We start from the raw sequence: 55,218 nt of genomic DNA, 5'->3' as shown, positions 1-55,218 counted from the left end.
ACCGTCCGGGTGAGAAGCGTCTGGTGGCTTATCTGACCGGTGTTGCGGATCCGGTGCAGGTGCGGGCTGTGTTGGCGCAGCGGTTGCCGAGTTATATGGTGCCTGCGGCGGTCGTGGCGCTGGAGCAGTTGCCGTTGACGGTCAACGGCAAGTTGGACAAGCGGGCCCTGCCGGCACCGGAGTATGCGGACGCAGATCATTACCGGGCGCCGGGTACTCCCACCGAGGAGATCCTGGCCGGCATCTTCGCTCAGGTGCTGGGGTTGGATCGGGTGGGGGTGGATGACTCGTTCTTCGACCTCGGCGGCGATTCCCTGTCGGCGATGCGCCTCGTCGCGGCGGTCAACACCAGTCTGGATGCCGGGCTTGCCGTGCGCACCTTGTTCGATGCACCGACGGTGGCCCAGTTGGCACCTCGCGTCGGTGAGAGTGCCGACCGGCGCGCACCATTGGTCGCCGGTGAACGCCCCGAAGTCATTCCACTGTCCTACGCACAGAAGCGTATGTGGTTCCTCGATCAGTTGCAGGGGCCGTCGCCCATCTACAACATGGCCGTGGGTCTGCGGTTGACGGGGAGTCTGGATGCGGATGCGTTGGGCGCGTCTCTGGCTGATGTCATCGCCCGGCAGGAGAGCCTGCGGACGCTGATCGTCGCGGCCGATGGTGTGCCGCGGCAGGTGGTGGTACCGGCAGAGCAGGCCGATTTCGGTTGGCGGGTCGTCGCCGCCGGTGATTGGCCGGCAGACCGGCTGGAGGAAGCCGTCAGCGCGGTGGTATGCCATAGCTTCGATCTGTCCACCGAGATTCCGTTGCGGGCAACGCTGTTCCGTGTTTCCGAGGATGAACATGTGCTGGTGACGGTGGTGCACCATATCGCTGCCGACGGCTGGTCGGTGACACCGTTTGTGGCGGACCTGGGCATGGCCTATACCAGTCGCGTCGCCGGGCAGGCCCCCGATTGGATGCCGTTGCCGGTGCAATACGCCGACTACACGTTGTGGCAACAGGATTGGCTTGGTGTGGAGTCCGATCCCGACAGTGTGATCGCCGGTCAGCTCGCGTATTGGGAGCAGGAGTTGGCCGGGCTTCCCGAGCGCTTGGAGTTGCCGACGGATCGGCCGTACCCGCCGACCGCGGACTACCGCGGTTCCAGCGTGGCGGTGGACTGGCCGGCGCAGTTGCAGCAGCAGGTCGCCCGGGTGGCTCGCGAACACAACGTCACCAGCTTCATGGTAGTGCAGGCCGCGTTGGCGGTGCTGTTGTCGAAGCACAGCTCCAGTTCTGATGTGGCCGTGGGATTCCCGATTGCCGGCCGTGGTGAGTCGGCGCTCGACGAGTTGGTCGGATTCTTCGTCAACACGCTGGTCCTGCGGGTGGACATCGCCGGAGATCCCACCGTGGCCGACCTGCTGGCGCAGGTGCGCCAGCAGGCCCTGGGTGCCTACGAGCATCAGGACGTGCCCTTCGAGGCGCTGGTGGACCGGCTCAACCCGACCCGCAGCCTGACGCACCACCCCTTGATCCAGGTCATGCTGGCTTGGCAGAACTTTGGTGGGGATCCGGCGGCTGACCTGACGTTGGGTGACCTGCGAATCACGCCGCTGTCGTCTGAAACAAACACTGCCCGTATGGACCTGGCGTTCTCGCTGGCTGAGCAGTGGACCCCCGAGGGCGAGCCGGCCGGCATCTCCGGGGTGGTGGAGTTCCGCACCGATGTCTTCGACGCCACCAGCGTCGAAACCCTGGTCGAACGCCTGCAACGGGTGCTGGTGGCGTTCACCGCTGATCCGTCGCGGGTGGTGTCGTCGGTCGACGTGCTCGATCAAGATGAACATTCCCAACTGGATCAGGTCGGCAATCAGGCCGTACTGAACCAGACGGATGCGGCAATGTCGATCCCGGCGTTGTTCGCCGCTCAGGTGGTTCGGGCCCCCGATGCGGTCGCAGTGAGTTTCGAAGGCTGCGCGCTGACCTACCGGGAGCTCGACGTCGAATCAAATCGATTGGCGCACGCGCTGATTGCTGCCGGGGTGACGTCCGGTGACGCGGTGGCGTTGCTACTCGATCGTTCAGCACGAGCGGTCGTGGCGATGCTGGCGGCGCTCAAGGCCGGAGCGGCGTATCTGGCGATCGACCCGGTGGTGCCCGACGAGCGGATGCAGTTCATGCTGGCCGATGCGGCTCCGGTCCTCGTGCTCACCACGGGCGGGTTGGCGCAGCGGCTGGACGGGTCTGATGTGGCGACCCTCGATATCGATGATCCCCGGCTGTCAGCCGGCCCGGACACGGCGAGGTCGTCGCCGGGGTTGCCCACTCCTGACGACCTCGCCTACCTCATCTACACCTCGGGGACCACCGGCACCCCGAAGGGTGTGGCGGTCACGCACCGCAACCTGGCTCACGTCGCCGACTCGATGCCCGCCTCCCTACCGGTGGAACAGGTGTGGACGCAGTGCCACTCGTACGCGTTCGACTTCTCGGTGTGGGAGATCTGGGCCGCGTTGCTGACCGGTGGCCGGTTGGTGGTGGTGCCCGAAGCGGTGACCGCATCGCCGAACGATTTCCATGCCCTCCTGGTGTCCGAACGGGTCAATGTGCTGACTCAGACCCCGTCGGCGGTGGCCGCGCTCTCGCCCGAGGGCTTGGATTCGGTGGCGTTGCTGCTGGGTGGTGAGGACTGCCCCGCCGATGTGGTGGACCAGTGGGCACCGGGGCGCGTCGTGATCAACGCCTACGGCCCCACCGAGGCGACGATCTATGCGTCGATGAGTGCGCCTTTGGAGAAGATCCGGGGAGATGGGCCCAACGTCGTCCCGATCGGTGCGCCGGTATCGACGGCGGCGTTGTTCGTGCTGGATCAGCGGCTGTGCCCGGTGCCTCCCGGGGTGATCGGCGAGCTGTATGTGGCCGGCCGGGGTGTGGGTGTGGGCTACCTGCGCCGCCCGGGGTTGACCGGGTCCCGATTCCTCGCGTGTCCGTTCGGCGGGGCCGGAACCCGCATGTATCGCACCGGCGATCTGGTCTCCTGGGGCCCCGATGGGCAGTTGCGGTACCTCGGCCGCGCCGATGAACAGGTGAAGATCCGCGGATACCGCATCGAACTCGGTGAAGTGCGCGCTGCCCTGTCTGAAGTGGCCGGGGTGCAGCAGGCGGTGGTCCTCGCTCGTGAGGACCGTCCCGGTGACAAGCGGCTCGTCGCCTACATCACGGGTACGGCGGATCCGGTCCAGGCACGGGCCGCGTTGACGCAGCGGTTGCCGAGCTACATGGTGCCGGCCGCAGTGGTGTTGCTCGACGCACTGCCGTTGACCGTCAGCGGCAAGTTGGATGCGCGGGCCCTGCCGATACCCGAGTACCAGGGCGCCGCCCTGTACCGTGGCCCGTCCGGCCCTACCGAAGAGATCCTGGTCGGCATCTATGCCCAGGTGCTGGGGTTGGAGCGGGTCGGGGTGGACGACTCGTTCTTCGATCTCGGCGGTGACTCACTGCTGGCGATGCGGGTGATCGCGGCGATCAACACCAGTCTGGATTCCGGGCTGGCGGTGCGGACGTTGTTCGATGCGCCCACGGTGGCGGAGTTGGCCCCCCGGATCGGTGAGGGCTCCAACACGCGAAAGGCTTTGGTGGCCGGCGAACGTCCCGCGGTCGTCCCGTTGTCGTTTGCGCAGAGCCGGTTGTGGTTCCTCAACCGGTTCGAGGACGGGGCCGCGACCTACAACATGCCGACGGCGTTCCGGATCAACGGTGCGCTCGACGTCGAGGCGCTGGGTGCAGCCCTGGACGATGTGATCGCCCGACATGAGTCGCTGCGTACCGTCTTCCCCGACATCGACGGGGTCGCTTTCCAGAAGGTGTTGCCCGCCGAGGCGGGGTTGTGGCGCCGTGGTGGTCCTGCGGTGGTGTCGGTGTCGGAGACCGATGCCGCCTCCGAGCTGGTGGCGTTGGCGGGGTACCGCTTCGACCTGTCGGCCGAGATCCCGATCCGGGCCCAGATCTATCAGATGGGTCACGAGCAGTACCTGCTGGCGATCGTCTTGCATCACATCGTATTTGACGGCTGGTCGATGGCCCCGATGGTGCGGGATGTCGGAGTGGCTTACGCGAGCCGGTGTGCCGGACAGGCTCCCGAGTGGGCGCCGTTGCCGGTGCAGTACGCGGATTACACACTGTGGCAGCAGGAGTGGCTGGGTTCGGAGTCCGATCCCGACAGCGTGATCGCCGCGCAGTTGGGGTACTGGCGCCGGGAGTTGGCCGACCTGCCCGAGGTGGTGTCGTTGCCGGCCGACCGGCCGCGTCCGCCGGTACCCAGCTACCACGGCGACCGGGTACCGATACACATCGACCAGGAACTGTGGGCCGGGGTCAAGGCGGTTGCCGCGGCGCACAACGCGACGGTGTCGATGGTGTTGCAGGCCGCGATGGCGGTGGTGTTGCAGCGGGCCGGCGTCGGCGAGGACGTGGCGCTGGGCACCCCGATCGCCGGGCGGACCGACGCCGCGCTCGATGAGTTGGTCGGGTTCTTCGTCAACACCTGGGTGCTGCGCGTGAGGGTCGGTTCGGGGCTGCGCTTCAGCGATGTGGTGGAGCAGGTGCGCCAGAAGGCTCTGGACGCCTACAGCAACCAGGACGTGCCCTTCGAGCGGCTCGTGGAGCGGCTCAACCCGACGCGCTCCACCTCGCACCACCCGCTCTTCCAGGTCGCGATGGTGTTCCAGAACAACGTGCGCCCGGACGTTGCCCTGGCCGGTGCCGAGGTCGAGGCACTGGTGGCCGAAACCCACACCGCCAAATGGGATCTGGACATCGATCTGCGGGATGTGCCCGGCGAAGGTGCTGCCGGGATGGTCACCTATGCCACGGATTTGTATGACCGGTCCAGTATCGAGCGGTTGGTGGGTTGGTTCGGTCGGGTGCTTGAGGTTGTGGTGGCGGACTCGTCAGTCGTGGTGGGTGAGGTGGGTCTGCTGGATCCTGCCGAGCGGGATCTGGTGTTGCAGAACTGGTCTGGTTCGGGTGTGGGTGCTCCGGTCGGGTTGGGTTCGGAGTTGTTGGCGGCGGCGGTGGCGGCGGATCCGGATGGTGTGGCGGTTGTCGATGGGCAGCGGGTGTTGTCGTATCGAGAGCTGGATGAGGTGTCGAACCGGTTGGCTCGGGTGTTGATCGGTGCAGGGGTTGGTCCGGAGCGTGCGGTGGGCGTGGCGATGGGCCGCTGTGCTGAGTTGGTAGTGGCGTGGTGGGCGGTGCTCAAGGCGGGTGGGGTGTATGTGCCGGTGGATCGGTCGCATCCGGCTGAGCGGATCGCCGCGGTGTTCGACACCGTCGACGCCGTGTGTGTGCTGACTCGCGACACCGACACGCTGTCCGGCGCCGGGACTCGACCCGTGCTGCGGACCGATGATATCGATCTGTCGGGCTGGTCGTCCGAGCCGATCACCGACGTGGATCGGTTGGCGCCGTTGGATATCGACGATGCCGCCTACGTGATCTTCACGTCCGGTTCCACCGGGACGCCCAAGGGCGTGGCGATCAGCCACGCGGGTCTGCAGGGTGAAGCCGCGGCACATCGCGAATTGTGGGGGGTGGCCCCGGGCGCGCGGGTGCTGATGGTGGCCGCACCGACGTTCGATGCCTCGGTGTTCGAGTGGCTGTGGGCGGTGTCCTCCGGCGCCGCGCTGGTGGTGGCAGCGCCGGATTCCTATGCCGGAGAAGCATTGACCGCCGTGATCGAGGATCAGCGCGTTGATGCCGCGTTGATCACCCCGACGGTGGTGGCAACGCTGGACCGGACCCGACTGGACGGGTTGACCACCCTGGTCACGGGTGGCGAGGCGTGCCCTGCGGAGCTGGTGGCGGCGTGGGCACCCGGACGGGCGATGTTCAACGCCTACGGACCGACCGAGGTCACCATCTGGTCGATCTGGAGTGCGCTCAGATCCGGAGAACCCGTGCGGATCGGCGCCCCGATCGCGGGTGTGTGCGCACAGGTGCTGGATGCGCGGATGCACCCCGCACCGGTAGGGGTGGTCGGTGAGCTGTATCTGGCCGGCCCGGGGGTGGCTCGCGGTTATGTCGGCCGGCCCGACCTGACGGCGGACCGGTTCGTGGCCAACCCCTTTGGAGCTCGCGGAACCCGCATGTATCGCACCGGAGACCTGGTGCGCTGGACCCCGGCGGGAAGCCTCGAGTACCTGGGCCGGGCCGACGCGCAGATCAAACTGCGCGGCCAGCGGCTGGAACTAGGGGAGATCGAGAACACCCTGCTGGCCTGCCCCCAGGTTGCCCGGGCCGCCGCCACCGTCTTCCACAGCGAGGCCGCTGATCATCTCGTTGCCTACGTCAGCCTGGATCACACGAGCACCGCCGATCACGAGGCGGAAGTCGTCGATCAGTGGCAGCAGATCTATGACGAGCTGTATGACGCTGATCTCGAGGTGGTCGAGTTCGGCAGTGACTTCCGAGGTTGGAACAGCAGCTACACCGGGCAGCCGATCCCCTTGCCGGAGATGGCCGAATGGCGTGCGACGGCCGTGGATCGCATCCTCGGCCTGAAACCGCGGCGGGTGCTGGAGATCGGTGTCGGCTCGGGCCTCATGCTGGCGAAGGTGGCCCCCCAATCCGTGGAGTATTGGGGCACAGACTTTTCCGCACCGACCATCGCGAAGCTGCAGGTGGCCGTCGCCGGCCAGCCGTGGGGCGATCGGGTGCGGTTGCAGGCGCAGCCGGCCGACGTGATCGATGGATTGCCGCTGGGCCACTTCGACACGATCATCATCAACTCGGTCGTCCAGTACTTCCCCAACGCCGGATATCTGACCGAGGTGATGGACAAGGCCGTGGAACTGTTGGCGCCCGGGGGTGCCCTGTTCATCGGCGACGTGCGCAACCACAGCCTGCAGGGCGCATTCCAGACTGGAATCGCGCTCGCCCGCAGCGATGCGGATGCCGACACCGACGAGATCCGCCAGAAGGTGCAGCGCGCGGTGCTCGGTGAGCCCGAGTTGCTCTTGGCTCCTGAGTTCTTCACCAACTGGGCGGCCGGGAACGGCGCAACGGCCGGGGTGGGCATCGAAGTCAAGCGCGGTATGGCCGACAACGAGTTGAGCCGGTACCGCTACGACGTCGTCGTCCACAAGACGCCGACGGCGATGTGCTCGCTCGCCGGTGCGCCGGTGTGGATGTGGGAGCACTGTGCGGGCCTGAGCGGGTTGCACACCGAATTGACGACGCAACGTCCGGCGGCCGTGCGGGTCGCCGCGATTCCGCGCGGCGGGGTGATCGCCGATGTCGCCATCGAACAGGCCCTGGCCGCAGGCAGGTCGGCGGGTGAAGCCCTCCCCACCCCCGATGACGCGGTGACCCCGGAACAGTTGTACCGGCTCGGCGAGGACGACGGCTATCAGGTCGCGGTGACGTGGGGTGCGGAACCCGGCACCGTCGACGCGGTCTTCATCGACACCACCCGACGGGGGCACCGTCGAGTGCTGACCGACCTGTACCTGCCTGCGGCCGAGTCCCGGCAGCGCAGCACCTACGCCAACGATCCCGACACCAACAGCAAAGTCAGCGCGGTACGGCAGTGGTTGGGTGCACGGTTGCCCGAGTACATGGTGCCGAGCCAGATCGTGGTGCTCGAGGAGTTCCCGCTGACCACGTCCGGCAAGATCGACCGTAAAGGCTTGCCGGAGCCGGTGTTTGCCGCCACGGTATTCCGGGCCCCACAGACTCCGACCGAGAAGACCGTCGCCGAGGTCTTCACCGAGGTGCTCGGCCTGGACCGGGTGGGCCTCGATGACGACTTCTTCGCCCTCGGCGGTGACTCGTTGATCGCCACCCGGGTGTGCGCACGGTTGCAGTCGGCACTGGGCAGGGACGTTCCGGTGCGGTACCTCTTCGACGCTCCCGCCGTCGGCCGCCTGGCCGACTACCTCGACCGTAACCAGGGGCGGGCGGCCCGGCCACCGATTCAGGTGCTGACCCGCCCGCAACGCATCCCGTTGTCCTACGCCCAACAGCGCCTGTGGTTCCTCGAACAGCTGCAGGGGCCGTCGCCGATCTACAACATGGCCGTGGGGCTTCGACTGAACGGCCACCTGGATGCCGATGCCCTCGGAGCGGCGCTGGCCGATGTGGTGGGTCGACAGGAGAGCCTGCGCACGATGTTCCAGTCGGTCGACGGGGTTTCCCGGCAGGTCGTGGTACCCGCCGAGCAGGCCGATTTCGGATGGCAGATCGTCGATGCCGGTGGATGGTCGGCGGACCAGCTCGATGACGCCATCGGCGCGGCTGCCCGTCGCAGTTTCGACCTGGGGCACGAAATTCCGTTGCGGGCCACGCTGTTCCGCACCTGTGCCGACGAGCATGTGCTGGTGGCGGTGGTGCACCACATCGCCGCCGACGGCTGGTCGGTGGCACCGTTGGTGGCGAATCTCGGGGCCGCCTACGCCAGCCGAACCTCGGGACGGGCTCCCGATTGGGAGCCGCTGCCCGTGCAGTACGTGGACTACACGCTGTGGCAGCGTGCACAGCTCGGTGATCTGGAGGACACCGACAGCCGGATCACCGAGCAGTTGGCCTACTGGGAGCAGGAACTCGCCGGGCTCCCCGAGCGTCTGGAGTTGCCGACGGACCGGCCGTACCCGCCGGTGGCGGACTACCGTGGGGCCAGCGTGCTGGTGGAATGGCCGGCACAGCTGCAGCAGCAGGTCGCCCGGGTCGCCCGTGAACACAACGTGACCAGCTTCATGGTGGTGCAGACCGCGTTGGCCGTCCTGCTGTCCCAACTGAGCGCCAGCTCGGATGTGGCCGTCGGAATTACCATCGCCGGTCGCGGTGAGCCCGAACTCGATGAACTGGTCGGCTTCTTCGTCAACACGCTGGTACTACGGGTCGACCTGGCCGGGGATCCCACCGTGGCCGACCTGTTGACGCAGGTGCGTCGGCGCGCCCTGGGCGCCTATGAGCATCAGGATGTGCCCTTCGAAGTATTGGTCGATCGGGTCAATCCGACCCGCAGCCTGACCCACCACCCGCTGGTACAGGTCATGCTGGCCTGGCAGAACCTGCCGTGGCAGCACAGCGATCCGGCCGCGGGACTGACGTTGGGAGATGTGCAGGTCAGCCCGATTGCGGCGGAAACTCACACGGCCCGAATGGATTTGGCGCTGTCTCTGTCCGAACGTTGGACATCCGACGGTGCGCATGCGGGGATCTCCGGGATGGTGGAGTTCCGCACCGATGTGTTCGACACCGCAAGCATCCACATCCTGATCGATCGGTTGCGGCGGGTGCTGGCCGCGGTGACCGCCGACCCGGCCCGCACGGTGTCCTCGGTGGACCTGCTCGACGAAGGCGAACGCTCGCGACTCGGGGAGCTGGGTAACCGCGCGGTGTTGGCCCGGTCGGTGTCGGGTTCTGCGTCGATTCCGGCGTTGTTCGCGGTACAGGTGGAGCGGGTTCCGGATGCGGTGGCGGTGTCGTTTGCGGGTCGTTCGGTGTCGTATCGGGAGTTGGATGAGGCGTCGAATCGGTTGGCGCACTTGTTGGTTGCTCAGGGTGCGGGTCCGGGTCGGTGTGTGGCGTTGTTGGTGAACCGGTCGGTTGAGGCGATCGTGTCGATTCTGGCGGTGCTCAAGTCTGGTGCGGCGTATCTGCCGATCGATCCGATGCATCCCGATGCACGGGTCGAATTCATGCTCACTGACGCCGCCCCGATCATGGCGATCACCTCGCCGGGCTTGGCCGACCGACTGCACGGGCGCGATGTGCCGGTCATCGATGTCGACGACCCCCGCATCGAGACCTACCCGGCCACACAGCTGCCGGAGCCGGCCTCCGATGACATCGCGTACCTGATCTACACCTCGGGCACCACCGGTGTGCCCAAGGGTGTGGCGATCACGCATCACAACGTGACCGAACTGCTGGAGTCGCTGGATGCCGATGTCGAGCGTGCCGGTGTGTGGTCGCAATGCCACTCCTATGCCTTCGATTACTCGGTGTGGGAGCTCTGGGGCCCGCTGCTGGCCGGCGGCCGGCTGGTGGTGGTTCCCGAGGACGTCACCCGCTCGCCGCAGGAACTGCACGCGCTGTTGGCGACCGAGCAGGTCACCGTGCTCAGTCAGACCCCGTCCGCGTTCTACGCCCTTCAGGTCGCTGACACTCAGCAGCCCGACCTGGGCCGGCAGCTCAAGCTCGAGACCGTGGTGTTCGGTGGTGAGGCACTCGAACCTCAGCGGCTCGAGCCGTGGCTGTCCAGCCATCCCGCCGGGACACCACGGATGATCAACATGTACGGGATCACCGAGACGACCGTGCACGCCTCGTTCCGGGAGATCTTCGACGGTGACATCGGCAGGGCGGTGAGTCCGATCGGTGTTCCGCTCGCGCATCTAGGGTTCTTCGTGCTGGACAAGTGGTTGCGTCCGGTACCCCCGGGCGTGGTGGGTGAATTGTATGTGGCCGGAACAGGTCTGGGCGTCGGATATGTGCGCCGCGGTGGTTTGACCGCCGCGCGGTTCGTGGCCTGCCCGTTCGCCGGCAACGGGTCGTCAGGACAACGGATGTACCGCACCGGCGATCTGGTGTCCTGGGACACCGCCGGTGAGTTGCGTTATGCCGGGCGCGCCGATGAGCAGGTCAAGATCCGTGGCTACCGGATCGAGTTGGGTGAGATACAGACCGCTCTGGCGGATCTGGACGGCGTGGAGCAGGCGGTGGTGATCGCCCGTGAGGACCGTCCGGGTGACAAGCGTCTGGTCGGTTACCTCACCGGTGCCGCGGATCCGGTGCAGGTGCGCGCTGCGCTCGCGCAGCGGCTGCCCGGCTATATGGTGCCCGCGGCGGTCGTCGCACTCGAGCAGCTACCGCTGACCGTCAACGGCAAACTCGACAAGCGCGCCCTGCCGGCTCCGGACTACGCCGATGGTGACGGATACCGCGCCCCGACCAACGCGGTCGAGGAGATCCTCGCCGGAATCTATGCGCAGGTGCTGGGGTTGGAGCGGGTCGGGGTCGATGATTCGTTCTTCGACCTCGGCGGTGACTCGCTGTCGGCGATGCGGCTGATCTCCGCGGTCAACACGAGTCTCGATGCCGGCCTCGCGGTGCGCGCGGTGTTCGACGCCCCATCGGTATCCGAGCTGGCGCCGCGGATCGGCGAGAGTTCGGGCCGCCGTACCCCGTTGACGGCGCAACAACGGCCCGAGGTGGTGCCGTTGTCCTATGCGCAGCAACGGTTGTGGTTCTTCAACCAATTGCAGGGGCCGTCACCGGTCTACAACATGCCCACCGCGTTGCGGATCACCGGGGCGTTGGACGTGGAGGCCCTGGGCGCGGCGCTGGCCGATGTGGTGGGCCGCCAGGAGGGCCTGCGCACGTTGTTCCCGGCTGTCGAGGGGATCCCCCGGCAGGTGGTCGTGCCGGCCGAGCAGGCCGACTTCGGTTGGCAGATCGTCGATGCGGCCGGATGGACTGCCGAGCAGCTGTCGGCGGCCGTGCACGCCGCGGTGTGCCACACCTTCGATCTGGCCACTGAGATCCCGCTGCGGGCAACGCTTTTCCGTTTGGGGCCCGACGATCACGTATTGGTGGCGGTCGCGCACCATATTGCCGCTGACGGCTGGTCGGTGACCCCGCTGGTGGCCGACCTCGGGGTGGCGTACGCCGGCCGATGCGCCGGTCAGGCCCCGGACTGGGCACCGCTGCCGGTGCAGTACATCGACTACACGCTCTGGCAACAGGATTGGCTGGGATCCGAGGAGGATCCCGACAGCGTGATCTCCGGACAGTTGGCGTACTGGCAGGAGGCGCTCGCCGGGATGCCCGAGCGCCTGGAGTTGCCGACGGATCGGCCTTATCCGCCGGTGGCGGACTACCGCGGGGCAAGTGTGACGGTCGACTGGCCGGCCCAGCTGCAGCAGCAGGTGGCCCGGACGGCTCGGGAGCACAACGCGACCAGCTTCATGGTGGTGCAGGCCGCCCTGGCGGTGTTGCTGTCGCAGCTGAGCGCCAGTTCCGATGTGGCGGTTGGGATCGCGATAGCAGGTCGCGGCGAGCCCCAGCTCGATGAGTTGGTCGGTTTCTTCGTCAACACGTTGGTGCTACGGGTGGACCTGTCGGGAGACCCCACCATCGACGAACTGTTGAGTCAGGTACGCCAGCGCAGTCTGTCGGCGTTCGACCACCAGGATGTGCCGTTCGACGTGCTGGTGGAGCGACTCAACCCGGCCCGGTCGCTGGCGCGTCATCCGCTGGTGCAGGTGCTCCTGGCGTGGCAGAACTTCGCCGGGGACCCAGCGGTCGATGTCGCGCTGGGCGATGTGCAGATCGCGCCGCTGTCTGCCGAAACCCATGCGGCCCGGATGGATTTGGTGTTCTCCCTGTCCGAACGGTGGACCCCCGACGGTGAGCCGGCCGGTATCGGTGGCGGAGTGGAATTCAGAACCGATGTCTTCGACGCCGCCAGCATCGACAAGCTGGTCGAGCGGTTAAGGAGAGTACTCATGGTGCTGACCGCAGAACCCGGGGGGCAGGCATGACCGCGGATCTCACCCGGCGCTTGTCGTCGATGGACCTGCTCGACGAGGGCGAGCACTCCCAGCTCGATGATTGGAGCAACCGTGCAGCCCTGAACCGGCCGGCGACCCGCTCGGTGTCGGGTTCTGCGTCGATTCCGGTGTTGTTCGCGGTACAGGTGGAGCGGGTTCCGGATGCGGTGGCGGTGTCGTTTGCGGGTCGTTCGGTGTCGTATCGGGAGTTGGATGAGGCGTCGAATCGGTTGGCGCACTTGTTGGTTGCTCAGGGTGCGGGTCCGGGTCGGTGTGTGGCGTTGTTGGTGAACCGGTCGGTTGAGGCGATCGTGTCGATTCTGGCGGTGCTCAAGTCTGGTGCGGCGTATCTGCCGATCGATCCGATGCATCCCGATGCACGGGTCGAGTTCATGCTCACTGACGCCGCACCTGCCGTGGCACTCGTGACAGGTGGGTTGGCCGCGCGGTTGGCCGGGTGCACAGACCTGGTGGTCATCGACGTCGAAGATTCCCGCATCGATGACCAGCCCAGCGCACCGCTGGATGCGGCGCCTGCCGCCGATGACATGGCGTACCTGATCTACACCTCGGGCACCACCGGTGTGCCCAAGGGCGTGGCGATCACGCATCACAACGTGACCGAGCTGCTGGAGTCGCTGGATGCCGATGTCGAGCGTGCCGGTGTGTGGTCGCAGTGGCATTCCTATGCGTTCGACGTTTCCGTGTTCGAGATCTGGGGCGCACTCCTGGCCGGTGGCCGGTTGGTGGTGGTCTCCGAGGAGGTGACCCGCTCGGCAGCGGACCTACTCGCGCTGTTGGTGACCGAAGAGGTCACCGTGCTCAGCCAGACCCCCTCGGCGTTCTATGCGCTCCAGGCAGCGGAGGCCCAGCAGCCCGACCTGGGCCGGCAGCTCCAGCTCAAGACCGTGGTCTTCGCCGGCGAGGCGCTCGAACCTCAGCGCCTGGAGCCATGGCTGGCAAACCATCCCGCGGGGTCGCCGCGCCTGCTCAACCTGTACGGAACCACCGAGACGACGGTGCACGCCTCGTTCCGGGAGATCGTCGAGGCTGACACCGCCAGCGTGGTCAGTCCCGTCGGGGTGCCGCTGACCCATCTCAGTTTCTTCGTGCTGGACAAGTGGCTGCGCCCGCCGCCGGTCGGGGTGGTGGGGGAGTTGTATGTGGCAGGCACCGGCCAGGGCATCGGGTACTGGCGTCGGCCCGGACTGAGCGCATCGCGGTTCGTGGCCTGCCCGTTCGCCGGCAACGGGTCATCAGGACAACGGATGTACCGCACCGGGGACCTGGCGTCCTGGGGGCCCGACGGGCAACTGCGGTATGCCGGGCGTGCTGACGAGCAGGTCAAGATCCGCGGGTACCGCATCGAACTCGGTGAAGTGCGGGTGGCGCTGTCCGAGGTGGCCGGGGTCGAGCAGGCGGTGGTGATCGCCCGTGAAGACCGGCCGGGTGACAAGCGTCTGGTCGGCTATGTCACCGAATTGGTCGCCGGGGCAGTCGATCCGGCCGCGGCGCGCGCCGCGCTGGCCGAACGGCTGCCGAGCTACATGATCCCCACGGCTGTGGTGGTACTCGAGGCCTTGCCGTTGACGGTTAACGGCAAGCTCGACAAGCGAGCTCTGCCGGCACCGGAATATACCGATGGTGACCGGTACCGGGCCCCGTCCAGTCCCACCGAGGAGATCCTGGCCGGGATTTACGCCCAGGTATTGGGTTTGGAACGGGTCGGGGTCGATGATTCGTTCTTCGATCTCGGGGGTGACTCGCTGTTGGCGATGCGGGTGATCGCCGCGGCCAACACGAGCCTGGATTCGGGGCTTGCGGTCCGTGCGATCTTCGATTCGCCGACGGTGGCCCAGCTGGCACCACACATCGGCGAGGGGTCGGGCCGCCGTACCCCGCTGGCAGCCAGAGAGCGGCCCGAGGCGGTGCCGCTTTCCTATGCGCAGCAACGGTTGTGGTTCCTCAACCGGTTCGAGGGCGGAGCTGCCACCTACAACATGCCGACCGCGCTGCGGATCAACGGACCGTTGGATGTCGATGCGCTGGATGCCGCGATCGATGATGTGATCGCCCGGCACGAGGCGCTGCGGACCGTCTTCCCGGACACCGACGGGGTGGCCGTCCAGAAGGTGTTGCCCGCCGAGGCGGGGATGTGGCGGCGTGGTGGCCCGGCCGTCATACCGCTGCCGGAGTCCGATGTGATGGGCGCGCTCACCGCGCTGGCCGCGTACCGGTTCGATCTGGCCACCGAGATTCCGATCCGGGCCCAGATCTACGAGGTGGGCCCGCAGCGGTATGTGCTGGCGCTCGTGCTGCATCACATCGCTTTCGACGGTTGGTCGATGGCCCCGATGGTGCGCGACGTGGGGGTGGCCTATGCCGGCCGCAGTACCGGCCGGGCTCCCGAGTGGGCGCCGTTGCCGGTGCAGTACGCGGATTACACTCTGTGGCAACAGGAGTGGCTGGGTTCGGAGTCCGATCCCGACAGTGTGATCGCCGGTCAGCTGGACTACTGGCGTCACGAGTTGGCGGACCTGCCCGAGGTGGTGTCGTTGCCGGCGGATCGGCCCCGTCCGCCGGCACCCACCTACCGTGGCGAGGCGGTTGACCTGAGCATCGACCCGCAGCTGTGGGCCGGGGTCAAGGAGGTTGCCGCAGCGCACAATACGACAGTCTCGATGGTGTTGCAGGCTGTCACGGCGGTGGTGTTGCACCGCGCCGGCGCCGGTGACGACGTGGCTCTGGGAACCCCGATCGCCGGACGGATGGACCAGGCGCTCGACGAGTTGGTCGGATTCTTCGTCAACACCTGGGTGTTGCGGGTCGGGGTGAAGTCCGGGCTGCGCTTCGGCGAGGTACTTGAGCAGGTGCGGCAGAAGGCGCTGGATGCCTACGGCAATCAGGACGTGCCGTTCGAGCGGTTGGTCGAGCAACTCAACCCGGTGCGTTCCACGTCGCATCACCCACTGTTCCAGGCCGCCTTGGTGTTCCAGAACAACAAGCGTCCCGAAGTTCTGGACATCGACGGAGTCACCGTCGAGGGGCTGGCGGCCGATATCCGGACCGCGAAGTTCGACTTGGACATCGACCTGCGGGAGGTGCCCGGCGAGGACCCGGACGTGCCGATGGCCGCCGGCATGGTGACCTATGCGATGGATCTGTACGACCGTTCCAGCATCGAGCGGTTCGTGGTTTGGTTCGGGCGGGTGGTCGAGGCTGTCGTGGCCGACTCGTCGGTGGTGGTGGGCGACGTGAGCCTGCTGGACCCCGATGAGCGGGACCAGATGCTGTACAGGTGGTCTGGCGCTGAGGTCAATGCGGCCGTGGGTCTGGGTGACCAGTTGTTGGCTGCCGCGGTCACAGCCGCTCCGGATGCCCCGGCGATCGTCGACGGTACCCGCCAGCTGTCGTATCGCGAGCTGGACGAGGCGTCGAGCCGGTTGGCGCGGGAGCTGATCGCGATCGGAGTGGGCCCGGAACGCACGGTGGGTGTGGCTGTCGCCCGGTGCGCCGAATTGCTTGTGGCGTGGTGGGCGGTGCTCAAGGCCGGTGGGGCTTATGTACCCGTGGATCCGGGGCACCCGGCTGAGCGGATCGCCACGGTCCTCAACACCGCTGAGGCCTCCTGCGTGCTGATCTGTGGAGCGGACACCCTGGAGGGCACCGGGAGCCGCCCGGTGTTGCGCCTCGACACCCTGGACGTGTCGGGACACAGTGCCGCCCCGATCACCGATGCGGACCGATTGGCGCCGTTGACTGTCGATGCCGTCGCCTATGTCATCTTCACCTCGGGGTCCACGGGCACTCCCAAGGGCGTGGCGGTCAGCCACGCAGGTCTGTGGGGAGTGGCGGCGGCCCACCGAAAGTGCTTCGCGATACGTGCGGATTCGCGGGTGTTGACGGTGGCCGCACCGACGTTCGATGCCTCGGTGTACGAGTGGCTGTTGGCCGTGGACATGGCTGCCGCGCTGGTGGTGGCACCGCCTGATTCCTACGCCGGCGAAGCACTGACTTCCGTGATCGCGGATCAGCGCGTCGATGTGGCGGTGTTCACGCCGACGGTGCTGGAGACGCTGGACCGGGCCCGGCTGGACGGGTTGAAGACGGTGATCACGGTCGGGGAGGCCTTGCCGGCGGAGTTGGTCGCCGCCTGGGCACCGGGCCGGCTGATGTACAACGGATACGGGCCTACCGAGATCACCATCTGGGCCAGCTGCACACCGGCGCTGACGGCGGGACAACCGGTGGACATCGGCACCCCGATCACCGGGGTTCGCACGCTGGTACTCGATGCGCGGCTGAACGCGGCCCCCGTCGGAGTGGTGGGCGAGCTGTATCTGGCTGGTCCGGCGGTGGCGCGCGGTTACGTGGGCCGGGCGGACCTGACCGCAGATCGATTCGTGGCCAACCCCTTTGGCGGGCCAGGGTCGCGGATGTACCGCAGCGGCGACCTGGTGCGCTGGACGGCCTGGGGGGCACTCGAGTATCTGGGGCGCGCCGACGCCCAGGTCAAGCTGCGCGGGCAGCGCATCGAGTTGGGGGAGATCGAGAACACCCTGTTGGCCTGCCCGCAGGTCGGCCGGGCCGCGGCGGCGGTGCACCACACCGACACGGCCGATCACCTGGTCGCCTACGTCAGCCTGGAGCGCTCGAGCACCGCCGACCATGAGGCCGAGGTTGTCGATCAGTGGCAGCAACTGTATGACGAGCTCTATGATGCCGGGGGCGAGGCGGAGGAGTTCGGCAGCGACTTCCGTGGTTGGAACAGCAGTTACACCGGGCAGCCGATTCCACTCGATCAGATGCGGGAGTGGCGGGCGGGGGCCGTCAGTCGGATCCTGGCTCTGCGCCCGCGTCGGGTGCTGGAGATCGGTGTCGGTTCAGGCCTGATACTCGCGCAGGTGGCCCCCGAGTCCGAAGAATATTGGGGCACAGACTTTTCCGCGCCGACCATCCAGACGTTGCAGAGGGCCGTGGCCGGGCAGCAGTGGGGGGACCGGGTGCGGCTGCAGGTGCAGCCGGCCGATGTCGTCGACGGCTTGCCGGCGGGGCATTTCGACACGATCATCATCAACTCGGTGGTCCAGTACTTCCCCAACGCCGGATATCTGACCGACGTGATGGACAAGGCCATGGAACTGCTGGCACCCGGTGGGGCGTTGTTCCTCGGCGACGTGCGCAACCACAGCCTGCAGGGCGCCTTCCAGACTGCCATCGCCTTGGCGCACGTTGACTCTGCCGATACCGACGAGGTTCGGCAGCGGGTTCAGCGGGCTGTGCTCGGTGAGCCTGAGTTGCTTTTGGCTCCAGAGTTTTTCACGGCCTGGGTGGACGGTCATGCGGCAGTGAGTGGCCTGGGTATCGAAGTCAAACGTGGTGAAGCCGACAACGAGTTGACGCGGTATCGCTACGACGTCGTCATCCACAAGACTCCGGCCGCGGTGTGCTCGCCGGCGGATGCACCCGTGTGGGCGTGGGCGGATTGTGCGGGTGTGAGCGGGATGCACAGCCGGCTCATATCGGAACGTCCACCGATCGTGCGCATCAGTGCCATACCCCGCGCCGGCGTGATCGCCGATGTGGGCATCGAGCAGGCCCTGGCTGCCGGAGGGCAGGTGGTGGATGCCCCACCCGACGCCGATGCCGTTACGCCCGAACAGTTGTATCGGTTGGGTGAGCAGGCGGGGTACCGCGTCGCGGTCACCTGGGGTGCCGAGCCCGGCACGGTCGAGGCGACGTTCATATCGGCTGACCACCCCGGCTACACAACAGCACTCACCGATCTGTATCGGCCGGCGTCCGGGGTGCAGCAGCGCAGCAGCCTGGCCAACGATCCCGATGCCAACAGCAAGGTCAGCGCGGTGCGGCAGTGGTTGAGTGCGCGGATGCCCGACTACATGGTGCCGACCCAGATCGTGGTGCTGGACGAGCTCCCGGTGACGTCCTCGGGCAAGATCGACCGCAAGGCTCTGCCCGCACCGGTGTTCACCGTTACCGCGTTCCGCGCGCCGCGGACCCCGACCGAGAAGACTGTTGCCGAGACCTTCGCCGAGGTGCTGGGCCTCGGTCGGGTCGGCCTCGATGACGACTTCTTCGCTCTCGGCGGCGATTCGTTGATCGCCACCCGGGTGTGTGCCCGACTGCAGTCGGCTCTCGGTCGCGATGTGCCGGTACGGTCCCTCTTCGATGCGCCCACCGTGGGTAGCCTGGCCGGTTACCTCGACCGGAACCAGGGCCGGGCCAGCCGGCCTCCACTGCAGGCAATGCCACGGCCACAACGTATTCCGCTGTCCTATGCGCAACAGCGGATGTGGTTCCTCAACCGGTTCGAGGGTGGGGCCGCGACCTACAACATGCCGAACGTGTTGCGGATCAACGGGCCGTTGGATGTGGACGCGCTGGGCGAGGCGCTCGACGATGTGATCGTCCGGCACGAGTCGCTGCGTACGGTCTTCCCCGACACCGACGGGGTGGCCTTCCAGGAAGTGCTGCCTGCCGAGGCCGGGATGTGGCGAGGTGGGGGCCCGGCAGTGGTGCCGCTGTCGGAGTCGGATGTGGCGCGCGAGTTGATGGCCCTGGTGGAACATCGGTTCGATCTGGCCACCGAGATCCCGATTCGGGCGCAGATCTACGCGCTGGGTCCCGAGCTGCACGTACTGGCGATTGTGGTGCATCACATTGCTTTCGACGGCTGGTCGATGGCCCCGATGGTGCGCGACGTGGGGTTGGCCTACGCCAGCCGGTGCGGGGGAGGGGCCCCCGAATGGGAACCGTTACCGGTGCAGTACGCCGATTACGCGTTGTGGCAACAGGAGTGGCTGGGTTCGGAGTCCGATCCCGACAGCGTGCTCGCCACGCAGCTCGGCTACTGGCGCCACGAGTTGGCGGAGCTGCCCGAGGTGGTGTCGCTGCCGACGGACCGGCGCCGTCCACCGGTGCCCAGCTATCGGGGCGACGAGGTGCCGCTGCACATCGATCCGCAGACCTGGGCAGGGGTCAAGGCGTTGGCCGACGCGCGTCATGCGACGGTATCGATGGTGCTGCAGGCCGCGATGGCGGTGGTGCTGCACCGGGCCGGGGTCGGGGAGGATGTCGCACTCGGCACCCCGATCGCGGGACGAACCGACAAGGCGCTCGATGAGTTGGTCGGGTTCTTCGTCAACACCCTGGTGATGCGGGTCGGGGTGAACCCTGCCCTGCGGTTCGCCGATGTGGTGGAACAGGTGCGCCAGAAGGCGCTGAATGCGTACAGCAATCAGGATGTGCCGTTCGAATTGCTGGTGGAGCAGCTCAACCCGGTGCGCTCCACCTCGCACCACCCGCTGTTCCAGGTACTCATGGTGTTCCAGAACAACATGCGGCCCGACGCCTTGGAGATCAACGAGGTCAGTGTCGAGGCGTTGCAGGCAGATACGAGCACAGCCAAGTTCGACCTGGACATCCATCTGAGCGAGGTGCGCAACGAAGCTTCGGGTGCACCGATGGCTGCCGGCATGGTGATGTACGCGACCGATCTGTACGACCGCGCCACGATCGAGCGGTTCGTGGGTTGGTTCGGTCGGGTGCTCGAGGCGGTGGTAGCCGATTCGTCGGTGGCGGTGGGCGACGTGGATCTGCTCGATCCCGACGAGCGGGAACTGGTGCTGCACGAGTTGTCCGGCGCTGACTTGACGGCCCCGGTGGGGTTGGGGGATCAGCTGTTGGCCGCGGCCGTCGCCACGGATCCGGATGCTCCTGCGATCATCGACGGGCAGCGGATCCTGACGTACCGCGAGCTGGATGAGCTCTCCAGTCGGTTGGCCAGGGTGTTGATCGATGCCGGGGTGGGGCCGGACCGCGCGGTGGGTGTGGCGATGGGCCGCTCAGCCGAATTGGTGGTGGCATGGTGGGCGGTGCTCAAGGCCGGCGGCGTGTACGTCCCGGTGGATCGGGCTCATCCGGAGGCGCGGATCGCGACCCTGCTCGACACCGTCGACGCCGTTTGTGTCCTGACCCGCGATGTCGATGCTGTCGGTGGCGCCGGGCAGCGTCCGGTGCTGCGCTTCGACGCCCTCGATCTGTCCCGATGGCCCGCGGATCCGATCACTGATGCGGATCGGTTGGCGGCGTTGGACATTCATGATGCCGCGTACGTGATCTTCACGTCGGGATCCACCGGAACCCCGAAGGGGGTGGAGGTCAGCCATGCCGGTCTGCTCGGTTGGGCGGCGGCGCAACGGGAGATGTTCGGACTGGGTCCCCGGTCACGGGTCTTGATGGTCTCCGCACCCACCTTCGATGCGTCGGTCGGTGAGTGGTTGCTCGCGGTGGCCTCGGGCTCCGCCCTGGTGGTGGCGCCTCCGGATTCGTATGCCGGTGAAGCACTGACCGAGATACTCGCCGGTCAGCGCGTCGACGCGGCGGTGTTGACCCCGACGGTGCTGGCGACGCTGGACCGTGCCCGGCTGGACGGGTTGGGCACGGTGATCGCGGTGGGTGAGGCCGTGCCTGCTGAGTTGGTGGCTGCCTGGGCGCCGGGCCGGCGGATGTTCAACGGCTACGGCCCCACCGAAACCACGGTGTGGGTCACCTGTGCGCCGCTGTCAGCGGGACAACCGGTGAGTATCGGAGCCCCGATCCGCGGCGTGTGCGCGCTGGTGCTCGATGCGCGGTTGAACCCGGTTCCGGTAGGCCTGGTGGGGGAGTTGTACGTGGCCGGGCCTGCGGTGGCGCGCGGCTATGTGGGCCGGCCGGAACTGACTGCGGAACGGTTCGTGGCCGATCCTTCCGGCCTGACCGGTGTGCCGGGGGCCCGGATGTACCGCACCGGCGACCTGGTGCGCTGGAACGCCGTGGGACTGCTGGACTACCTGGGCCGGGCCGATGCCCAGGTGAAGCTGCGCGGTCAACGCCTGGAGTTGGGTGAGATCGAGAACGCCCTGCTGGCCTGCTCGCAGGTGAGTCGTGCCGCTGCGGCGGTGCACCGTGGCGATACTGCCGACCACCTGGTTGCCTACGTGACGCTGGAGGCGGCGAGCTTCGTCGGCGACGGAGCCGACATCGTCGACCCGAGGCGCGGCAGCCGTGACGAGTTGTATGACGCCGAACTGGAGATGTCGGAGTTCGGCGGCGACTTCCGGGGTTGGCGCAGCAGTTACACCGGGGAACCGATTCCCTTGCCGGAGATGGCCGAATGGCGTTCGGCGGTGGTGGACCGCGTCCTCGGGCTGCGGCCGCGGCGGGTGCTCGAGATCGGTGTGGGCTCCGGACAGATCCTGTCCCAGATCGCCCCGGAGTGCGAGGAATACTGGGCGACAGACTTTGTCGCGCCGCGCATCCAGACGTTGCAGGCGGCGGTGGCGAGGCAACCGTGGCGGGACCGGGTGCACCTCCTGACGCAATCCGAGCACGTCACCGGCGCACTTCCGCAGGGGCACTTCGACACCGTCATCCTCAACTCGGTGGTCGGGAAGTTTCCGAGTGCGGGCTACCTGGCCGAGGTCATGGACAAGGCAGTGGAACTGCTGGCTCCCGGCGGCGCGGTGTTTGTCGGCGACGTGCGTAACCTCGGGTTGCAGGACGCATTCCAGACCGGCATCGCGTTGGCGTGCGCCACTACCGAGGACGGCGACGAGATTCGTAAACGGGCACATCGTGCCGTCGTGGACGAGCACGAATTGGTCCTGGCGCCAGAGTTTTTCACCACCTGGGCGGCCGGCCGGCCCTCGGTGGCGGGGGTGGACATCCAGGTCAAGCGCGGTGTGGCCGACAACGAGCTCACGCGGTACCGCTATGACGTCGTCATCCACAAGACGCCCGCGGCCGTGCGCTGCCTGGCGGAGGTGCCGACGTGGGCGTGGACCGACTGTGCGGGTGTGAGCGGGATGCACAGCCGGCTCATGTCGGAACGTCCACCGATCGTGCGCATCAGTGCCATACCCCGCGCCGGGGTGTTCGCCGATGTGCGCATCGAACAGGCCCTGGCCGCCGGTCGGTCCGTTGGGGAAGCCGCCGCCGCGGCTTCCACCTCGACGCCCGACGGCACCGTCACACCCGAGCAGTTGCACCGCCTCGGAGAGGCGACCCGATATCGGGTGGCGGTCACCTGGGGTGCCGAGCCCGGCACCGTCGATGCGATCTTCATTGCGTTGCCCGAGATCGAGCACGGCGGGGCGCTCACCGATATCTATCTGCCCCACAACGGTGCCGGGGACCGCGGCAGCCTGGCCAATGATCCGGCCACCAACACCAAGATCAGCGTGGTTCGCCAGCAATTGAGCACGCGGTTGCCCGAGTACATGGTGCCGACCCAGATCGTGGTGCTCGACGAGTTCCCGTTGACCTCATCGGGCAAGGTGGACCGAAAGGCGCTGCCGGAGCCGGTATTCGCCGCCGCGACGTTCCGAGAGCCGCAGACCTCGATCGAAAAGACCGTCGCCAAGGCATTTGTCGATGTGCTGGGTGTGGAGCGGGCGGGGCTCGATGATGACTTCTTCGCCCTGGGCGGGGACTCGCTGACGGCGATGCGTCTGATCGCGGCGATCAAGACCGCACTGAACATCGATCTGTCCGTGCCCACGGTGTTCGAAGCGCCCACCGTGATGAGCCTCAGTGAGCGGCTGCAATCGGACACCATCGGTGTGCAGGAAGTGATTCCGGTTCAACCGCTGAAGCAGGGCACCGGCGTGCCGTTGTTCTGCATTCACCCGGGGTCCGGTATGAGTTGGGCCTACTCCACGTTGGGCAACTATCTGGACTGTCCGATCCTCGGAGTGCAACAGACCCTGGACAGCGGCGAAAGCTGGCCCGAGTCGATTCGCGACATGGCGAAGAACTATGCGGACAGGATTCAGAAAGTCCATCCCGCCGGTCCGTATGACCTCCTCGGACTGTGCTTCGGCGGCGTCGTCGCCCATGAGATCGCCATCGAACTGCAACGACGCGGATGCGTCGTCCGACGGCTGATTCTTCTCGACGCCCAGCCGGAGGACGACGCCAACATCCCGAACCGCCTCGTCAAGGAGGAGGACGTCCTCGAGGAGATCCTGCGATTCGCGGGCATCGGTGCGCAGGACTCGGACGAGCCTCTCACCTATGAGCGGGTCGAGGAACTCGTGCGGGAACTGACCGGCGTCGAGTTCTCCCGCTATAAACCGCTTTTGGACATGACCGTCCTAAATGTAAACACCAATGTGGCGTTGTATCAGACTCACGAGCCGGGCCTGTTCGACGGTGACATGGTCATCTTCTCGGCCTTGCGCAGGAAAACGGCTCCCACGTCGTCCGCCGAACAGAACTGGCGCCCCTATGTGGTCGGCGATATCGCGGAGTACTTCGTCGACTGCACGCATGAGGACATGCTGACGGCTCCGGCGGTCAGCACGTACGGCGAACAGCTCAGGCAGGTCTGCGTCGACAGTTGATCAGGCGTGTTCAGAGGTACGTGCCGGTCAGTGAAAAATCGCTCAGCGCACTCGAAAGATCTTGCTGTAGAGCCATATTCGAGTTAGCCCGGCCGGGCCGGTAAGAAACCGCGGAGACGAAGACCTTTCCGTGGGATGTTCCGGAGAGGAACGACTGCACCCCGCCGAACCGTTGCAGCATCGTCGTGGTCACGCCGGTGTGGAGGATCTTCAATGCGAAGACATCGGCGTCGGTGCCATCTGCCCGGCCGGCGGCTGGGCAGATGACGCCGACATTGGACGCGCCGACCAGGTTGGGTGCGGCGACACTGTTCGCCAGGCCGGCCGCCCTCAGAATCCGCTTGGGTAACAGGGGAACCAGGGCGTTCACCGCGTATTCGTCGTCGGACGCCTCGTGGTGGCGGATCAAGGCCTGCTTGATTGCGGTGCGGATGTCGCCCAGATTCGTCGTTGCCTGTGCCGGGTCCACCGTGACGCCCACATTCCCGATCGCATTGGCGCGCGTATCGTCCGGAGTCCGCTCGCTCACCGGCATCATCACGATGACGGAGCCGTCTGCACCGATCCGCCCCACGTGCTGCGCGAGTCGCGCCGCCAATCCCACCAGCAACGCGTTTGTGGTCCCGCCGAGTGACTGTGCGCGAGCCTCCCACTCATCGGCGTCGACGAAGACCGTCGCCATCGGGAGCGCGATCGACGGCTCGGTTCCAGGAGGCAGTATCCGGGACTTGGGCGTCAGCGGGGTCCCGATTCCGTCGCCTTTGCGGGCACGCCGGCCCAACCGGGCGGCGGCGACCATGGCGCGGCCCACGGCCGGGATGTCGCGTGCGCACTGGCGGACATCCGCGCGCAGGGCCTGCCACCGCCGGCGGGATGCGGCGGCCGGCCATCGGACCGGGTCTTCGCGGCCCTCCGTCGCGTCCGCCAGCGCGTGCCACAGTCCGACGCCGTCGATGAGGCAGTGCGGGACCACCAGGCTCACCCCGGTGCCGCCGTCGGTGAACGGCAGCACCGCAAGGCGCCATCCGGGCCCGTGCTCGCAATCCAGTGGGGCGCCGGCCTGCTCGTCGAGCCAGTCGTCGAATTCCTCGCGTGGCCGTGCCGACGCGACTTCGATGTCGGAGAAGTTCCGGGGTGCGACCCAGCGGTGGCGACCGAACGGCAACGGAGACTTCTCGATACACCGAGATAATCGTCCACGTTGAAGATTGGTGTGGAACCGTCGTAGACCGTCGACGTCGATCGGGTGGTCGTATACCCAGACGCCCTGCATGAGACTGTTTGCCCCGGTGGCCCGTCCGACGTCGAACGTGGTCTGGTCGAGCAAATCGAGTACGTTGCTCATTCTCCGAACGGTACGTGCCGAATCGTCAATTCGGTCGAAAATGCCAGCGTTGCTGCCGAAGCGGGCCGCGACGGCGGGCGTCAGACCGTGCGAGCCAGCCGGTCGGCGAGCAGGCCGGCGAACCTGGCCGGGTCCTCGGGAATCTCGCCCTCAGCGAGAAGTGCTGTGCCATAGAGCAGTTCGGCAGTTTGAGCCAGCTGGTTCAGATCGGTACCGGCGCCTGGCCGGTAGGCCTGACGTAGGCCGGTGACGAGCGGATGCACCGGGTTGAGCTCGAGAATCCTCTTTCCGACCGGAACCACCTGTCCGGACGCCTGGTACATGCGGGCCAGCGCCGGGGTGATGCCGAATGCGGGTGTGATCAAGCAGGCCGGAGACTCCGTCAGCCGGCTGGACAACCGCACCTCCGATACGTGATCACTCAGCGTTTCCTTCAGCCAGGCCAGCAGGTCGGCGAACTCTTTCTCCTGCTCGGTGCGCTCAGCGTCGTGTGCCGACTTCTCCTCGTCGGAGTCGAGGTCCACCTCGCCCTTGGCGACCGACTGCAGCGGCTTGCCGTCGAACTCCGGTACCGACCCCACCCAGATTTCGTCGACGGGGTCCGTCAGCAACAGCACCTCGTACCCTCTGGCCTTGAACGCCTCCAGGTGCGGTGATTTCAGGAGTTGCTCGGTCGAGGGTCCGGTGGCGTAGAAGATCTGGTCCTGACCGTCCTTCATGCGCTCGACGTACCCGGCCAGCGTGGTGAGCCCGTCCTCTCCTGCTGTGAGGGAGACGGTGGACGCGAAGGATGAAACCCGCAGCAGCGTGTCCCGGTTGTCCAGGTCCGACATCAGGCCCTCCTTGAGCACGGCGCCGAACTGAGTCCACAACGTGCGGTAGTCCTGCGGCCGCCCCGACTGCAGATCGGCGATCGTCGACAGGACCTTCTTGGTCAGCCGCCGGCGGATCGCGGTGACCTGTCGGTCCTGCTGGAGGATCTCGCGGGAGACGTTGAGCGACATCCCTTGTGCATCAACCACTCCCTTCACGAAGCGCAGGTAGGCAGGGATGAGCTCGTCGCAATCTCCCATGACGAAAACGCGCTTGATGTACAGCTGCACCCCGACTCTGGCGTCCCTGGTGAACAGGTCGAACGGGGCGTGGGAGGGGATGAACAGCAGGGCCTGGTACTCGAAGGTGCCCTCGCCCCTCATCGGGATGACCGCGAGCGGGTCGTCCCACGCATGGGCGATGTGCTTGTAGAACTCGCTGTACTCCTGCTCGGTTACCTCGTCCTTGGGCTTCGCCCACAGCGCCTTCATCGAATTGAGCGTCTCGTCGTGCATCCGGATCGGCCAGGCGATGAAGTCGGAGTACTTCTTGACGAGCTCTCTGATCTTCGGCTCCGCGGCGTAGTCGTGCAGCTGATCCTCGGCGTCCTCGGGCTTGAGATGCAGCGTGACCGAGGTGCCCTGGGGAGCGTCATCGACGGATTCGATGGTGTACGTGCCGTCACCGCTGGACACCCATCGGGTGGCGCCGCTCTCGCCGGCCTTGCGGGTCAGCAACTCGACCTGGTCGGCCACCATGAACGTCGAGTAGAAGCCGACACCGAACTGGCCGATCAATTCTTCTGAGGCGGCCGCATTCTTGGCCTCGCTCAATTGCTGACGCAGCTCGGCGGTACCCGATTTCGCGAGAGTGCCGATCAGGTCGACCACTTCCTCATGGGTCATGCCGATCCCGTTGTCGCGCACGATCAGCGTCCGCGGCTCCTGGGATACCTCGATCTCGATGTGGAGGTCGGAGGTGTCGGTGTTGAGGTCCTTGTTCCGCAGCGACTCGAGCCGCAGCTTGTCCAGGGCGTCGGAGGCGTTCGAGACCAGCTCCCGCAGGAAGGAGTCCTTGTTGGAGTACACCGAGTGGATCAGTAGTTCCAGCAGTTGGCGCGCCTGGGCCTGAAATTCCAAGTGCTCGACCTGTGGTGGCATGTGAAGAGCTTAGAGACCGCCCATGCCGCGGGCCACCAGCGAGACGCCGACGACTGCGAGGATGGCGGCCGCGAACTTCCGGTGATGGGTACGCGCCCAGTCGTGTAGTCGCTGCAAGGCTGCTTGCGTCCTCGCCGGAGCGGCCACGTTGCTGATCAGAATGATCTCCTCCACGGCCAGCACGCCGATGACGAACGCGATCGCGGCGCCGACCTGGACGCCGAGTACGGCGCCCGAAGCCACGATGATCGCAAGGGCGAACACCACGCCGTCGAGAGGCGGCAGCACGATGATGCCGATGACGAACGAGATCCACGGCGCCCCGTCCCGCCAGGCAGCGCGGATCCGGCCGAACAGCCGACGGGTCGGTGATTCGCCTTCTTCCGCTGCAGCCGCCGCAGCCGAGTGCAGTAGACGCGAGATCGCCGGTGGTGCCGATGAATCGAGCAAAAGTGTCGATACGCTTCCGGTGCCGTCGGGGTCCGCCACCGCCTGCTGACCGTGCGGGGCCGGGCTTCGCATCAATGAACGTGCCAGCATCACCACGGCGATCACCAGCAGAACCACACCGATGGTGATCGCAGTCCGTTGGGCAGCGGGGTTCGCGGTCGGGTTGGCGAAATCTCTGGCAAAGGAGGCCGAGCTCGGCGCGGCGTGAAGCGCAATCAGCGGAACGATCAGGGTGGTCAGCCCGATGATCGCCGCGCCCGACCAGTAGGCGACCAGGTTCCGCAGGGGCCGGAGCCGGGACAGCACCACGAGGATGATGCCGAGACGCACGGGGTTGATCGACGTCAGAAGTGCCAGTACCAGCAGTGACCCCCACATGGTTGTCTCCCCCGTCCGATTGTGATGTCAATCTGTCGATCGTGTGCCTCACGAAGCTTTCGCGGGAATGAGGTTCGCGCACAACAGTTTCGTCAAGTCATGAATGGTCGTGATACCGGTGGCGGGAATCCGCACGCCGGTCTCGGTTTCGATTCGGGTGCGTAGTTCGAGCGCCCCCAGTGAGTCCATGCCGTATTCGGACAGCGGACGGTCGGGGTCGACGCTGCGGCGCAGGATCAGGCCGATCTGGGTCGAGACCGCCTGCTGCACCCGGACGGGCCACTCCTCGGCCGGAATCTTATCGAGCTCGGCGAGCAGTTTGCTCGTGCCCGAGTGGTTTTGGCCGTTGGACCGGAACGCCTCGGCGAAAGGTATCCGCTCGGCGAAGGTGCTCAACCACGATGTGCCGGTGATCGGCGCGTACCCGGTGTAGGCGCGGTTGTGACGCAGCAGTGCTTCGAACGCGTACGCACCCTCGTCGGGCGTGATGGCGATGCCGGCCCCCTCGGCCAGATCGGTGCCGCGGCCGATCTGCCCCCAGGCTCCCCACGCGATCGCGATGGCGGGCAAGCCCTGAGCCCGGCGCCACAAGCTGAATGCGTCCAGCCAGCTGTTGGCCGCTGCATAGGCGCCCTGACCGGGTGAGCCGACCAGTGCGGCGGCCGACGAGAACGAGCAGAACCAGTCCAAGGGCTGGTCGGCGGTGGCGGTGTGCAGATTCCAGGCGCCGTAAACCTTGGGGGCCCAGTCCCGCTCGATGAGCTCGTCGGTGATGTTGGTCAACGCCGCGTCCTCGATCACCCCGGCCGCGTGCAACACACCGCACACGGGAAGCCCACCGGCAGTCGCAGCGGCCACCAACCGCTGCGCGGTGCCGGGCTCGGCGATGTCACCGCACTCGACCACGATGTCGGCGCCGGTCGCGCGGATGCGGTCGATGGTCGTCAGCGCCTGGGCACTCGGCCGTGACCGGGAGGACAGCACGATGCGCCCGCAGCCGTTCGCGGCCATCTTCTCGGCCACGAACAGACCGAGCCCGCCGAGACCACCGGTGACGATGTACGCGCCGTCGGGGCGGAACACCCGCACCTGTGACGGTGGAACCACCAGCCGGCTGGAGCCGGTGTGCGGGATATCGAGCACGAGCTTGCCGGTGTGCCGGGCGCCGCCGATCGTCCGAATAGCGTTGGCGGCGTCGGCAAGTGGATACCGGGTGATCTCCGGCATCGGCAGGTCGCCCTCCGCGGTCAGCAGGTACACCGTGGCCAGCAACTCCCGCAGCCGGTCGGGGTGACTGACGGACATCAGCGCCAGGTCGACGGCATGGAACGAGAGGTTGCGCCGGAAGGGAAAGAGACCCAGTCGGGTGTCGCCGTAGATGTCCCGCTTACCGATCTCCACGAATCGCCCACCGAATGCCAGCAATTCGAGGCCGGCCCGCTGGGCGGCGCCGGTCACCGAATTCAGCACGATGTCTACGCCGTACCCCTGGGTGTCCTGGCGGATCTGATCGGCGAACTCCAGAGTCCGCGAGTCGTAGACGTGCTCAACACCCATGTCGCGCAACAACTGCCGTCGTTGCTCACTGCCGGCCGTGGCGAAGATTTCCGCGCCTGCGGCACGGGCGATGGCCATCGCCGCCTGGCCGACCCCGCCGGTCGCCGAGTGGATCAGCACCTTGTCGCCCGCTCTGATGCGGGCCATGTCGTTGAGCCCGTAGTACGCGGTGGCGCTCGCGACTGTCAGCGCCGCGGCCTCGACGTCGGACAATCCGGCCGGCAGGGTGGTGGCCAGGCGGGCGTCGCACGTGACGAACGTGCCCCAACAACCGTCGGCGCACAGACCGCCGACATGATCGCCGACCCGGTGGTCGGTCACGTCGGGCCCGACCGCGGTCACCACCCCGGCGAAGTCGATGCCGAGCTGCGGAAGCCGGCCGTCGAAGGCGGGATATCGGCCGAAAGCGACCAGCACGTCGGCGAAGTTGATGCTGGACGCGGTGACGGCGACCTCGATCTGTCCCGGACCCGGCGGAAGGTGTTCGCAGGCGACGAGTTCCATCGACTCGAGGTCGCCGGGTGTGCGGATCTGCAGCCGCATCCGGTCACGCTCATGGTCGGCGAGGGTGGTCTGTCGCTCCTCGGGGCGCAGCGGGGCAAGACACAACCGGGCGGTGTACCACTGGCCGTCACGCCAGGCGGTTTCGTCCTCCTCGGACCCGCTGAGCAGTTGCAGCGCCAATTGCTCAGCGCCGGTGGCCTCGTCCACATCGATCTGGGTGGCCACCAGGTGCGGATGCTCGGCGCCGATCACCCTGATCAAACCCCGCAACTCAGCCTGCTCGAGATTGGCCACGTCGCCGGCCACCACGGTCTGGGCACCGCGGGTCACCACGTAGAGGCGGGGCAGTTCGCCCGGTATCTCGGGCAGTTCGCGGGTGATGTGCACCAGGTGGCGAACGTAATCGCGGCCCCGCAGCGGGAACTGGTCACCGGCATCGCCGCTCTTCGGTTCCGCCAGGATCACCACACCGGTGAACTGCCCGCCGCGCAGTCGGCTGCTGAGCTCGCGCCCCGTCGACGGGTCATCGTCTCGGCTGGGCCAACTCATGGTGGCGCACTGTGCACCATGGGCGGTCAGGACATCGCCCAAGCTCGCCGTCACGGCATCGGCGGCGGCCGTGGCACTGATCAGCAGCCAGGATCCGGCGTCGGCATACTCCGCCTCCGGCAGGTCACGCTGCTGCCACTCCACGGCCAGCAGTCGCTCGCTGAGAACCTGATCGTCGTGGGCGCTTCCGGAGACACCGGTGCCGAGTCGTAGCCCCTGGACCCTGAGCAGGACCGAGCCGTTCTCGTCGAGCACATCGATGTCGGCCTCGAGCTCCGCGGTGTCGGCATGGATCAACCGGGTGTAGCAGTAGCGCGCGTTGCGGACCGAGCCGTAGCTCCGTAGCCGACGGACGCCCAGTGGCAACGCCAGCACGTCGCCGCCGAGTGCCTGCACGTCGGGGATGGCCTCCACGGATTGGAAGCACGCGTCCAGCAGCGCCGGGTGCACGACGTAGGCGTCCTGTTGTGACCGGATCGAGCGGGGCAGTGCCACCTCGGCGAGCACGGCCTGGGTTGCCCCGGTGTGCACGGCGACCATGCCGGCGAATGCCGGACCGTACTGAATACCGTGCTCACTCACACGATTCCGGACCTCGTCACCGCTCTCGTCACCGGGGAGTGCAACCAGGAGCGCCGACAGATCGTAGGCGGGTGGCTGCACATCATCGGCGGCCTGCAGTACCGCGCTCGCGTGGCGTGCCTGGTCGCCCTCGTGATTCGTATCCACGGTGAAGTCGACGACCCCCGGCGACGCCACCAACGCCGACGCGCCGACCCATGTCTGCTCGTCCAACAGCAGTGCCTGCTCGAAGTGGACGTCCCGGACCTCGGAAGCCGCGCCCAACACCGAGTTCGCGGCCGCCAGCGTCATCTCGCAGTACGCGGCTCCGGGAAGCACGGCAACGCTGCGGATCTGGTGGTCCGCGAGCCAGGGCTGGGCGGCCGTGCCGACATCTGCCTGCCACACGTGGTGCTCAGGCTGCTCCTGCAGGCGCACACCGGGGCCCAAGAGCGGGTGAACCGCGATGGTGCAACCGCCGTGCGTCGGAGAATCGTGGCCGCCCCCGCTCAGCCACAGTCGGCCGTGCGTCCAGGTAGGAAGTGGCGCATCGACCAACCGCCCGCTCGGGGAGAGCGCCGTGAAATCGACTGCCGCGCCTGCGCTGTGCAGATCGACCAGGAACCCACGCAACCCGTTCGGCAGGGCCTGTTCACGGCGCATCGCGGCCAGGGCGGCCATCGGCGTCTCGCGACTGCGCGCCGTCTGTTCGAGGGCCCGGGTGAGCAGCGGGTGCGGCGACAATTCGGCGAAGACCCGGTGCCCGTCCTCCAACGCCGCTTGTACCGCGGTGGCGAACCGAACCATCCGGCGCATGTTGGTCACCCAGTATGCGGCGTCGCACACCGGTTGCTCGCGGGGATCGAACAGGGTCGCGGAGTAGAAGGGGATCTCCGGTGGCATCGGCTTCAGGTCGGCGAGGGCCGCGGTCAGGTCACTGACGATCGGCTCGACCTGAGGCGAGTGGAAGGCGACATCGACCGGGACCTCACGAGCCATCACCCCACGCTGTTCCCAGTCGGCGACGAGCTCGCGAACCGTCTGTGTGGCACCGGCCACGACGGTGGATTCCGGAGAGGCCACGACCGCCACCACGACATCGCTGACTCCGCGTCCGGTCAGCTCGGAAAGTACCTGCTTGGCAGGAAGTTCCACCGCGGCGGTGGCGCCAGTGCCCGCGATCCGGGACATGAGTTGCGACCGGCGGCAGATCAGGCGTAGACCGTCCTCCAGCGAAAGCGCCCCTGCGACAACGGCGGCCGCGCCTTCGCCCAGGGAGTGGCCGATCACCGCGGCGGGGTGCACCCCGTATGCCCTCATGGCGGCGGCCAACGCGACCTGCATGGTGAACAGCGTGGGCTGCAGCCGGTCCTGACCGGTGACCGTCTGTGCCGCCGACATCGCCTCGGTCACCGAGAATCCGGACTCGGCGGCGATGATCGGCTCGGCCTGGGCCACGGTGGCGGCGAACACCGGTTCGGTCGCCAGGAGCTCGGCACCCATTGCCGCCCACTGTGATCCCTGGCCGGAGAACACCCAGACCGGACCTCGGTCGTTGCGCCCGACAGCGGCTTGGTGGGGGGTATCGCCGTCGGCGATCTCACGTAACGCCGCGGTGAGTTCCGCGCGGGTGCGCGCGTTGACGGCGGTGCGTACCGGTCGGTGCACGCGTCGGCGCGCCAGGGTGTACGCCAGATCAGGCAGGGCGGCATCGTCGTGCGCCTGTACCCAGTCGGCCAGCCGGGCGGCCGTGTGACGCAGCTCTTCTGTCGAAGTGGACGACAGCGGGAACAACATCGGTGCCGCGTCCGGCGCGGGCGGCGCTTCGGCCCCGGTGAGTTCCGGCGCCTGCTCGGGTGCCTGCTCCACGATGGCGTGCACGTTGGTCCCCGACAGCCCGTATGACGAGACCGCCGCCCGTCGGGGATGCTTCCCGTTGGTGCACCACGGTGTGGTCTCTCGGGGCACAAAGAGATTGGTCTCGATCTGGGCGAGTTGATCGGGTAGGCGGGTGAAATGGAGATTCTGCGGAACCACACCATGGCGCACCGCGAGAACGGCCTTCATCAGGCCGAGCGCGCCGGAGGCCGCCTGGGCATGCCCCAAGTTGGTCTTCACCGAGGTGAGGGCGCAGCGGCCGTCGACGCCGTACACCTTCGCCAGGCTGGCGTATTCGATCGGGTCCCCGACCGGGGTGCCCGTACCGTGCGCTTCGACCATCCCGACCGTGTCGGGCTCGATATCGGCTGCGGCCAAGGCCATTCGGTACACCGCGGTCTGTGCGGTTTCCGACGGCGTGGCGATGTTCACGGTGTGGCCGTCCTGATTGGCGGCCGTGCCACGGATCACGGCCAGGATCCGATCACCGTCGCGCACTGCGTCGGGCAGCCGCTTGAGCAGCACGACAGCGCAGCCCTCGCCCGAAACGAACCCGTCGGCCGCGACGTCGAAGGCGTGGCAGCGCCCGGTTGGCGAGAGCATCCCCTCAGCTGACCCGGAGGCGAACTTGCGCGGGTCCAGCACCAGGGTGACACCGCCGGCGAAGGCAAGGTCGCTCTCGCCCTCGTGCAGGCTGCGGCAGGCCAGGTGCACTGCGGCCAGCCCGGAGGAGCAGGCCGTGTCGATCGTGAGCGCGGGACCGTGGACCCCCAGCGCATAGGCGACCCGTCCGGACGCCAGGCTGAAGTTGGTGCCGCTGTACCCGTACGCGGCCTCCAGGGCCTCGGCGTCAGCGGCCAGCATCACGTAGTCGCCGTGCGTAAGCCCGACGAAGACACCGGTGCTCGAGTCCGTCAGATCGTCCCGGGAGACGCCGGCATTTTCCATGGCCTCCCACGACGTCTCGAGAAGAATCCGGTGCTGAGGGTCGATCGCGGTGCCCTCGCGCTCGTTGATCTCGAAGAACTCGGAGTCGAAGCCGGCAACATCGTCGATGAACGCACCCCACTTCGACACCGATCGTCCGGGCACCCCGGGTTCGGGGTCGTAGTAGTCGTCGGCATCCCAGCGGTCGGGCGGCACCTCGGTGACCAGATCATCGCCGCGGATCAAAGCCTCCCAGAGTCGTTCGGGGGAATCGATACCGCCGGGAAGCCGGCAGGCCATCCCGATGACCGCTACCGGGGTGACCGGTTTGCCGCGCGAGGGCCGCGGGGTCGAACCGGGATCCGAACCCGGCAATCTGTCATGCGTGCTCTCGGTCATAGCCAAGTGCCCTCCTCCCCGAGGCCGGTTGGCGGACTGGCCGCTACCGGTTCGGATGCCCGGCGCCGTACGGTGAGCCGACGCAGTTACGCCGGTGTTCGCCCACCGCCGTCGCCGGCGCGGGGTCCTCAGCGGGCGGTTACCTTCATTCACGCTAGATTCGCTGGGGGGAGTTGTCCCACGATCTGAGCAATCAATCGGCTGTATACAAACGAATGCAAATAGTTTGCGCGACGGTACTGCCAAATGACATAACTGTGACGCACACTTGGTGCAGTTGAAGTTTGCCGCGCTTTTCAGATATGCGGCCGCGGCCGCGGCGTTACCCTGATGCCCGTGGGTGATACGTCCATTCTGACGTTGCTGAACGAGCGTGCCGGTCTTCAAGGTGATGACCCCGCGGTTACTTTTATTGATTACGAAAATAATTGGGATGGAGTTCCGGAGAGCCTGACGTTCGCGCAGTTGTATCGCCGGACGCGGAACCTGGCACGACACCTCGAACAGTGCGGGGCGCCGGGTGACCGGGCCCTGATCCTGGCCCCGCAGGGAATCGACTACATCGTGGCCTTTTTCGGCGCGATGCAGGCGGGGCTCATCGCGGTCCCTCTGTCGGTGCCTCTGGGGGGCGCCACCGATGACCGCGTCGGATCTGTGCTGCAGGATGCTGCGCCGACCGTCATCCTCACCACCTCCGCGGTCGCAGGCGTGGTAGCCGACTACGTGTCCTCCCAGCCCGGCGGATCGGCTCCGTCGATGGTCGAAGTCGACCTGCTGGATCTCGATGCCCCGAAGGGGCCATCCGGAGCCGGGATCGACGATCACCCGGACACCGCGTATTTGCAGTACACGTCGGGATCCACGCGGAACCCGGCCGGGGTGATGATGTCGCACAAAAACCTGATGGCCAATTTCCGGCAACTGTTGCCCGGCTACTTTTCCGCCTTCGGAAATGTCATTCCGCCCGGCGCCACCGTTGTGTCGTGGCTGCCGTTCTACCACGACATGGGTTTGTACCTCGGAGTTTGCGCGCCGGTGCTGACGGGAGTTCCCGCTGTGCTCACCAGCCCGATGGCGTTTCTGCAACGACCGGCCCGGTGGATGCAATTTTTGGCAAACAATAGTCGTGCCTACACCGCCGCGCCGAACTTCGCCTTCGAATTGGCCGTGCGAAAGACATCCGACGAAGACCTGGCCGGCCATGACCTCTCCGATGTGCTGGTCATCATCACCGGCGCCGAGCGGGTGCATCCGGCAACGCTTGAGCGCTTCACCGACCGCTTTGCGAGGTTGAAGCTGAACCCGGCGGTGATCCGCCCGTCGTACGGGCTCGCGGAGGCAACCGTCTACGTGACGAGCAACCCGCCCGATCGACCACCGACCGTCGTGCGTTTCGAATCCGACAAGCTGACCGCCGGCGTGGCACGGCGTTGCGAAAACAGCAGCGGCACACCCCTGGTCAGCTACCAGATGCCGCAGTCACCGATGGTCCGCATCGTCGACCCCGATACCTGTGTGGAATGCCCGCCCGGTTCAGTCGGCGAGATCTGGGTGTACGGCGACAACGTCGCGACCGGCTATTGGGGCAGACCCGCAGAGAGCGCGGCCACGTTCGGCGGACAGCTCGTATCGCCCTCGGACGGCACCCCCGAGGGGCCCTGGCTGCGCACCGGGGACCTCGGCTTCGACTCCGGCGGCGAGCTGTTCGTGGTCGGCCGCATCAAAGACCTGCTGATCGTGTACGGGCGCAACCATTCTCCCGACGACATCGAGGCGACAATCCAGGAGGTCACCCGGGGCCGGTGCGCCGCCATCGCGGTTCCGGACGGTCGCACCGAGAAGCTGGTCGTGATCATCGAAGTCAGAAAGCAGGGCGACTCTCACCAGGAGACCATGGACAAACTCTCCGCCGTCAAGCGTGAAGTGACCTCGGCGATATCCCACTCGCACAGCCTCGGTGTCGCGGATCTGGTTCCGGTGCTGCCCGGTTCGATCCCGATCACCACGAGTGGAAAAGTCCGACGATCGGCCTGTGTCGAGCATTATCGGCACGGCCAGTTCGCTCGGCTGGACGCGTAGCCGACAACGCGGGGCGGGGAGAATGAATCTGGCCTACGAAGACCGCGGCCACGGTGAGGCGGTGCTGTTCATCGCCGGCCAAGGCGGTCTCGGACGCACCTGGGATCTTCACCAGGTGCCCGCATTCCGTGCCGCCGGGTACCGCGTCATCACGTTCGACAACCGGGGTGTCGGTGCCACAGCGAATACCGATTCGTTAACCACCGCGACGATGGTGGCCGACACGGCCGAGTTGATCGAGCGGCTCGGTGTCGCTCCGGTCCGGCTCGTCGGTGTCTCGATGGGCTCCTACATCGCACAGGAGCTGATGCTGTCCCGGCCGGAACTGGTGAGCCAGGCGGCGTTGATGGCCACGCGTGGCCGCAACGATCGGGCGCGCGATTTCTTTCGGCAGGCGGAACTGGAACTTGCTGGTGCAGACGTGCGTGTCCCGCCGGCATATGAAGCGAAACTTCGTTTGCTGGAAAGCTTTTCGCCAAAGACTCTGAACGATGACGACTCGGTTCGGGACTGGATCGACACCTTCACGATGTGGCCCACCAGGCCGACCAGGGGAGTCCGCGCCCAGTATGACGTCGGCCCGGAGCGGGATCGGCGGCTCGAATACCGTTCGATCGCCACATCGGTATTGGTGATCGGTTTCGCCGACGACCTCGTGATGCCCCCACACCTCGGTGCGGAGGTGGCAGAGGCCCTTCCGAACGGCCGGTATCTCGAGATCGCCGACACGGGGCACCTGGGATTCCTCGAACGGCCGGATGCCGTGAACTCGGCGATCCTGGAGTTCTTCGCCAATGCCTGAGAGTCGGTGTATGTCCCACGGCGACAACAACGTTGACCGTATGTCCGGACCGGCCGCGACGGAAGTGCCGGAGCGGGCCCGGTCGACAGCTGATACGCAGCGAATGTCCAGCCGGCGCCGATCGGTAGCAACGGTAACTTCCGTTCCACATCGTGCACCCGCGGTTTGCATTACGATCCCGTATCACGTTGGGAATAGACCGATATGGAGGTCGCCTGAATGCTGTACTTGTCAGGTTCGGATCCTGCCCGAATCGCAGCGTGTTCGCCGTGACCCCTCCGCACGGCTGGTTCGGGGTGCCGACGGCAACCGAATCGGCGGGCTAGACGCGGATGGGGGTTCGTGATTTGGGGGTCATGAAGCGGCTGTGGATTCCGCTGCTCATCCTCGCCGTCCTCGGCGCCGGCGGATTCACGGTGCTGCGGCTGCACGGTGTCTTCGGTTCCGAGATTCGCCCCGCGTATTCCGACACCGAAACCGAGGCACGCAAGCCCTACAACCCGAAGCAGCTGGTGTACGAGGTGTTCGGCTCCCCGGGCACGACGGCGAGCATCAGCTATTTCGATGTCGACGCCGAGCCGCAGTTCATTGAAAACGCAAGCTTGCCATGGACGTTGAAGTTCCCGATGTCCGAGACGACGGCGATGGTCAACATCATCGCGCAGGGCACTGGTAACACCATCGGCTGCCGCATCACCGTCGATGGCAAGGTCAAGTCGGAGCGGACGGGGCAAGGGACGAGCGCGTTCACCTTCTGCACGCTGAAGGCAGCATGAGCACCCAACCCGCCGCCGACAAGCCGCCGTTCATCCCGCGGATGATCCGCAAGCTGGCGGTGCCGATCATCCTGCTGTGGTTGGTGATCGCCTACATCCTCGGTGCGGCCGTCCCTCCGCTGGAGCAGGTGGAAAAGGAGCACTCGGTATCGATGATTCCCAACGATGCGCCGTCCTTCGAGGCGATGCAGCGCATGGGACAGAGCTTCCGGGAATCCAACTCGAACAGCGTGGCGATGATCGTCCTGGAGGGGCAACAGCCGCTCGGCGACGATGCGCATCGCTATTACGACGACTTGATCCGTCAGTTGAAAGCCGATACGGCGCATGTGCAGCACATCCAGGATTTCTGGGGTGACCCGCTGACGGCGGGTGCGGCGCAGAGCGCCGACAACAAGGCCGTCTACGTGCAGATGAGCCTCACCGGTGACCTCGGTCAGACCGCCTCGACCGATTCCTTGGAATCCGTCCGCAACATCGTGAAGAACACCCCGCCACCGCCGGGGGTGAAAGCCTACGTCACCGGGCCGGTCGCCCTTGTCGCCGATCTGAGCCAGAGCGGCAACAAGACCGTGCTCCTGGTCACCGGCCTGAGTCTCACGGTCATCCTCGTGATGCTGCTCTTCTTCTTCCGTTCGATCGTCACCGCACTGCTGCTGCTACTACTGGTGGGAACTCAGCTCCAGGTGGCTCGAGGAGTCGTCGCGTTCCTGGGCGATCAAGGGGTGATCGGGCTTTCCACTTACGCCGTGAACCTGTTGGTCACGCTCGGAATCGCCGCGGGAACCGACTACGGCATCTTCTTCGTCGGCAGGTATCAGGAGGCGCGTCAGGCCGGCGAGGACCGGGAGAGGGCCTTCTATACGACCTATCACAGCGTCGCCAAGGTGGTCCTGGCCTCGGGTCTGACCATCGCCGGCGCGGTGTACTGCCTGAGTTTCACCCGGCTGCCGTATTTCCAGACCCTGGGCGTCCCGTGCGCGCTGGGTATGGTCGTCGCCGTTGCGGTCGCCCTGACGCTGATTCCGGCGGTCCTTGCCCTCGGCGGGCGTTTCGGACTGTTCGAACCCAAACGCAAGATCATCGTGCGTCGTTGGCGGCGCCTGGGTACCGCGATCGTCCGCTGGCCCGCACCGATTCTCGTGACGGCATTGGCCGTATCGCTCATCGGATTGCTGGCGCTACCGAAATACCAGCCTGGTTACAACGACCAGAATTATCTGCCGAAGAATATTCCGGCCAATGAAGGGTATGCAGCGGCCGACCGGCACTTCCCGCAGTCGCTGATGACGGCTCCGGACATCTTGTATATCGAGGCCGACCACGACCTGCGCAACCCGGCCGATTTTCTGGTGCTGAACAAACTGGTCAAGGGGCTTCTCGCGGTTCCGGGCGTCGCGAGGGTACAGGGGGCCACCCGTCCTGAGGGAACCCCGCTGAAGCACACGACGATCCCGTTCCTCATGAGTTCGGGCAACGCAAGTCAGTTACAGCTCTTGCCGTTTCAGAAGGCCCGGATGAACGACCTGGTCACCCAGGCTGATGAGCTGCAGAAGACCATCGGCACGATGCAGCGGATGTACGGCTTGATGCAGCAGCTCGCCATTACGACGAATGCGATGGTCACCAAAACCCATGAGTTGGAGGACGTCACCAACGAATTGCGTGATCACATGGCAGACTTCGACGATTTCTTCAGACCTCTTCGGAATTACCTGTACTGGGAACCGCATTGCTTCAACATCCCGGTCTGTTGGGCGTTGAAATCGCTGTTCGAAGCGCTTGACGGCGTTGATCGGCTCACGTCGACGATGCACCAGCTCGTCGGAAACCTCGATCAGTTGAATCTGCTCATGCCGCAGATGATCGCCCAGTTCCCGGCCATGATCGCGACGATGGAGAGCACCCGGACCATGATGCTGACGATGCACAGCACCATGGCCGGAATCTTCGGTCAGATGGAGGAAAACGGCAACAACGCCACAGCCATGGGCAAAGCGTTCGACAATGCCCAGAACGACGACTCCTTCTACCTCCCTCCCGAAGTTTTCGACAATGACGACTTCAAGAAGGTCCTGGACGTTTTCGTCTCGCCCGACGGGAAGTCAGCGCGCATGCTCATCACGCAGCGGGGCGATCCGGCGTCGCCCGAGGGCATCGCGCGGGTCGAACCGTTGAAAACGGCGGCGGAGGAAGCGCTCAAAGGAACACCACTGGAAAGCGCCAAGATCTATCTCACCGGCAGCTCCGCGATGGCAAAGGACCAGGTGGATGGCTCTACCTACGATCTCTTGATCGCGGGGGTCGCGGCGCTCTGCCTCATTTTCATCATCATGCTGATCATGATCCGGAGCCTGGTGGCCGCGCTCGTCATCGTGGGTACGGTTGCGCTTTCGCTGGGTGCGGCCTTCGGGCTGTCGGTGCTCATCTGGCAGCACATTCTCGGAATTCAATTGAACTGGCTCGTGCTCGCGATTTCGCTGATCATTCTTTTGGCAGTCGGTTCCGATTACAACCTGCTGCTGGTATCGCGCATGAAAGAGGAGATAAAAGCCGGGATCAATACCGGCATCATCCGCGCGATGGCCGGTAGCGGCAAGGTGGTCACCGCCGCCGGGCTGGTGTTCGCGTCAACCATGATGTCGATGCTTGCCAGCGACGTGCGCACGATCGGCCAGGTGGGTTCGACGATCGGTATCGGCCTGCTGTTCGACACCCTGATCGTGCGCGCGTTCATGACTCCGTCGATCGCTGCGCTGTTGGGTCGCTGGTTCTGGTGGCCGCTGAGGGTCCGGCAACGTCCGGCCAGTGCACTGCTGCGGCCGACCGGCCCGCGCCCGCTGGTCCGGTCTCTACTGCTGTTACCGGACGAACGCGGCTCCTGATGATGGTGTCCTTCCGCGTGAGGACAGCCGCATGAGCGAGCAGTCGACGCCCAGCGATCCGCCGTTCGTCGCGCGGATGATCTATCGGCTCGCGGTACTGATCATTCTCGGCTGGCTGGTGATCGTGGCAGTCCTGACCTTCGCTGTCCCGTCACTGGAGCAGGTCGGACGGGAGTACTCCGTATCGCTGGTCCCCAAGGATGCCCCGTCATTCCAGGCGATGCAGCGCATGGGCCGCAGCTTCGGTGAGTCTGATTCCGACAGTGTGGCGATGATCGTCCTGGAGGGACAACAACCGCTCGGCGACGATGTGCACAGGTATTACGACGACCTGGTGCGGCAGCTGAAAGCCGATACAAAGCATGTGCAGCATGTGCAGGACTACTGGGGGGACAAGCTCACCGCCTCGGGTGTGCAGAGCCCGGACAACAAGGCTGTCTACGTCCAGCTGAATCTCGCGGGCAACCAGGGTGAATCCCTGTCCACCGAATCGGTGGAGGCGGTCCGGGACATCGTGCAACGGTCGCAACCACCGGCCGGGGTCAAGGCCTATGTCACCGGCTCCGCGCCGCTTGCGTCGGACATGAACCACGCCGGCGACAAATCCATCATCAAGATCACCGCCGTCACCCTCGTGGTGATCCTCACGATGCTGCTCTTCGTCTACCGTTCGGTGGTCACGGCAGTTCTTCTGCTGGTCATGGTGGGCATGCAGGTCCAGACGGCGCGAGGTGTCGTCGCACTGCTCGGTGATCACCAGATCATCGGGCTCTCGACGTTCGCCGTGAATCTGCTCGTATCGCTCGGGATCGCCGTCGGTACCGACTACGGCATTTTCTTCATCGGCCGGTATCAGGAGGCGCGGCAAGCGGGTGAGGAACGCGAGCAGGCGTTCTATACGACGTATCACAGCGTGGCCAAGGTGGTGCTGGCCTCAGGCCTGACGATTGCCGGTGCGATCTTCTGTCTGAGTTTCGCCCGGCTGCCGTACTTCCAGACGATGGGTATTCCCACCTCTGTGGCCATGGTCGTCGCGGTGGCAGTGGCACTGACCCTGATCCCGGCTGTTCTGGCGCTGGGGGGACGCTTCGGTTTGTTCGAGCCCAAACGCAGGATCATCGTCCGACGCTGGCGGCGCCTCGGTACCGCGATCGTCCGCTGGCCCGCGCCAATCCTCGCCGCGGCAATGGTGGTGGCACTGATCGGCTTGTTGGCGCTGCCTGCGTACAAGACCAGTTACAACGACCGGTTGTATGTGCCCAGCAGCATTCCGGCGAATGTCGGATACGCCGCCGCCGAGCGGCACTTTCCGCCGTCGCGCATGACACCCGACATTTTGTTGGTCGAGGCCGATCACGATATGCGTAACCCGTCGGATTTCCTGGTGTTGAACAAACTCGCGAAAAGCGTATTCGCCGTGCCCGGGATTTCACGGGTCCAGGGAATAACGCGTCCCGAGGGCACCCCGATCGACCGCACTTCGATTCCGTTCCTGCTCAGCATGCAGAGTGCAACTCAGGTGGAGCTCCTGCCGTTTCAGAAGAATCGCATGAATGACCTGGTCAAACAGGCCGACGACATGTCGAAGATGATCGCGAACATGCAGCGTCTCTACGCCGTGACACAGAAGCTCGTCACCATGACCCACGGCTTGGTGAAGAACACCCACGAGATGGAGGATGTGCTGAAGGAGGTACGGGACCATATTGCGGATTTCGATGACTTCTTCCGGCCCATCCGCAATTACCTGTATTGGGAGCCGCATTGCTTTGACATCCCGTACTGCTGGGCCATGAGGTCCTTTTTCGACGCGATGGACGGCGTCGACGCGGTTGCCGACAAGACTCGAGACCTTGTCCGGAACCTCGACCAACTGGATGCGCTCATGCCGAAGATGGTTGCCCAGTTCCCAGCGATGATCGCCTCCATGCAGATGATGCGGACCATGATGCTGACGATGCACAGCACCATGGCCGGAACGCTCGCCCTGATGGATGAGAACAGCAAGAACGCCGCCGTCATGGGCCGGGCCTTCGACGCCGCGCAGAACGACGACTCGTTCTATCTGCCTCCGGAGGTCTTCAACAACGAGGACTTCAAGCGAGCGATGAACCTGTTCTTCTCGCCCGACGGAAAGTCGGTGCGGTTGATCATCTCTCACCGCGGAGACCCCGCCACGCCGGAGGGTATCGCGCGAATTGACAAGGTGGTCAGAGCCGCTGAAGAGGCCCTGAAGTTGACTCCTCTGGCGAGCGCCAAGATTTACATGGCGGGAACCGCGGCGACGTACCGGGACATGCGCGACGGGGCCACCTACGATCTGCTGCTCGCGGGAGTCGCCGCGCTCTGCCTGATCTTCATCATCATGTTGATCGTGACGCGCAGTCTGGTGGCCGCGCTGGTAATCGTTGGCACCGTTGCGCTTTCGTTGGGCGCGGCCTTCGGGTTGTCGGTGCTCATCTGGCAACACATCCTGGGCATCTATCTGCACTGGCTCGTGCTCGCGATGTCCGTGATCATTCTGTTGGCGGTAGGTTCCGACTACAACCTGCTGCTGGTGTCCCGGATGAAAGAGGAAATCGGCGCCGGGATCAACACCGGCATCATCCGGGCCATGGGCGGTAGCGGCAAAGTGGTGACGGCCGCGGGTCTGGTGTTCGCGTTCACCATGATGTCGATGGTGGTCAGCGACCTCCGAATCATCGGACAGGTGGGTTCCACCATCGGGATCGGCCTGCTGTTGGACACCCTCGTGGTCCGCGCACTCATGACTCCGTCGATCGCCGCACTGCTGGGACGCTGGTTCTGGTGGCCGCAACGCGTGCGTCCCCGCCCCGCCAGCGCACTACTGCGGGACACCGGCCCACGGTCACTGGTGCGTACTTATTTGCTGAAGCAAGAAAACCCCGAGTGAACGACTATGTGGACATTAGCGAATCGCGGTCCAGGGGCAATGTGATCGAGTAGAGTTTCGGGCCTCGGGGGGAGGAGGTCGTGACATGTTAGAGCTAATGCCGGTCAAACTGGCTGTCGCAGTGGGTGGATTGGCGATGATGGTGGCCACCGGGGCCGGTATCGCGTCGGCAGATCCGCTGGATTCGATCGTGAACACCACCTGCAGTTACCCCCAGGTGATGGCTGCGGCGAATGCCCAGGATCCGGCGGCGGCCGCTCAATTCGAGGCGGACCCGACGTCCCAGGCTTACCTGCACCAGTTCCTGTCCGCGCCAAGGGCTCAACGGCAACAGATGGCCCAGATGATCCTGAGCTCGAACGGCCAATACCTAGGGTTGATGCAGCAGATCTTCGGGACCTGCAACAACTTCTGAGCTCAGGTTCGTCAGTACGCCGGCTTCGTCCCACCGAGCTGCTTCGTCAACGCGTCGGCTGTCGCCACCAGTGCTTTGGCCCGCTCGCTGATCTCCTTGTTCGTGAGGGCCGTCCCGATGTGCAGTGAGGCCGCCATGACCTGGCGCCGGTAGTGGTCGAACACCGGCGCGGAGATGACGCTGATGTCATGTGGCATTCGGCCGCTCGGTCCCTCGTCCCGCAGATACACGCGCTCGCCGATGTCGGACACCAACTCACTCAGCAGGGCGCGCAGTTCGTCGGGCAGGTTGGTCGACATCCCCGCCATCAGCGCGTAGAGCCTGCGGCCCCCGGGGGTCAGGCGTTCCACGAGATATCCGTCGGCGCGACAGTTTTCGATCACCCGCTGTAGCCGCGCGGATTCGGTGCGCAGCGGAATCGTCGGCGCCTTGGCCAGCCAGGCCCGCAGCGCGTCGTCGTCCCACAGCACGAACATCAGGCCGACCGGCGGTGCGAACGGATAGCTCTGCCCGACCCGGACGCCAGGGTCGCGGCCGGGCGGGCCGACCACCTCCAGCACCGTGATCCGGTCATCGACCACGGCGGTCAGGCCCGCGGAGGTGTCGAAAGCGGCTGACAGCGCGTGCAACTCGGCTCGGGCCGCCGGGTTGACGCGCATCGACTCTTGCGCCGCGTGGCCGAGCGAGATCAGGCTCGGACCAAGGCGGTACGTCTTGTCTCCGCTGTCCCGGATCAGGTAGCCCGATTCGGTGAGTGAGCTCAGGATCCCCAGGCACGTCGGCTTGGTCAGTCCGACTCGGCGGGTGAGTTCGGAGAGCCCGAACCGCTCCTGCGGGTGGCGGGACAGGAAATCCAGGATGGCAACCACCCGGGCAGTCGGTGGTGAGGCGCGGCCGGCCGGCTCGGCGTCTGGCATCGATCCTCCTGGGCGTTGACTCGAATTGGAACGCGTTCTAGTGTCGGGTAGGAAACTCTACCACTGCGGTCCAATATTGGACCGAGAGAGCAGATGCTGGATGTACTCACAACCACTGGCCGATGCCATAGCCGAGGCGGAACGCCTGGTGACCGCCGCGCCCTTTATCTCCTCGGAAGCGGATCTCTTTGAGGGGCTGCAGTACCTGGCCGGATGCATCGCGGCGTGCACGCACGTCGCGTTCGACTACGACCGCGACCATCCGTTCCTGCACAGTGGAACGGGGCCGTTCACCAAGATGGGCCTGGACAACCCCGACACCATGTACTTCGGCACTCGGGTCCAACCCGGACACGAGTACGTCGTCACCGGAAAGCGGGGCACGACCACCGACGTCAGCTTCCAGTTGTTGGGCGGGGAGTACACCGACGAGAACGTTCCGGACAGTGAGACCGCGTTCGATGACCGCAAGCTCGACATCGCCGCCGACGGCACCTTCGAATGGCGGTTCACCCCGGCTACCCCCGCGCAGCTGGTGATCCGGGAGGTCTACAACGACTGGTCGGCGCAGCGCGGCTCCTTCGCGATATCGCGCACGGACACCGCCGGCACGGCGCCGGCGCCGTTGACCCGCGAACTCATCGAGAAGCGTTACGCCACAGCCGGTAAGCAACTCGTTCAGCGGGTCAAGACGTGGCTGCAGTTCCCCAAGTGGTTCTACGACAACTTGCCCGTCAACACGCTGACCGCACCGCGTCTGACACCCGGCGGGCTCGCCACCCAGTATTCGTCGGTCGGTCACTACGACATGACGCCAGACCAGGCGATGATCATCACGCTGCCGGTGTCGGATGCGCCCTACCTGGGCTTCCAGTTGGGTAGCCTCTGGTACATCTCGCTGGACTACATCAATCACCAGACCTCGCTGAACGGCACTCAGGCGCAAGCCGATCCGGACGGCAAGATCCGGATCGTGGTGTCCGAGGCCAATCCCGGGGTGACCAACTGGTGCGAGACGCTGGGGCATCTCAAGGGCTACCTGCAGTTCCGCTGGCAGCGGGTTTCGCGTGAGTTGAGCGCCGAGGACGGGCCGACCGCAGAGTTGGTCGACATCGGCGCTGTGGCCGAGAAACTGCCGTATTACGAGAACAACAAGATTTCCGAGGATGATTGGCGAGCGCGGATTGCGCTTCGTCAGAAGCTAATTGGCGAAAGGATGGTGGGCTGACCGATGTCAGGACTGCTGGAGAACAAGGTCGTCGTCATCAGCGGGGTCGGCCCCGCGCTGGGCACCACGCTCGCGCGGCGCTGTGCCGAGGCCGGAGCTGATCTGGTGCTCGCGGCTCGCACCGTGGAGCGGCTCGACGAGGTGGCCAAGCAGGTGACCGATCTCGGCCGTCGCGCCATCTCGGTCGGCACCGACATCACCGACGAGGCCCAGGTGAACAATCTGGTCGACGCCTCGATCGAGGCGTACGGCAAGGTCGACGTGTTGATCAACAACGCGTTCCGGGTGCCGTCGATGAAACCCTTCGCCAACACCACGTTCGAGCACATGCGCGATGCCATCGAGCTGACGGTGTTCGGCGCGCTGCGGATGGTGCAGGCCTTCACCCCGGCCCTGGCCCAGAGCAAGGGTTCCGTCGTCAACGTGAACTCCATGGTGGTCCGGCACTCGCAGGCCAAGTACGGCGCCTACAAGATGGCCAAGTCGGCCCTGCTGGCCATGTCGCAGACCCTGGCAACCGAACTCGGCGACCAGGGCATCCGGGTGAATTCCATTCTGCCCGGCTATATCTGGGGCGGCACGCTGGAAAGCTATTTCGCCCATCAGGCGGGTAAGTACGGCACCACCGTCGACGAGATCTACAAGGCGACGGCGGCCTCCTCCGACCTCAAGCGGCTGCCGACCGAGGATGAAGTCGCCTCGGCGATCCTGTTCATGGCCAGCGATCTGTCCAGCGGTATCACCGGCCAGGCCCTCGATGTGAACTGCGGGGAGTACAAGGCATGACCTGGCAGCGAGAAGCGAAGGCGGATCGCGCATGAGCGGACGCACCGATGTCGGCACCATCGAGGATCTGCATGCCTCGGCGGTAAAGGCCTGCGGCCTGGATGATTTCGGTACCGACGACGACAACTACATCGAAGCGCTCGGAGTGCTGCTGGAGTCCTACCAGCGTGATGCCGATCTGACCGAGCTCGGCAGCAAGATGCAGCGCTTCTTCACCCGCAATGCGCTGGTTGCCCGCCTCGTCTCGGAAGCTGCGTTCAAGCAGTACCCGCAGCACGTCGACGTGCCGATCGAGCGGCCGATCTTCGTCACCGGTCTGCCGCGCACCGGGACCACGGTGATTCACCGGTTGCTGACCGCCGACCCGATGCATCAGGGTTTGGAGATGTGGCTGGCGGAGTTCCCGCAGCCTCGGCCGCCGCGGGAAACCTGGCCGGACAACCCGGTCTTCAGTGCGCTCGATGCCCGATTCAAGAAGGCGCACGAGGAGGACCCGGATTACACGGGCCTGCACTACATGACTGCGGACGAGGTCGAGGAATGCTGGCAGCTGCTGCGGCAGTCGTTGCACTCGGTCTCGTACGAGACGCTGGCTCACGTCCCGACCTACGCGCAGTGGCTGGCCCGCCAGGACTGGACCAAGTCGTACCAGAGGCACCGGAAGAACCTGCAGCTGATCGGTCTCAACGAGCCCGAGAAGCGTTGGGTGCTCAAGAACCCCAGTCATCTGTTCGCCCTGGACGCACTGTTCGCGACGTATCCGGACGCCCTGGTCGTCCAGTGTCACCGCCCGGCAGAGACCATCATGGCCTCGATGTGCTCGCTGGCGCAGCACACCACCGCCGGTTGGTCCAACACGTTCACCGGGAATGTGATCGGCGAAGACGCCATGGAAACCTGGTCGCGCGGGCTGGAGTTGTTCAATACCGAACGGGCCAAGCATGATCCGGGTCAGTTCTGCGACGTGGACTACTTCGAGTTCGTCAAGGACCCGATCGGCGCGGTCGAGGGTATCTACCGCACGTTCGGGCTGGACTTCACGGACGCCGCCCGGCAGGCGATGGTCGACAGCCACGAAGCCAGCAAGCAGGGGCCGCGTGCGCCGAAGCACACCTACTCACTGGCCGACTACGGACTGTCCTCTGAGGCGGTCCAGGAGCGATTCAAGGGGCTGTAGTAGTAGCCCCGCGAGCAGACGCGAATGACCCGGAAATGTTGATTTCCGGGTACATTCGCGTCTGCTCGTGAGGGGGAGATCATGAAGGTCTATCTGGCGCTCGACCCGCGTACGCCGCTGACCGCAACCGCCGGCTATGCGCGGCGGGCCGAGCGACTGGGCTGCGACGGCCTACATGTCGCCGAGACCCTGCACGACTCACTGGCGGTCTCGTTGCTGGCCCTGGAGCACACATCGCGCATCACCGTCCGCACCGCCGTGACACTGGCATTCGTGCGCAGTCCCACGCTGACGGCGTACACCGCCTGGGATCTGTCGGTACTCTCGGGCGGTCGGTTCGAGCTGGGGCTCGGGACGCAGATCAAGCAGAACATCCGGGACCGCTACGGCATGCCGTGGAGCGATCCGATTGCCCGGCTCAGGGATTACGTGGGTGCGCTCGATGCCCTGTTCGATGCGTTCCGCACTGGGGGCACAGTGCACTTCGAGAGCGAGAACTACCGGCTGACCCGCATGCAGCCCTACTTCAATCCCGGCCCGAGCGAGGCCGTCCGCCCGCCGATCTGGCTGGGTGCGGTGAACGCCGGTATGTGCGAACTCGCCGGCGGGGTCGCGCGCGGAATCGTCACGCACTCGACCAACTCCGATCCCGACTACCTGCGCGACGTGGTGCGCCCGGCGTTGGCCCGTGGCGCCGAAGCGGCAGGCAGGACAGACGCACCGCGCATCGTCGCCTCGACGGCGATCGCCACCGGCCGCACCGATGAGGCGGTCGCCATGGAACGGGAACGGCAGCGCCGGATGCTGGCATTCCTGTATTCGACACCCGCATATGCGACAGGCCTGACCCGCCGCGGCCTTACTGAACTCCCGGAGCGGTTGCGGTCCCTGGTCCGAACCGAGCTGTGGGACGAATTGCCCTCGGTGCTAACCGATTCCATTCTGGACGAGCTGGTGGTCTGTGGACGTCACGATGAGCTGCCCGGCTTGCTGAAGGCGAGGTTCGGGGACGTGGCCGACGGCATCGTGCTGCCGCCGCTGGGCGGCGACGGAGACGACGAGTCGCTGGGTGCCTGCGTGGCCGAGCTGAGGACCGGGAACTAGCGGGCGAATCAGCCGTCGCCGGGGGAGGGGGCCGAAGACACCTCTTCCAGGCACCCTTCGGCAACCGCATGCTTGATGCTGTCGGTCAGCCGCGGGCATGACCGCGCCCGGGCCGGATCTCCGCCGGTGGAGCGGATTTCCTCGAAGGTCGCGCAGCGTTCCACCGCTTCGGTAGACCACTGCACCGAAGTGTGTTCGGCGCTCAGCTTTTTCACCTGCACCGAGACATGGCAGAACCGGCAGTCCACCGACACCAGGCCTGAGGTCAGATAGCGTTCACGGTCGCGCGCGCTGGCCTCGCGGACCGCCGCGGCCAGTTGCGGATCGGACGCGAAATTCGGTGCCTTGGCCCATGATCCGGCGGTCGAACCGGTGCCTGCGCCGCTGCCGGCGTGATGATCGTCATCCTCATGCACGCCGTGCAGCAGCAGCATCGAGCGGGCCAGGTCGTCGACATCTGGCGCCTGGCTCCGCTCGTTGCGTGTCGTCATCAGCTGGACTGCAGTGTTTCCGTCTGAGCCGACTTCTCAGCCGCCTTGATCTTCAGGTTCTCCTCGACCTCCACGTGCCACTTCTCGTTGGCCGCGGTGGTGTCGATCTCCATCTCGAACCGGTCCGTCATGTCGGGGCTGATGTCCGCGACATCGACGTAGAACTGCTGGTACCAGCGGCGCATCTGGTAGACGGCGCCGTCCTCCTCGACCAGCAGCGGGTTGTCGATGCGGGTCTTGTGCTTCCAGATCTCGACGTCCTGCATGAAGCCCTTGCTCACGCCGTCCGTCATCGCGTCGGCCAGCTTCTGGGTGGTCTTTTCGTCCATGCCCTTGGGCTTCTCGACGATGACGCCCCACTGCAGCATGAAGGCGTCCTGGCTCACCGGGTAGTGGCAGTTGATCAGGATCGACTCGGCCTTGTAACCGGCGTAGTTGTTGTGCAGCCAGTTGATCATGAACGACGGCCCGAAGTAGGAGGCCTCCGAGTCCAGGTGCGACTCGCCGTACTGGGTGCCCATGCCGCCGATGTCCTGACGGCCGACGTTGTGCAGATACTGCGAGGCGATGTGCCCTTCGAAGACGTTCTTGAAGTACGTCGGCAGGCCGTAGTGGATGTAGAAGAAGTGCGCCATGTCGGTGACGTTGTCGATGATCTCGCGGCAGTTGCTGCCCTCGATCAACAGCGAGTTCCACTGCCACTCGGTCCACTCGTCGCTGGCCGCCTCGGGGATCTCAGGGATCCGGACCTCGGGCTGGGGGTCGTTGCCCTCGTGGTCGTGCCAGACGAACAGCAGGCCGCCGCGCACGTCGGTGTGCCAGGCCCGGGTGCGGGCCAGACGCGGGGTGCGCTTGGCGTAGGGGACGAGCTTGCACTTGCCGTCACCGCCCCAGCGCCAGTCGTGGAACGGGCAGGCCACGGCGTCGCCCTTGATGGTGCCCTGCGACAGGTCGCCGCCCATGTGCCGGCAGTAGCCGTCGAGGACCTTCAGGTCGCCCGCCGAATCGGCGAACACCACCAGCTTGGTGCCGAATGCCTCGACAGAGTGCGGCTGACCGTCAAGGAAGTTCTTGACGGGTCCCAGGCAGTGCCAACCCCGCGCGTAGCGGTCTGGCAGGGCGCCGGTGTCGATCTCTCTGATGCCGGCATGTTCGGTAGTCACGGTGGGCCTCCCGTATCGGTGCTCTTAACTAGAACACGTTACAGTTTTTTGAGCCCGGATGGCAATAATTCAGGCGTGACCTGGGGCATACCCGTCGTGACCGGGACCTACTCCCGCTCCGGAAGGCCGATTCTCAGGGCGATCTGTTGCATCCGGCCCACACTGGCCACTGTCTGCGGTGACACCGGATCATTCGGAGTGCTGTCGAACTCCAGGCGGACCACCGCGCGTCCCTGGTTGTACATCAGCAGCGTCACGGCCTTGGAGCCGTCCGGTGCGGTGCCCGAGATGACGGTGCCGTTCAAACCGACCGGCACCGGGTGCGGTTCGCCACCGGTCACCATCGTGCTCACGGCGGCCGAGGCCTGTTTGAGCGTCGCCGCCGCGGTCGCCGCGTCCGGGTAGATCAGGATCGTGTCGGCGATTGCCCGGGTGTCGTCGGCGTTGACGAACAACGCGCTGGCCCCGGACTGGCCGTCGGGGTTGACATTGTTGGACCTGACGGTGAACGCGTCCGGCGGAATGCTGACATCCTCGGCCTGTAGTAGCAGGTGGCTGTAGTCGGAAGCCTGCGATTTCGGCGATTTCGGCGCGGCAGCCGACGGCGAGGTAGACGGCGTGGCAACCCACGGCGTAGTCGGTGACTGGTCGGCTGGGGTGCACGCGCCGACCGTGCCGATGACGGCTGCGGCAAGGCCGATGGTGATCAAGAACCTGGGGCGGATGGTTGTCGTGAGCGACATAGTTACTGTTCAGGGTACGCGTCGCTGCGCCGGGGGCCGGTTCCTGCGGTATATGTGGACGATGCCGCTGTATTCGTTCGAGGGCCGGGCGCCCGTGGTTGACCCAAGCGCATTCGTGGCCCCGACGGCAACACTGATCGGCAACGTGACGGTCGAGGCCGGTGCCTCGGTGTGGTTCAACACCGTGTTGCGGGGCGACTTCGCCCCGATCGTCATCCGCGAGGGCGCCAACGTGCAGGACGGTTCGGTGCTGCACGCGCCACCGGGGATCCCGGTCGACATCGGTCCGGGCGCGACGGTCGCCCATATGTGCGTCGTGCACGGTGCACACGTGGGCGAGGAGGCGCTGATCGCCAACCACTGCACGGTCCTCGACGGGGCGGTGATCGGCCGGCGCAGCCTGATCGCGGCGCATTCCCTGGTGGTCGGGGGCACAAAGATTCCCGACGAGGTGCTGGTCACCGGTGCACCCGCGAAGATCCGGGGACCTATCGCGGGCACCGGTGCACAGACCTGGGTGCAGGCCAATCCGGCGGCGTACCGGGAGCTGGCGCAGCGCTACCTGACGGGGCTCGTCGAGCTCTAGCTGTCGGGTGGATGCTTTTGCGACGGTTGTGCGGGCCGCGTTTCATTAAGGCCCTGTAGAAGAATGCGTTCGCCGACCATGGCTGGTTGACCAGGTGATGGGCCGTTTCTCTGTGCTTGGAAGCACTACAACACTGGTTATTTCAGGCGCGACAAGACCATCGTGGCGGAATGGTCGCCCTCAAGCGCGAGTACCTCGAGGCTCAGGTGGATGGCGGTGATCAGCGCCGGTGAACGCAACGATTCGCCGAACATCGACTCGACGCGTTTCACTCTGTGCCGCACGGTATTCGGGTGCACGTTGAGTGCCTTCGCTGTCGCTACGACATCGAGATCGTGGGCGAAGAACGCGCGAATGAACTCCAAGTAGCCATCGTGCTGACCGAGCACGGCGAGCTGTTCGGCGGCCTTGGCTGCGGTGGTCTCGCGGTGTTGTCCGGTCAAGAGCCAATCCGCGATACCAACGTCCTCGAACTTGGTGTGGTGAAGGTTTCGGGTTTGCGCGGCCCGCAGCGCCCGCTGCGCGTTCCTCAGACGTTCGGGACCGGTGCGTACATCCTGGAATGGTTCGGAGAAGCCGCAGACGGCGCCTTCGGGTTGGTTGGCGATCCAGCCGTTGACGGCGGGCACATCCGCCGCGAGTACGCCGATCAGCTGATCGGCGAGCTGTGCGAACATCACGGGCAGGCGCATCAATCTCGCTAAATCGAGCGCGTCAGCCTCCAGTGCGTCAAGCGCGGTCGCGGCTCGCGTTACCCAGCGTCCGGCGTCGTAACCATCTGAGGGAGACATTGCGAACACACGCAGCTGGGGCCGGTGCCCGAACCGCAACGACTCCAAATGTCCTTCGGCACTGAATTGATCGATGATCTCACCGGCTACCAGCTCACGCACGAATGCCGCCTGGCGGGCACGGTTCTCCACCGCGGCCCGATAACGCGACCGCTCGATCGCGTTGAGCAGGCGGACGGAGACCTGGAGAATCGATCGGGCCAGAGCGTCGGGAACCTCGTGACGGGTCGAGGCGACTACAAGCCAGTGTGGTTCTCCTCCAGGCTCAATCGGGTCGGCTGTAACCGACCACTTACCGACGCTGAACCGTAGATGGTCGCTGCGGCCACGTAGTTGGGACCGCATCAGATGTGACGGTGCCTTGCCGGAGGACGCGACGACGTCGCCCAGCTCGTTGTACAGCAGTACGCTGCAACGCAATATCGCGGCCAGGCGGGATATCAGCTCCTGCTCGGGATCGGCGGCGCCTAGCGCGTCGAGTAGCTGATCCTGCATCTGCAACGCGCGCCGCAAGGAATGCGACTCAACTGAATGAGTCTGTTCCGCAACACGATCGATCACAGTCATGAATGCGACTTCGCGCGGCACGGTGAACACCGCGAAGTGATGACGGTTCGCCTCGTCCACCAATGCACGAGGCACTTCATCGGTGACAACCCCGAGTCCATACCCGAGCGCAGCGACGCCGGCCGAGACCAGCTCGCGCACCAGGCCGCGGAACGCCTGCGCTGCTTTTCCGCTCTTGGCCGCATCGCCGTAGAGCGAACCCGTCGTCAGCATCACTGTTCCGGGCTGCAGCCACTCTGACGGATGGGCGATCTCGATCGCGTGCGCGCCCGACAGTGGTACGTGCGGATTGCAGTCGCTCACCAGGGCAAGGCCGAGCGACTGATCCAACAGCAGATCAACAAGACGGAAATCGTCTTTTTGCACAGGTTGCAGCGGACTCACCCCGAACAGTCAAAAACTCCAAGATGAGTGTAGTTGACAGTCACTTTCTCCAATTGGCTCTGGATTAGTGCAGCTCAATACTTGACCACACTTCACCAGAGGAGGCTTGCCAATGAAGCAGAACACAGCCACGAAGACGCTTCGTGTTGCTGTCGACGTGGGTGGGACGTTTACCGACGTGTGCATCTTCGACGAGCGTGATCAGAGCACGCGCGTTGCCAAGGTGCCGTCTACCCCGCACGACCCTATGGAAGCGGTCGTTGCCGGTGTGCGTTCAGCCGGTATCGATCTTTCAGCGGTGACCCTGTTCTCGCATGGCACGACAGTGGCGACCAACGCGTTGATCACCCGTCGTTTTCCAGCCGCCGCAATGGTGTGCAGCGAGGGGTTCCGCGACATCCTGGAGATCCGCGACGGCACGAAAGATGAACTCTGGGATTCCTACGCCGACGTCGGCGCTCCGTACATCAAGCGGCGAAACCGTTACGAGGTACCTGAGAGAATCGACTACGTCGGTTCGATAGTCACTCCCCTCGACGAAGACAAGGCACGAGACGTCGCACGCATTCTGCGACGCAAAGGTGTGCTGACTGTGGCTGTTTGCTTCATGAACTCCTACGTCAACGACACCCACGAACGAAGAATGCGCGACATTCTCATCGACGAGATCCCTGGCGTCACGGTGTCGACGTCAAGTGAGATCCTGCCGGAGATTTTCGAATACGACCGCGCGTCCACGACAGTGGCCAATGCGGTGCTCGCCCCGCTGGTGAGTGGTTATGTGAACCGGCTGGAAGGGTCTCTGCGCGCAGACGGCTACGACGGTGACCTGTTGCTGTTGCACTCCGGCGGTGGATCGATGACGCCGGCAATGGTAGACCGCTATCCGGTGCGGTTGGCAGCCTCAGGTATCGCCGCGGGCGCCATCGCGGTGGCCGA

At 65.7% G+C, this 55,218-nt stretch carries 22 protein-coding genes and 2 pseudogenes (1 of these 24 running past the window's edge); 15 read left to right on the top strand and 9 right to left on the bottom strand.

Annotated elements, in window-relative coordinates:
• From ACWEFV_RS18675 to ACWEFV_RS18665, 3 genes and pseudogenes are all read left to right on the top strand, one after another.
• A partial coding sequence (locus ACWEFV_RS18675) for an amino acid adenylation domain-containing protein (protein WP_450071226.1) occupies positions 1–12,536 on the top strand: 12,536 nt, incomplete at its 5' end.
• Positions 12,533–17,728, top strand: a pseudogene (locus tag ACWEFV_RS18670) (amino acid adenylation domain-containing protein); the annotation flags it as partial. The gene ACWEFV_RS18675 and the pseudogene ACWEFV_RS18670, both read left to right, overlap by 4 nt.
• Positions 17,729–18,409: 681 nt before the next feature.
• Positions 18,410–23,950 (top strand): annotated as a pseudogene (locus tag ACWEFV_RS18665) (amino acid adenylation domain-containing protein); the annotation flags it as partial.
• A gap of 10 nt (positions 23,951–23,960) precedes the next feature.
• Here the strand turns inward: ACWEFV_RS18665 and ACWEFV_RS18660 are convergent.
• From ACWEFV_RS18660 to pks2, 4 genes are all read right to left on the bottom strand, one after another.
• Positions 23,961–25,295, bottom strand: a complete 1,335-nt coding sequence (locus ACWEFV_RS18660) for a hypothetical protein (protein WP_450071225.1) — start codon at positions 25,293–25,295, stop codon at positions 23,961–23,963.
• Positions 25,296–25,375: 80 nt separating this feature from the next.
• Complete coding sequence (gene htpG / locus ACWEFV_RS18655; protein WP_450071224.1) at positions 25,376–27,268, bottom strand: molecular chaperone HtpG; 1,893 nt, start codon at positions 27,266–27,268, stop codon at positions 25,376–25,378.
• Between the two features lie 9 nt (positions 27,269–27,277).
• Positions 27,278–28,096 (bottom strand): GAP family protein, encoded by an 819-nt coding sequence (locus ACWEFV_RS18650; protein ID WP_450071223.1) that lies wholly within the window; start codon positions 28,094–28,096, stop codon positions 27,278–27,280.
• A 48-nt stretch (positions 28,097–28,144) separates the two neighbouring features.
• Positions 28,145–34,471 (bottom strand): sulfolipid-1 biosynthesis phthioceranic/hydroxyphthioceranic acid synthase, encoded by a 6,327-nt coding sequence (pks2, locus tag ACWEFV_RS18645; RefSeq protein WP_450071222.1) that lies wholly within the window; start codon positions 34,469–34,471, stop codon positions 28,145–28,147.
• Between the two features lie 336 nt (positions 34,472–34,807).
• Between pks2 and ACWEFV_RS18640 the strand changes: the two genes are divergently transcribed.
• The 6 genes from ACWEFV_RS18640 (at position 34,808) to ACWEFV_RS18615 (ending at position 44,342) form a co-directional block, all read left to right on the top strand.
• Positions 34,808–36,550, top strand: a complete 1,743-nt coding sequence (locus tag ACWEFV_RS18640) for an AMP-binding protein (protein ID WP_450071221.1) — start codon at positions 34,808–34,810, stop codon at positions 36,548–36,550.
• Between the two features lie 22 nt (positions 36,551–36,572).
• The gene (locus ACWEFV_RS18635; protein ID WP_450071220.1) at positions 36,573–37,352 is read left to right on the top strand and encodes an alpha/beta fold hydrolase; all 780 of its coding nucleotides are present in this window, start codon (positions 36,573–36,575) and stop codon (positions 37,350–37,352) included.
• A 356-nt stretch (positions 37,353–37,708) separates the two neighbouring features.
• Positions 37,709–38,128 carry an MmpS family protein gene (locus ACWEFV_RS18630; protein ID WP_135458665.1) on the top strand — a complete coding sequence of 140 codons (420 nt, stop codon included), beginning with the start codon at positions 37,709–37,711 and terminating at the stop codon, positions 38,126–38,128.
• Positions 38,125–41,013 carry an MMPL/RND family transporter gene (locus ACWEFV_RS18625; protein ID WP_450071219.1) on the top strand — a complete coding sequence of 963 codons (2,889 nt, stop codon included), beginning with the start codon at positions 38,125–38,127 and terminating at the stop codon, positions 41,011–41,013. The genes ACWEFV_RS18630 and ACWEFV_RS18625 overlap by 4 nt, the downstream gene beginning before the upstream one ends.
• Before the next feature lie 31 nt (positions 41,014–41,044).
• Positions 41,045–43,927 (top strand): MMPL/RND family transporter, encoded by a 2,883-nt coding sequence (locus ACWEFV_RS18620; RefSeq protein WP_450071218.1) that lies wholly within the window; start codon positions 41,045–41,047, stop codon positions 43,925–43,927.
• Between the two features lie 85 nt (positions 43,928–44,012).
• On the top strand, positions 44,013–44,342 hold the full coding sequence (locus tag ACWEFV_RS18615; RefSeq protein WP_450071217.1) for a hemophore-related protein: 330 nt from the start codon (positions 44,013–44,015) through the stop codon (positions 44,340–44,342).
• Positions 44,343–44,353: 11 nt separating this feature from the next.
• Here the strand turns inward: ACWEFV_RS18615 and ACWEFV_RS18610 are convergent, their stop codons facing one another.
• Entirely contained in the window at positions 44,354–45,259 is a 906-nt protein-coding gene (locus ACWEFV_RS18610; RefSeq protein WP_450071216.1) for an IclR family transcriptional regulator, read from the bottom strand.
• 100 nt (positions 45,260–45,359) lie between these two features.
• Here ACWEFV_RS18610 and ACWEFV_RS18605 point away from each other — a divergent pair, with 100 nt between their 5' ends.
• From ACWEFV_RS18605 to ACWEFV_RS18590, 4 genes are all read left to right on the top strand, one after another.
• Positions 45,360–46,487 (top strand): hypothetical protein, encoded by a 1,128-nt coding sequence (locus tag ACWEFV_RS18605; RefSeq protein ID WP_450071215.1) that lies wholly within the window; start codon positions 45,360–45,362, stop codon positions 46,485–46,487.
• Positions 46,488–46,490: 3 nt separating this feature from the next.
• Positions 46,491–47,273 carry an SDR family oxidoreductase gene (locus tag ACWEFV_RS18600; protein WP_450071214.1) on the top strand — a complete coding sequence of 261 codons (783 nt, stop codon included), beginning with the start codon at positions 46,491–46,493 and terminating at the stop codon, positions 47,271–47,273.
• 31 nt (positions 47,274–47,304) lie between these two features.
• Entirely contained in the window at positions 47,305–48,450 is a 1,146-nt protein-coding gene (locus ACWEFV_RS18595; RefSeq protein WP_450071213.1) for a sulfotransferase family protein, read from the top strand.
• A gap of 81 nt (positions 48,451–48,531) precedes the next feature.
• Complete coding sequence (locus ACWEFV_RS18590) at positions 48,532–49,554, top strand: TIGR03617 family F420-dependent LLM class oxidoreductase (protein WP_135458650.1); 1,023 nt, start codon at positions 48,532–48,534, stop codon at positions 49,552–49,554.
• A gap of 8 nt (positions 49,555–49,562) precedes the next feature.
• On the opposite strand, the gene ACWEFV_RS18585 is transcribed toward ACWEFV_RS18590, so the two are convergent.
• From ACWEFV_RS18585 to ACWEFV_RS18575, 3 genes are all read right to left on the bottom strand, one after another.
• On the bottom strand, positions 49,563–50,045 hold the full coding sequence (locus ACWEFV_RS18585; protein WP_450071212.1) for a hypothetical protein: 483 nt from the start codon (positions 50,043–50,045) through the stop codon (positions 49,563–49,565).
• Positions 50,045–51,208, bottom strand: coding sequence for a Rieske 2Fe-2S domain-containing protein (locus ACWEFV_RS18580; protein ID WP_450071211.1), 1,164 nt, complete (start codon positions 51,206–51,208; stop codon positions 50,045–50,047). Before ACWEFV_RS18580 ends, ACWEFV_RS18585 begins: the two co-directional genes overlap by 1 nt.
• A 107-nt stretch (positions 51,209–51,315) precedes the next feature.
• Complete coding sequence (locus ACWEFV_RS18575; RefSeq protein WP_450071210.1) at positions 51,316–51,951, bottom strand: hypothetical protein; 636 nt, start codon at positions 51,949–51,951, stop codon at positions 51,316–51,318.
• A gap of 61 nt (positions 51,952–52,012) precedes the next feature.
• Here ACWEFV_RS18575 and ACWEFV_RS18570 point away from each other — a divergent pair, with 61 nt between their 5' ends.
• The gene (locus tag ACWEFV_RS18570) at positions 52,013–52,537 is read left to right on the top strand and encodes a gamma carbonic anhydrase family protein (RefSeq protein ID WP_450071242.1); all 525 of its coding nucleotides are present in this window, start codon (positions 52,013–52,015) and stop codon (positions 52,535–52,537) included.
• A 137-nt stretch (positions 52,538–52,674) separates the two neighbouring features.
• On the opposite strand, the gene ACWEFV_RS18565 is transcribed toward ACWEFV_RS18570, so the two are convergent.
• Positions 52,675–54,261: a PucR family transcriptional regulator gene (locus tag ACWEFV_RS18565; RefSeq protein ID WP_450071209.1), complete on the bottom strand. Its 1,587-nt coding sequence runs from the start codon at positions 54,259–54,261 to the stop codon at positions 52,675–52,677.
• A gap of 130 nt (positions 54,262–54,391) precedes the next feature.
• On the opposite strand from ACWEFV_RS18565, the gene ACWEFV_RS18560 reads away from it, so the two are divergent.
• Positions 54,392–55,218, top strand: the beginning of a protein-coding gene (locus tag ACWEFV_RS18560) for a hydantoinase/oxoprolinase family protein (protein WP_090426366.1). The gene runs 1,237 nt beyond the window's last position; 827 of the gene's 2,064 nt are visible here — the first part of the coding sequence; the start codon lies at positions 54,392–54,394; its stop codon lies beyond the right edge, outside the window.

It is taken from the genome of Mycobacterium sp. NPDC004974, assembly GCF_053600815.1.
Note: the sequence above shows the minus strand (reverse complement) of the source record. Positions and strands in the feature narration are given on the sequence as shown.

What these genes read in the sequence shown, in the direction of transcription:
- ACWEFV_RS18625 (WP_450071219.1), top strand. Translation starts at nt 38,125, where the DNA reads ATGAGCACCCAACCCGCCGCCGACAAGCCGCCGTTCATCCCGCGGATG.
- ACWEFV_RS18630 (WP_135458665.1), top strand. Translation starts at nt 37,709, where the DNA reads ATGAAGCGGCTGTGGATTCCGCTGCTCATCCTCGCCGTCCTCGGCGCC.
- ACWEFV_RS18590 (WP_135458650.1), top strand. Translation starts at nt 48,532, where the DNA reads ATGAAGGTCTATCTGGCGCTCGACCCGCGTACGCCGCTGACCGCAACC.
- ACWEFV_RS18620 (WP_450071218.1), top strand. Translation starts at nt 41,045, where the DNA reads ATGAGCGAGCAGTCGACGCCCAGCGATCCGCCGTTCGTCGCGCGGATG.
- ACWEFV_RS18570 (WP_450071242.1), top strand. Translation starts at nt 52,013, where the DNA reads ATGCCGCTGTATTCGTTCGAGGGCCGGGCGCCCGTGGTTGACCCAAGC.
- ACWEFV_RS18635 (WP_450071220.1), top strand. Translation starts at nt 36,573, where the DNA reads ATGAATCTGGCCTACGAAGACCGCGGCCACGGTGAGGCGGTGCTGTTC.
- ACWEFV_RS18650 (WP_450071223.1), bottom strand. Translation starts at nt 28,096, where the DNA reads ATGTGGGGGTCACTGCTGGTACTGGCACTTCTGACGTCGATCAACCCC.
- ACWEFV_RS18660 (WP_450071225.1), bottom strand. Translation starts at nt 25,295, where the DNA reads ATGAGCAACGTACTCGATTTGCTCGACCAGACCACGTTCGACGTCGGA.
- ACWEFV_RS18610 (WP_450071216.1), bottom strand. Translation starts at nt 45,259, where the DNA reads ATGCCAGACGCCGAGCCGGCCGGCCGCGCCTCACCACCGACTGCCCGG.
- htpG (WP_450071224.1), bottom strand. Translation starts at nt 27,268, where the DNA reads ATGCCACCACAGGTCGAGCACTTGGAATTTCAGGCCCAGGCGCGCCAA.
- pks2 (WP_450071222.1), bottom strand. Translation starts at nt 34,471, where the DNA reads ATGACCGAGAGCACGCATGACAGATTGCCGGGTTCGGATCCCGGTTCG.
- ACWEFV_RS18600 (WP_450071214.1), top strand. Translation starts at nt 46,491, where the DNA reads ATGTCAGGACTGCTGGAGAACAAGGTCGTCGTCATCAGCGGGGTCGGC.
- ACWEFV_RS18575 (WP_450071210.1), bottom strand. Translation starts at nt 51,951, where the DNA reads ATGTCGCTCACGACAACCATCCGCCCCAGGTTCTTGATCACCATCGGC.
- ACWEFV_RS18585 (WP_450071212.1), bottom strand. Translation starts at nt 50,045, where the DNA reads ATGACGACACGCAACGAGCGGAGCCAGGCGCCAGATGTCGACGACCTG.
- ACWEFV_RS18615 (WP_450071217.1), top strand. Translation starts at nt 44,013, where the DNA reads ATGTTAGAGCTAATGCCGGTCAAACTGGCTGTCGCAGTGGGTGGATTG.
- ACWEFV_RS18605 (WP_450071215.1), top strand. Translation starts at nt 45,360, where the DNA reads ATGTACTCACAACCACTGGCCGATGCCATAGCCGAGGCGGAACGCCTG.
- ACWEFV_RS18595 (WP_450071213.1), top strand. Translation starts at nt 47,305, where the DNA reads ATGAGCGGACGCACCGATGTCGGCACCATCGAGGATCTGCATGCCTCG.